The sequence below is a fragment of the Gammaproteobacteria bacterium genome (assembly GCA_040183005.1).
GTDB lineage: Bacteria > Pseudomonadota > Gammaproteobacteria.
The window spans coordinates 113921-171591 of the sequence record JAMPIW010000004.1 but is presented as its reverse complement, the minus strand read 5'-3'; the positions used below and the strand labels follow the sequence as shown (position 1 = coordinate 171591).

Here is a 57671-nt window from a genome sequence, read left to right as displayed (position 1 = left end):
GCCCGAGCAGGATCAGGTCAAATTGCGCCACGCCTGCTACAGGACTTGGAATAGAGGCGGTAATCAGGGCCTCATAGGCCTGTGCGGCACCGTCTTTCTCGGCCTCGATACGATGCACTTGCGTGGGCGGAATCGGCACATGGCTCAACAACGCCTCACAGGCCATGCGGTAATTGCTGTCGGGGTGATCGGGGGGGACGCTGCGCTCGTCGCCGAACCAGACATGGACATGCCGCCAGTCCACGCGCCCGGCAAACTCCGGTGCAGTCAGGCGCTCATACAGGCTGCGCGGGGTCGTGCCGCCGGAGAGTGCGATATGGAATTGCCCTCGCGCCTGGATGGCCTGATCTGCAAGCTCAATCCAGCGTTGCGCGGCGGCGCGGCTTAACGCATCGACGCCGTTATAAATGTGTACAGGGTATTGGCTCATGGCTTGCTGGCACCCGATTTGGTTACTTGTTGAGATGCAGTAGGGCGAGTTTCGCCTGTGCAACAAATTGCGAGAAGCCGCGCCGCTCTCCGGCGGTAATCGGCGAGTTTGAGATGGCCTTGTCAGCATAAAACAGCCCCACGGGTTTGTCGCGATGGTGCAGGGACGACAGCATAAAACTGGATGCCTTGGTGCGGGCAAAAAAATCGTCGCGTATCAGGCCGCGCCAGGAAGCATCCGAAACATTTTCGACGACCAACTCGTTGCCTTCCATGAGCACCTTTGAAAGTAAGTCGCGCGCGGTGTTGATCTGTAAACAAAAGTAGCGCTTGAGGTCTTCCGCACCTTCCCCAAGCGCAAGCCTGCCGGAATAAGACGCACGATCCGTGCTCAACAGACACAGTACCACCCGTTCAAAACCTACGCCAAGATGGATGCCTTCCAGCACTTTGAGAAAGATCGTGCTGAGGCTGGCCGAATGGGTGATGAGGCCGGTGATCTGTTGGATGGTTTCCAGTTGGAGCATGGGGTTGCCGCTATGACTGGCAGAGGGGGGCGCTGTGTCTTGCGGGGCGATAAGGGCCGCGATTGTGCTATCCGGTGCCGGGTTTTTATTGGCCGCGTAATAGGCAAAGGTACGGGCTATCCTGTCACGCGATTCGTCTTCACCTTCTCTCATCAACGGCTGGAGCATCTTCCTGTTGAGCCCATATTCCCCCGCCAGGTCGCATGACATCTTGAAGGAAGCGGACAGTTTCTCTTCTATCACTCCGACATCGGTGCCGGCGGCCTTGGCCAGGTCACCGAGAAGATGCTGGAAAGTCATTTCGGAAGGGGCATGCTCTACGTATAATTGGTCGACCACCCGGCTGGCCAGTGATGACAGCGCGCGGTTTAGCTGGCCGCTGCTGCGTATCGGTCCCTCACGGTCGGGCAGGTAATCGGCCATGGTGCTGGTCACTGTAGAAGGAAATCCCCAGTTTGTCGCTAGCGCTTTGCCTATGTTTATAAATGACATTCCCAGTACGGCCTGCTCGGCCTCCCCGCCGCGTAGTGTTTGGGATTTTTTCAGGTTGAGAAGTTCGATATATTTCCCAGGCAGGAAGTAGGCGCACGCCACCTCTCCGAGGTTATGCAGCAACGCGCAGATGTAACTTTCTTCAGCATCCTTTATGCCACATTTGATCGCCACATTGCGTACAAAGCCAGCAGTGAGGTAACACCGTACCAGAATCTTGCCCATGTCTATGCCTGGGTGGTCTTGCTGAAAGCTTTCGATGAACTTCAGCGTGAAGCCCAGGTTTTTGACCGTATTGAAACCCAGCAGGATCACTGCGCGGGAGATGGACCCAAGCTTGCCCAGGCCGCGATTGTAATGGGATGAATTGGCCAGACGCAGCAGCTTGACGCTCAAATTTGTGTCTTTCAGCACCTCCTGTGCCAAATCCATGGCATTGCTGTCAGGATGAGTGCTGACCAGGCGGATGCGGTTGACGCTGGCGCTGAACACCGGCAAATCGCCCATGTGGTCCATCTGTGCGTAGATATCCCTGAGGGTCTGCGATTGTTCCAATATCTGAGCTCCGTGAAATATCTGGGTTAATTCTCCATTACGGACAATAGCATAAGCACGCCTACCCACACCGCACCTATGCTCAGAACTAAAACGGCAGCAGCGGCGCAATCTTTAACGATTTTGATGCGCGGGTGGCGTTCGGGGTGCAGATGATCCACCAAATGTTCCAATGCAGTGTTGATTAATTCTGCCGCCAGCACCAGGGTAATCGTCATTCCCACCAGCGCCCACCACAGCGGCGCGGGCTGTAAAACCGCCATGACGAGGATCACTGCCAGCGCGATCCATACCTGCGTGCGCAGGCTGCTTTCGCTACGCCATGCCGCACACAGGCCTGCCCAGGCGAAGCCCAGGCGCGCGGCCAAGCCCTGGTTTTTCACGGACGCTTCCCCGCCGCGAGCGGTTGCTGTGATATCAAGGTCACGCCACCGTTCCACTGCGCATTTTGCGCCGAGGGGCGCTGAACCAACTGCCAGGTAATGCCAGTGAGAAAGGGCTGCAGCTCGCGCAGCGGGCCGTCAAATTTGTTTTCGGTGAATGGGACGGTAAACAGCGGCAGTGGGTGTGCCAAATGCTGCCAGGTTACGGTGCCGACCCATAGTGGGACCTCCTGCCCCGGCAAGGCCTGATCCAACGTGGTGTCGGACGGCCATAGGCGCAACACAAGCTGACGGTCTTTCGTCGCCGTGGCGCGAACCAGCAGCAGCGCCTCATGACGGCCATCATGCGCCTGCGGCAATACCGGCAGTTGCGCAAGAGCAGGGTTGGGTGTCAGCCAGTTCAGCATCCCGGCGGAACTGAGCGACGCCGGGGTGCGCCAGCCCTGCGCCTGTAAATGTCTGCGCAGATTTTCAATAGTCCCCGCCCACTGTACCGTGAGGGGCTGCTCCAGCCCGCCACCCAGGTCGATGCGGCGGGCGGGCAAGGTTTGCCATTCGTGCGTCCACCACGCCTGGGTGTCCAGTGTGCGAATCGCATAACGGGGCGCGTAACGCTGCAGATCCTGGTCATAGTGACGGCTGATATACCAGCCCCCGCCCACTACCAGCGCCGCCAGCATTGCGATGAGCATCCCGCGCACCGGCAAGCTGGGTGGTTGATGTCTGACATAGGCAATACCCAAGAGCGCGACCCAGGCCAGGCCCAGCGTGAGGCCACCCAGCACATCCGACAATGAACGCGCGCCGAGATACAGGTGTGACAGCGAAACAGCAATAATTATCAAGCCGCCTGTGGCATACGGCAGCCAACGCTGGTGGCCGGGCAGTTCGCGCGCCACGAGTACCGAGAGAAAGCCGTACATAATCATGCTCATCGCGGCATGGCCGCTAGGGAATCCCAGTGTTATTAGTGTGTTATAGGTGGCCTCCGGGCGCGGTACATCCAGCGTTACCTGGAGAATCAGCGGCAGCAGGGCGGCAAAGGCCACCGCCGCCACCCAATGGGCCGCAGCAAACCAGCGGCGCTGCCACGCCAGCCACAGCAGGATCGCCAGCACCAGCAGCAGGACGGCGGAGGCATCGCCCAGCCCCGACAACAGCACCATGAGTTGATCCGCCCAGGGGGTGCGCAGGCCCTGCATGATATGGGCAACGGAGCTGTCGAGATAGGCCAGCGGGTTGCCACTCACCACATGGCCCACCGTCCACAAAAAGGCCCACGAAGCGAGGGCCAGGATGCCCGCCATGATAACCAGACCCTTGGCTTCGGGATGATCGGGGTCGATCACCGCTGCGGTGACACCACCGAGCACCGGGTGGGCGCGGCTCCACGCCAGCAGACGCGTCAGCTGCACACCGGCGCGTGGTTGCAACGCCAGGAACAGGCGGCGCACCCCCCATACCGTCAGCCACACGCCCACCAGTAGTCCCACCACTAGCACCGCCAGGCGTGAAGCGACCTCCGAAGCAAGTCCCAGCGACGCACCGAAAATGATTCCCGGCAGCAGATAGGCGGGCGCCCAGGTAACTGCCGAAGCGACGTTGACCACCGTGAAGCGGATGGGGGACATGCCCATCATTCCCGCGATAGTCGGGATAATGGGCCGTACCGGCCCCACGAAGCGCCCAAATAGCACGCTCTTGCCGCCATGGCGCAGGAAAAAGGTCTCGCCCCGTGCTACCAGCCACGGGTAGCGCCGCAGCGGCCACATGCCGCGCAGGCGGTCTTTGTAGTAATAGCCAATCCAGTAGCTGATGCCATCCCCGACGATAGCGCCGAGCGTCGCCCAGCCCAGCGTCTCCCATAATTCAAGACTGCCCGTCGCCACCAGCGTGCCGATGCCGAACATCACTATTGTGCCCGGCACAAACAGCCCCACGATCAACAGCGACTCGGAGATGGACAGCAGAAAAACGGCAAGACCCGCCCAGGTTTGATGTTGGGCGATCCAATCAAGCAACGGTTGCAGGTACTCGGAATGCATGGCTTGGGATTATAGCCATATGCACACGCTTTTGGGGCGATAAATGGCGTGCGCCGTTTCCGGCATCATTGCGAAACTGTGATGACGCTAACAGAAAGCCCCGGCTACGGCTTTTACAATCTTCTCACGACAACCCAAACCGTCAGGAGACAGTCATGTTTAAAAAAATGTTTTTCCCCGCAGCGCTGATTTTTGCTGCTCTAACAGCCGCACCGCTGGCGCAGGCGAGCGATGCCTTTGATGGCCTGGATGCCGCCCGTGCCGGGGATTACGGCCAGGCGGCTACCCTCATCGCCCCTCTGGCGATGCAGGGCAATCCTCAGGCTCAGTTCAATCTGGCGCTGATGTACCACAGTGGTGCTGGCGTGGCACAGAATGAAGCAGAGGCCGTGGTGTGGTATCACAAGGCGGCGGAGAATGGTAAGCGTCCAGCCGCCCCATCTATACAACTCAGCCTGATGCCTGTACAGACCGCAATGGCAGCAGATCATCAATGCGGCTGTTAGGCCAGGTCGGCAGTTTCTCCAGCGTATCCTTCAGCCAGGCAGCCGGCTCGATGCCGTTGAGTTTCGCCGTTGCGAACAGGCTCTGGATGGCGGCGGCGCGGCGGCCCGCGCGTTCACTGCCGGTGAACAGCCAATTCTTTTTACCAAGCGCAATAGGACGGATAGCATTTTCCACCGGGTTGTTGTCGATGGGGTAACGGCCATCCCCGAGGTAGCGCTTGATTGCATCCCAGCGTTTGAGGCTGTAGTCGATGGCCTTGGCGGTGCCGCTACCCGTGGCGGTGGTGAGCCGTGTGCGCTGGAGCCAGGCATGGAATTCGTCCAGCTTCGGCTTGGCGTGTTGCTGGCGTAATGCATGACGATCTTCGATGCCCAGGGTCTTGCCCTGATCTTCGATGGCATAGAGTCCGGCAATGCGCTTCAATGCCTCGGCCGCAATCGGGCTCTGATGGGCGGCATGCAGATCGTAGAATTTCCGCCGCGCATGGGCCAGGCACGCCAGTTCCACCACGGCGTGGGCGAACAGGCCTTTGTAGCCGGCATAATCATCGACCATAAGGGCACCCTTCCAGCCTTGCAGGAAGTTCCTGGCATGTTTGCCGCGCCGGTCGGTCTGGTAGTCGAAGAGGACGAGGGGGTCTCCCTGTTCGAGATCGCAACTTCGGTAGGCCCAGAGGAAGGCGCGTAGCGTTTTTCCCCGTCCGGGGTCGAGTTGCTGCACCGGGGTCTCGTCGGCGTGCAAGACGGTGCGCTGGCGAAGTATCTCAGCTAGCCGGTCGGCCAGCGGCTGGAGTGCCACGCCAATGCGACCTACCCATTCGGCCAAGGTGGAGCGTGACAGGGTAACCCCACTGCGGGCCGCGATCTGCTCCAGCCGGTAGAGAGGCAGGTGATCCATGAATTTGCTGACCATCACCCAGGTGAGCAAGCCCGGCGCCGCCATGCCGCCGTCGATGACCGCCGGCGGAATCGGCGCCGCACTGACGGTCTCACAAGCACGGCAAGCATACTGCGGACGAATGTGGCGATGCACGAAGAAGCGGGCGGGCTCGACATCCAGTTGCTCGCTGATGTCTTCGCCGATCTTGACCAGATCCTTGCCGCACTGGCCGCAGGTGCAACCCTCAGGTTCGTGGCGATGCTCGATGCGCGGGACGACTGCATGGATGCAGGAGGTAGAGCAACGCATGGAGCGGTTGCCGAGATGATTCGGCAACGGCTGGCGACCGGCGCGTTCGCGCTTGGGTTGCTGGGTAGATGCCAGCTGTTCCACTTCGGCTTCCAGCGCACTGGTGTCGGTATTCCAGCTTTCCTCGAACAACTCGCGCTGCTCCAAGGAGAATTGTTCGCTCTTGTTGGCAAAGCGAATGCGCTTGTAGTAGGCGAGTTCGAAGGTCAGGGCCTGGATTTTGAGGTCGGCGTGTTTGAGCTGCTGGTCGCGCAGTGACAGTTGATCGCTTAACTGTTGTACTTTGTTACTCTTTTCGTCGAGCTGCTGCATCGCCAGCACAGCCCAGTTTTTGAGAGCGGCAGGAGCGTCTTGCAGGGCTGCTTCGGCAACGTTTTTCATGACAAAATTATACCATGAAACACCGCAGAAAGCCGCATAAATACAGGTTTTTATTCACCATTTTTCATGGCGGCTTCAATCGTCACAAACGCCAGTCGGCCGCCGGTTGGGCCGACATCCGCTGCCAGTCGACACCAGCAATCAGCCACTGCCATTGGGCAAGTTCCAATGACCAGACCGGACTGTCCGCCTGCGGCCAGACGAAGCGCCCCCGATGCAACCGGCGCTGGCACAACCACACGCCATTGCCATCCCACAGCAACACCTTGAGCCGATCACCGCGACGGTTACGAAACACATAGGCCGAGCCATCGCAGGGGGCCTTGCCCAGCGCCTGCTGCACCCGCAGCGACAGACCATCGATGCCCACCCGCATGTCCATCGGCGCGACCGCCACCCAGATCGTATGCGGCTGCGCAATCATGACAAGCCCCGCAGCAAGGTTGCCAGCCAGCTTGCCGAAACACCGGACGGCAGCGTGAGCTGCCACCCCCCCGCGTTCTGCAACACCAACCCAGCACCGTTGACCTCCTCGATCTGCACGGGCACCAGCGTGACCGCATCCGTGCCGCTCACGCAAACGTCGTTTCGACGGTCTTTGGCGATCCGGTAGCGAAGCTGCTTCGGCACCAGTCCATGCTGCCTGCAATAATCAATCTGCTTCAGGCCACTACACCGCCAGGCCGCGACGTGCTGCTGCCAGTAGTGGCGACTTGCCTCCAACGATTTCATATTCATGTGCCGCTCTCCTGTGAAAACCACAGGGTGGCGCAAGGGTAACTATAAAAACAGGTGGGACGGCTGGACGCTTACGTTGTGGGCGATGCCGTAGCTGCTGATGAGCAGGCCAGCCCCGGCGCGCACGGCGCCGTAGGCATCGGTGCGCAGCTCTACACCCAGGCCGCGGAAGCTGCCGCGGTGGTTGTCGGGGTTGTGGATGAGGTGGCCGAGGTTGAGTTCGGTGGCGGCCTGGGTGGTTTTGAGCTGGACGCGGCCTTGCTGGTCGGTGTCGTCGAAGAGTAGTTGGTTGTAGCCGCGCCCGCCGAATTCCTTGGTGCGGATGCCCCACAGGGCGGCAACGCCCATACCCTGTGAAGGCACGGCGGGGTTGCCACACACCATTAAATCGCGCCCGGCCTGAGCTTGATGCCATTCAGCAGCGCGTCCCACAGCGCGAGAAACTCTTCCTGTGTGAGATTCTTTGGATAACGGGCATGGGTATTGTCATCGTGTGTTTGATCGCCCAATGAAACTTTGATGCTAGGCTTGTCCAGCGTATTCGGCTCCGGGTAAAACTCCGCATCCGCCTGCATGTGCATCTCACCGTTTTTTGTGAACACGGCGACCAATTCCTCGCCTTGTTGGCCGTTGAGACTGCGCTTGCCTTTGCGCAGGAATTTCGTCGCGGCAGTGGCCTCTTTGCCGATCCAGTCACCCAAGCCGAATGAACGGTCGATGCGTTGGATCATTGTCGGGCCTTCGTGTGGCTTGCCCGCTGTTCTTGTGGAAAACGAGAAACCCGCACCGGGGTACGCGTCAATACGCCCCGCGATGGCGACTTCTTCGGCGCGGAAATGGCTGCCGGTGATGATGCCTTTTTCTATGCACAGACCGGCGGGGAGGTGCGTTGTGTCCGAAGTGGGCAGGGGAGTGAAGCTTTTTACTACTTTGGTGATGCGTTCGATTCCACTTGCCAAATTTCGGTCTGAGATTCCTGCATGAAATTTCATCTCAAGTGTGGGGCGCCAAAGCCATGCTTCAAGTTCAAATATACGACGATTAGACTCATTTTCCCGATAAACAAATAAATCACTTTCCGGGGTCAACTGAATTTTATTTTTAAATAAAACACCATCCGTCTCATGCGGCGAAGTTTTTAATAGTGTTTCACGCTGAGCAACCTTGTTCTCGAAAGCCATTTTATTCAGTGCCGGGGGAAAAACCGTTTCGATTTTTGACATGTCTACTTTCTGATCCCACCCCTTGATGCTCGCTGCCGTGGGGATCTCCACCACAAATCGGCCCACACACACCGGCCGCATCGTTTTCGTCAGTTCAGTCATGATTTTTTCACCTGCATAGTTAGGTGTGCAGCCGATGAGTACAGCGGCACACAGGGCGCCGATCAGGCGCCGTTTGTTGATACGTATCGAGCGATGCGGCATGTGTTTATTTGCCATCACTGTCCCTGGCGATGCGCGCCACGCTGTAGGTGGTGACATCTTTCACCCAGGGATTTTCGTAGCTGCCCTGATGCTCGTAGCCGGTCATCTTGGCGGCGAATGCGGCTTTGGACGCTGACGCAGCCCCCGAGATTTCGGGCACGGTGCCGTCACCGGGCTGGCCGGGTGGCAGCATGCCGAACTCCACAGTAATGCCGTTAGACTTTACCTTGACTTCGCCAAAGGCATCGTTTTCCAAGGGCGGCGCATCCACCGTGCCGGCCCCTACTTTCGTCTCCCCGAACCAGGATTCTTTCAGCTTCCAGGTGAAGGTGCTCCACGCCTTGTTTTTCTCATCCGCACCGTAATGGGCGTGGGTGAGCGGGTGATAGTAGGCGCCGAGGGTGTCGTGGAATTTTTCGGCAGTGTCTAGCCGTACTAAATAATCATCCCAAATTTTATCTACCGCATCGGAGGATTTATCACCATTACCCGGATCAATCCACTCAGGATTCATCAACCGCCACCACTTATCCTTTTCCGCATAGATTTCCGCATAGGGGTTGGACACGGGCAGCGGCGGCATCATGTCCTTTTCGCCGTGCTGCACGCGCAGCCAGCCCGGCGGATACAGTTTGGTCGGCAGCAACTCCAGGCCGCCCGGCGCATTCGAAAGCACCGCCGTGACCTCCTTGCCCGACCAGCCCAGGGCGCGGGCGATGATCAGGCCGACGATATTGAATAGCCCGCCCGCCTCAAAACCCGCGTGCATACGTTTGTAGGCCGCTGCCGCGCCGATCGCGGGTTGCTCGCCATGCACGATACCCGCTACCTTGGCGGCGGCATTGCCTATTTCGGGGTGGCACGCGGCGCGTGCCGCCAGCCCGCCCATGGAATGGGTGACGAGTATCACTTTCTCGCAGGGAAAACCGAGTTTCTTGTAATGACCGATGATTTTGTCGATCTGGCGGGCGAGCGCCTTGCCCGCCTCGTCATTGGAGCGCAGCCAGTTGTAGCCTGCGGCGTGGACGGGAAACCAGTATTTATCGCCCACTTTTTCTTTCAGGTCGTCCTCGGTCAGGGCGGTGTGGCCCTTCATTACGCCCCACGGGTGTTTGCTGTTGCCATCATTGCCGGTGTCGGCCTTGGCCCCCAGAATGCGCTCCCGCCAATAGGCGGCCAGCGCGTAGTTGTCGTCGTAAATACCGTTCAGGTGCAGTTCCAGGTGGTAGAGAATTTCACCGTAACTGTCGAGCATCACCGTGCCCCAGCCACGCCGGGCGTATTCTTTCTTCCAGTTTTCACGGGCGGCTTTGTCTGCCGTTTTAAAAACGGGAAGTTTGCTGTCGGGAATCTCGGCACGGTCGTCCAGTACGGTGTTTTCCGGGTCAAGTATTAGACGGCGCTGTGCGGGTTCCAAATTTGCAAACATCCAGGCTGTATGCCAGACATCATCGGGGCGCCATGCGATGTCCTTCCCTATATTGAACTCCTTGATTGACACCTTGAACCTGAGATTGGAGCCCATGATGCCCGGCACGAAGATCACCGGAAACACCTCGTCCGGGGGCACGATACACAGGGCGCGGGTGGTGTTTTCCGAAGGCGAAAGCACGGATTTGAACAGCGGGCAGCCATCCTTGTCGTACAGCATCGTCACGGCACGGAGTTTTTCTTCGCTCATGGGTTAGGCGTTCCTGGGTAGAATTTTAACGTCGAGGACATCCACCACCTGCCCTTTTTGCAACCCGGTGCGGCCTTGCGCATCGCTGGCGCCCCTGATCTTGGAACCATCCGCGCGGGTTACTTCAAATTTTAGGTTGGGCGCAATCTTGCCGCTGGGGAGCTGAAGTATAAATTCTTCATCAAACTTCGACGTCGGCCACGTATTCATCTCGCGTGACAGGCTGGTCGGCCCGTCAAAACTCTTCACCCCCGCCTGTATCAATATCTTGCCCGGCCCGGCGAAGGTGATGCCGCCGCCCGCGATGGTGATGCTGGCGCCTCCGGCGACGCTGAGTTTGATGCTCTTGGCGGCGGCCCAGTCGATGTGGGCGTGGGCGCTCATGATGTTGATCTCGTCTTTGGCCTGTATCTTGAGGGTGTCGCTCTGGGCCTGGATGTCGACGGGGCCTTGTGCGGCGATCAGTTGCAGGCCGGTGTTGTTGTCGCCGGGGTTGACGGCGCCGGCCAGCATGCCGATGGCCTGGCCGCTGTGCATGCGCAGTTGGCCGCCGCTGATGAATTGGCTGTCTTGCCCGCTCATCACGGCGAGGGTTTCGCCGTTGTTGAGCTGTATGCTCTGGCCTGCGACGACGCCGAGTCCGGCTTTGGCGGCGATGGCGATGATGGGGTCGGTGCTGTGGGGGAGTTTGTCGTCACCGGGGGCAGTGCTTTTGTTGTGCGCGTCGGTGAGGGCGGCGTCGAGGCGGGTTTGGTCAAGCATGCCGGCGGCGGCGTTGAAAAGGGCGTCCAGGGGCGCGGCCTTGTCGTTGATGTGGCTGGCGTTGGCCTGGGTGCTGCCGCGGTGGCTGGCGTAGGTGACGCTCTGGTGGGTGGTGGCGGCGCCGCTGAAGCTGTTGGCCAGGATCCTGGCTTGCTTGAGGTGGGCAAGGCCGGGGGCGTTGTCACCGGCGGGGTCGCGGGTAGTGGCGTTGTGGGCGATGCCGTAGCTGCTGATGAGGAGCCCGGCACCGGCGCGCACGGCGCCGTAGGCATCGGTGCGCAGTTCAACACCCAGGCCGCGGAAGCTGCCGCGGTGGTTGTCGGGGTTGTGGATGAGGTGGCCGAGGTTGAGTTCGGTGGCGGCCTGGGTGGTCTTGAGCTGGACGCGGCCTTGCTGGTCGCTGTCGTCGAAGAGTAGTTGGTTATACCCGCGCCCGCCGAATTCCTTGGTGCGGATGCCCCACAGGGCGGCAGGGTTGCGGTGGCCGGGGCTGTTTGGCGAGCCGCCGTGCCAGACGGGGCTGTGGCCGCCAGCGAGGTTGCCCTGGGCGCTGGGACGGTGATCGGTGGCGTGGCTGTAGACGTCGGGGGCGTTGGGGTCTGTGCCGGGGGCGCGGCCTGCGGGAATGACGGCACCGCCGGGGGTGGGGGCGATGCCGCCCTCGCCCTGGCCGTTGTAGAGGGCGCCGATGATGACCGGGCGGTCGATGTCGCTTTCCAGGAATTGCACAAGCACCTCCTGGCCGATGCGCGGCAGGAAGTGGCTGCCCATGCCGTTGCCGGCGCTGCGCTGGGCGACGCGTACCCAAGCGGTGCTGCCGCTGCTGTCTTCGCTGGGGTCCTGCCAATGGAAGCGGATGCGCACCCGGCCGAGGCGGTCGCAATAGATTTCATCGGCGCCGTTGGGGGTGGTCTCGCCGTGGGCGCCGACGACGATGGCGCTCTGGCTGCCGGGGGCGGTGGGCCGGGGATTGAGGCGGGTGCCGAGGCCATTGGCGAGGACGGGGCGCCAGGGGATGTCGGCGCGGATCGCAGTGAGGCGGTTGGCGTAACCGAGTTTTTGGGCCTGTTCGATGACGTCTTGCAGGTCCGGGGCGCGCGCCTGGAAGTCCAGGTTCAGGGACTTGTCCATCTCTGCGGGGGACATGTCCATGATGTCCGTGGCGGCGCTGCTCTGCAGATCGCCTGCCTGCCACGGCGCGCGTGCATCTGTGCGCAGGGCGTACAGGCAGTCGTCCAGCAATTCGGGGAGGGCGCCGAACAGTTCGGCCAGGCCTGCCCGCACGGGCGCGGGCAGGTTGTTGATGCCGACGCTGGTGACGCTCAGCACGGCGTACTGGGGATCGGGGGTGCCGAGCGATTGTAACGGCACCTGGGTGAGAGTGAAGCGGGTGCCGGGGCGCAGGGTGCGCACGGTGCTACGCGCCTGCCAGTGTTTGGTGCGGGCTTCATGCGCCTCTTGGTGCAGTTGGGCATAACGCTGCGCCTCGGCGGCGCTGGTCCAGGCGTAGGCGCCGGGGGTGTCGTAGCTTTCCAGCGCGGGGGCGTGCTTGCCGCCGTAGTCATGGTGCGTCGGGGCACTGGCGGTGACGGCGCGCTTGCTCTTGTAGTCGGTGCTGGAAAGCGTGGTGAGCGCCACCGGCAGGATGCGTGTGGCGGTGAGGGCTTGGATCGTGTCTTGTTCTTCGCGCGAGGACGCGCCATGGAAGCGGATGCCGGACCCGCCCAGCAGGGTGGCGCTGCTGGGGTCTTCGGGGAAGGCGCCGGTCTGGGTGCTATCGGCGAACAGCACCACGCGGTGGCCGCTGTGCGCGTCGGCATGCTCTTCAATGCGCCAGCTCAGGCCTTCTTCGGTGAGCAGGCGGCTGACGAAGTCGAAGTCGCTTTCGCGGTATTGGGCGCAGAAACTGCGCGGGCGGACCTCTTCGAGAAAGGGCATGATCTCGTCGCTTAAGGCCCAGGCGGCATAGGGTGCGTGGCGGGCAAATACCGATTCGATGATCTCAAGCACGGTTTTGTCTTGCCAGACACGGCTGGCGTGGCTTTGGCTCAAACACCACAGCCACGGCACCAGCCGCACCCGGTAGCGCGCCAGGCCGCCGTCGCTACCCAGCGCGGCGAACTGGTTGATGAGGCCGGTGAAGGTGGTGCGCGTGCCGTCGCTCAGGCTGACCTGCAGGCTGGCGGTCTGGCCGAGCAGGGTTTTAAGCTCGATGTGGGCATGGGTGGAGAGCACGATGATGTCGCGCGCACCGATGGCGTGCAGCGCCTCAACGGCGGCAAAGGCTTCGACCAGTAGCCCCCCTGCGCCGAGGTTGATATGGGAATCTTGCGTGTCTTTGAGGGTGAGTTCGTAGAGGCGTTTGTCGCTGGCGAAGGGGGTGATTAGGCTTTGTATCTGAGCAAACAAGGTCGATTTGAAAGTGTGGGGGGTGAAGTCTGGCATGGCGGGGGTTACCAGTATTTGGTGGAGTGATGATAAAGACCAAGGTTGGGTCAAGGAGCGGACGCTCCGGATCCAATGATAATCTGCGTTGGGTCCGCTACGCTACGCTTGACCCAAACTACAATTATTTCATTTGTGTACAAGCAACAATTCAAGCAGCGCCTTTTGTGCATGCAGGCGATTCTCCGCCTCATCCCACACCACGCTCTGCGGCCCGTCGATCACTTCTGCGCTAACTTCCTCGCCGCGATGGGCGGGCAGGCAGTGCATAAACAGGGCGTCGGACTTGGCGTGAGCCATGATTCCGGTATTGACCTGATACGCCGCAAAGTCACGCAGGCGCTTCTCCTGCTCTTCCTCCCAGCCCATGCTGGTCCAGGTGTCGGTGACTATCAAGTCGGCATTGCGCGCCGCAGATGCCGCATCGCGCATGAGCGTGACATGCCCGCCGCCGGATTCCATGATGGCGCTGTCAGGCTCATAACCCGGCGGGCAGGCAATGCGCAGGTGAAAATCAAACTGCCGGGCGGCGCTGATATAGGTGTGGCACATGTTGTTGCCATCACCGATCCAGGCCACTGTCTTACCCTGGATATCACCACGGTGCTCGAACCAGGTCTGCATGTCGGCCAGCAACTGGCACGGATGCCATTGATCGGTGAGGGCATTGATGACCGGCACACGTGAGTGCGCGGCGAAACGCTCGATGAGTTCATGGGCATAGGTGCGGATCATGATCACGTCCACCATGCGCGACAACACGCGCGCAGTGTCCTCCACCGGCTCGCCGCGCCCAAGCTGGGTGTCGCGCGGGGACAAAAAGATCGCGCTGCCGCCGAACTGCGCCATGGCGGTCTCGAATGAGACGCGAGTCCGTGTCGAGGATTTCTCGAACACCATGCCGAGCACCTTGTTTTTCAGTGGCTCATAGATTTTTCCTGCGCGCTGCATCGCTTTGAGCTCAATCGCGCGCTGAATCAGCGCCCTAAGCTCGACAGGGCTCAAATCCGTTAAGGTAAGAAAATGACGTGGGGCCATTAAAGTTTCCAGCGAATATAAATCAGGCGGCATCCGCGAAGTCGCGGACCAACACGGCCAGGTGATCGACGATCATGTCCGCCTCAGCCTCGGTGAGGATCAGCGGCGGCAGCAGGCGAATCACCCGCTCTGCCGTAACATTGATCAACAGCCCACGCTCACGCGCCTGATGCACCAGGGCGTAACAGGGGCGATTGAGTTCGATGCCGATCATCAAACCCTGGCCACGGATCGCAGTGACATGCTTGCAATCACCCAAGGCGCGTGCCAGTCCGTTGAGCAAGTATTCCCCCATGGCCGCGGCGTGCGCGACCAGGTTTTCCTGCTCCATGGTTTTGAGTACGGCCAGCGCAGCAGCGCACGCCAGCGGGTTGCCACCGAAGGTGGAGCCATGCGAACCAGGCTGCAGCACCTCGGCGGCCTGGCCGCGCGCCAGGCAGGCGCCGATGGGCACACCATTGCCCAGCGCCTTGGCGAGCGTCATGACATCCGGCGCCGCACCACTGTGCTGCCAGGCGAACCACTCGCCAGTACGGCCCATGCCGGTCTGGATTTCATCAAGCATCATCAGCCAACCATGCTCGTCACACAGGGCGCGCGCGCCGGACAGATAGTCATCAGCGGGGATATTGACGCCGCCCTCACCCTGGATGGGCTCAACCAGCACGGCGACAATGTTGGGGCTGTTGCGGGCAACGATGCGTAGCGCTTCCAGGTCGTCATAGGGGACACGCACAAAACCCTGCACCAGCGGTTCAAACCCCGCCTGGATCTTGCGATTGCCGGTGGCTGTGAGCGTGGCGAGGGTGCGCCCGTGGAAACTGCCCTCGGTCACCACGATAGTGGGCACAGCGACGCCCTTGCGATGACCATAGAGCCGCGCAATCTTGATCGCCGCCTCATTGGCCTCCGCACCGGAATTGCCGAAAAATACCTTGTCCATGCCTGACAGACGCATCAGCTGCGTCCCCAGTTCGTCCTGCAAGGGGATTCCAAAATGATTGGAGGTATGCACCAGCTTTGCGGCCTGTTTGCACACGGCCTCGGCCACCGCCGGATGGGCATGGCCGAGGTTGCAGACTGAAACGCCGCTGAAGGCGTCCAGATATTTATTGCCCTGCGTATCCCATAACCACACCCCCGCGCCGCGCTCAAAACTGACGGGCTGACGGGAATATGTGTTCATCAACGGTTCCTGTGTGTTGCTAGACATGACAATTATTCACGCTTCGTTCCAAAACAAAAAGGCAGTCAAAAGACTGCCATAGAGGTCAAAAAAACAATATTACAGCGTATTTTGCGTGGGGGCAAACCCCCCACGCCAGAGAGGTGTATTACGAAGCCAGATTCTTCGCCACGAAATCCCAGTTCACCAGGCTCCAGAAGTGATCGACATAGGAGGGACGCGCATTGCGGTAATCAACGTAGTAGGCATGCTCCCACACGTCGCAGGTGAGCAGCGCCTTTTGCCCGGCGGTCATGGGGGTGGCGGCGTTGGAAGTCGAGACTATCGAGAGCGCGCCGCTCTTGTCTTGCACCAACCAGGCCCAGCCGGAGCCGAAGGTGGTGATGGCGGTTTGGGTGAATTTCTTTTTGAACTCATCAAATGAACCAAAGGCTTTGTTGATCGCATCAGCCAATGCCCCGGAAGGCTCGCCGCCGCCATTGGGGCTCAGGCAGTGCCAATAGAAGGTGTGGTTCCACACCTGCGCGGCATTATTGAAAACGCCGCCGGAGGATTTCATGATGATTTCTTCCAGCGAGAGATTTTCGAACTCGGTGCCGGGAATGAGATTATTCAGGTTGTTGACATACGCTTGGTGATGCTTGCCATAGTGGTACTCGATGGTTTCAGCCGATATGTGGGGTTCCAGGGCATTTTTGGCGTAGGGCAGTTCGGGCAATGCGTGTACCATGTATTTCTCCTCATAATATGTAAGATAGCGCCGCGTCACGGATAAGAATGAGTCTAGGGGAGAGCGGGCGTCAATGCAAGATACTGATTTCATGCCCCCCACTTTAGCGCCGGATTGTTACAGCAAGACTAAAACTGCTACATTACGCATGGTTCACAATCAACCCGGATCTCTGCCCTTTGCGTATCGCACTCCTAGAAGATGACCCCGACCAGGTGAACCTGCTGCAGAAGTGGCTGCATCAAGCCGACTATATCTGTCATGTCTTTGGCACAGGTGAGCACTTGTTGCGCGACTTGGGGAGAGACACTTTTGATTTGCTGATAATTGATTGGGAACTCCCTGGCCTAAGTGGCATCGATGTGGTTACACGTATCCGCGAACGGCTGGACTGGCACATCCCCATTCTGTTTGTGACCGCACGCGACCGCGAGGAAGATATCGTACAAGCCCTGGAGGCAGGGGCGGATGACTATATGATCAAGCCGGTGCGGCAGATGGAAATGCTGGCCCGCCTCCGTGCGTTGCAGCGCCGCAGCGGCGGGCATGAAGCGGTGGGGTTTTCTCCATACCGGTTTGATCGCGCCAACCGCACTGTAACTCACGGCGAACAGGCAGTGCAGCTTACCTCCAAGGAGTACGAGCTTGCCGAATTCCTGTTCCGCAATACGGGGCGGTTACTTAGCCGCGGCCATATCCTGGAAAGCGTTTGGGGGCAGCGTGCCGATTTGAACACGCGCACCGTGGATACCCATGTTAGCCTGATCCGCCAGAAGCTGGACATCGGCGCACACAATGGATGGCAGATCAGCACAATCTACCGGCATGGCTACCGGCTGGAAAGCACCACGGACGACGTCAAACCAGACGCGTGAGCAAAAAAATCCCCCTTACGGGGGAAGTGGGGGGTTAGTATTATTTGGTCTGTAGCAGATCCCTGATTTCCGTCAGCAACCGCTCTTCTGCAGAGGGTGCGGGCGGAGCGGCCGGTGCAGCCTCTTCCTTCTTCTTCATCGAGTTGATGGTCTTTACCGCCATGAATATGGCAAAGGCGATAATCGTAAAATCAATGATGGTCTGAAGGAATTTTCCGTACTTCACCGTAACCGCCGCCGCACCTGCCGTAGCCTCCTGCAAGGTGATCGCCAGATCGGCGAAGTTAACCCCGCCGATCAGCAGGCCTATCGGCGGCATGATCACATCTTCCACAAAAGACGACACAATCTTGCCGAACGCCGCGCCGACGATGATACCCACCGCCATATCGACCACGTTGCCCTTGACCGCAAACGATTTAAACTCTTCTAACATGCTCATGGCATTATCCTCCTGAAAAACTGATTCGGTTTTACCCGTTAAAAACCATACACCAGGGTCACCGCAGTTTCGGTATCCGTTTTCTTCGCCGCAACAGGCACATCGGAGATATGCCTTGCGGTGAATGATAACTTCATTGCCAGATTACCCGCCACCTGTGCCGTGAGCGCCGTTATCGAGCGGGTGACCGTAGATTTGCTGCCGAAATCGCTGGTCACGTTTTGGGTGAACGACGCCGTTGGGCTGAGCTTCCACAGCAGATTGCCCGCGACACGGCCGATCAACTCACTGTCGGAATCGCCGGTTTTGAACTTGGTCTGGCGCGCACCTGGGCCTGCTTCCAGGTCCAGCGTCAGATTGCTTTGGTTGATAACGCGTCGGCCGTAGCCCAACACTTCGGTCAAACGGTAATCAAACCCGGCAAAGCGGTCACTCTCGTAACCCACCGAACCGAACATGTAATTCAATTCATCAAACTTGTAATCACTCTTGCCGGACAGCAGGTAACGCTCTGCCGTTGTACGCACAGCGTCGGATGAATTCAGGGCATCGAATTTTCCGGTGTGGCGCCATTGTTCCTTCTCGTATATCACGCCAGCGGAGGCCTTGACCGTTGTGGTCTCGGTATTACCGCTGGTCGCAACCACACCCAACCCCGCCTCGCCCTTCCATGGCTTGGGGGCCTCTTCCGCCATCGCCGGAACGGTGGCGCCCAATAACACGATTGTTGCTGCAATATTTCTGATAGGCATCGCGGCTCTCCTTGATTAAAAAAGGGTGGCTGCACCAGTTATGAATAAACCCATCCGATACAACCACCCACACTCTCACTCTATCACTGCAGGATATGCAGTTCCACACGGCGGTTCTGCGCCTTTCCTGCCGCAGTGCTGTTGTCCGCCACTGGATTGGCCGCGCCGTAGCCCTTCGCGCTCAGTTTATCCGCTTTTACGCCATGGCTGACCAGGTAATCGGCAACCATCTTCGCGCGCTTCTGTGACAGCTTCTGATTCAGCGCAGCGGAACCGCGATTGTCGGTGTAACCGGCCACTTCGACAGTGATCTCCGGGCGCTTCGACAAGGTGTCGGCAACACCGTTAAGAATGCTGATGGAGTCCTTGGTCAAACGATCCGTTCCCGTCTCGAAGTTCACGCCCTTGAGCACGATAACCTCGGCGATCTCGCAGCCGTTGCCATCAACCTTGACGCCCGCCTTGCTGTCAGGGCAGCGGTCTTTGCTGTCTACAACGCCGTCCGCATCGCTATCCAACTCACAACCTTCGGCACTGACCTTGGCACCGGCAGGCGTGTTCGGGCAACGGTCCTTGCTGTCTACAACACCATCTGCGTCGCTGTCCAGTTCACAGCCTTCTGCATTGACCCTGGCACCGGCAGGCGTGTTCGGGCAACGGTCCTTGCTGTCCACAACGCCATCTGCGTCGCTGTCCATTTCACAGCCGTCGGCATTGACCCCGGCACCGGCAGGCGTATTGGGGCAACGATCTTTTTTATCCACCACACCGTCGTTATCGCTATCAGCAGGGGGAGCGGGCGGGGCAACCACTGCTGCCACGACGGGCGCTGCCATTGCTACCGGCGCAACTGCTTTCGCGCCCAATGGAATCACCAGACCCACATTGACCAGCCAGTCGCCAAAGCGTTTCTCGGCAGGGATGCTGTTGTCATCGCGGTCCACGCGGTAACGCGCATCGGCACGCAGGCCCAGACCGTAATCGTTAAAGGTGTGCATCACGCCCAAACCGGCATTGGCCATAGGATTAGTGTTGCGGCTCCCGGAATAGGTAGTCCTGAGGGCACCTGCGCCGATTACGGCATAAGGGGAAAAACCAGGGCTGCGACTAAAGAAGTACAATCCATCCAGAAGCAGGCCGCGCTGCCGAAAGGTGTTCACACCATCATCTCTATGCAGATTATCGCCGACACCGCTGAATTCCAGATTCCAGGAGTCGCTCACCGACCTGCCGACGCCAAGCTGTCCACCCAGGTGATTCTTGACCTGGCGATCATCATCCGCACCGATGAACGATACCGATGGCGCCACATACCAGCGACTATCCGACTCTCCCGCACCGGCTTGAGCACAAACCAGCAGTGCCGCCGAGGCAGTTAACGCATAGGCCACATTTCTTTTTTTCATAATCACTCTCCACAATTTTATAATTTAGATATAGCTATGATTCACGACATCGAGCACCTTCGAAAAAGCTCACGACACCGTTTCCCAAAGGTGTGGCACATGGTAATGAGACATCCCTTGCGGCACAATGGATCAAGACTGGAATTAACAAACCTTAACAATATTGAAAACATAGGAATATTTCATGTGCGGCATCTGTGGTGAATTGCGATTTGACGGCGGCGCGCCCGATTTGGCAGCGTTGCAACGTATGATGGCTCAGCTCGCGCGGCGCGGGCCGGACAACGAGGGCGGTTACTCCTCCGGCCCGGTTGCGCTGGGACACCGGCGGCTTGCGATCATTGATCTTTCCGGGCGAGCCAACCAGCCTATGGTAGACAGTGAACTGGGCCTTGTTGTGGTGTTCAACGGCACAATCTACAACTACCGCACCCTGCGCACTGAGCTGCAAGCCCTTGGCTATCGCTTTTTTTCCGAAGGCGACACTGAAGTCATCATCAAGGCCTATGCCGCATGGGGTTCCGCCTGCGTCGAGCGGCTGAAAGGTATGTTCGCCTTCGCGGTGTGGGATAGCCGTAAGCAGCACTTGTTTCTTGCGCGCGACCGCTTGGGTATCAAGCCGCTCTATTACAGCCGCAATGGGCAAACCCTGCGTTTTGCCTCCAGCCTGCAAGCCCTGCTGGCGGCGGGCAATGTGGATGTCTCCATTGATCCGGCTGCGCTGCACCATCAATTGACATTGCATGCAGTGGTACCTGCGCCGCGCACTATCCTCAACGGCGTGCGCAAACTGGAACCGGCCACTACACTAACGGTGGATGCGCGGGGCGCCACCACTTTCAATACCTACTGGCGGCTCAATGCGACGCGGCCAACCACCACCAGGAACGAAACTGAATGGGTAGAGGCCGTCCACACCACGCTGCGCAATGCGGTACAAAGCCATCTAAGCGCGGCGGATGTGCCGGTGGGCGTACTGCTCTCGGGCGGGCTTGATTCAAGCCTGCTGGTGGCACTGCTCGCCGAGGCGGGCGTAAGTGATCTGCGCACCTTTTCGGTAGGCTTTGAAGACCAGCCAGAGGAGCGCGGCAGCGAGTTTGAATATTCGGATCTGGTGGTGCAACGTTATGGCACGCGCCACCACAAATACACCGTCCCCAACAGCGACATCCTGGATCGCCTGCCCGAGGCGATACGCGCCATGGCCGAGCCGATGGTGGGCCAGGATGCCGTGGCGTTTTACCTGCTCGCCGAGCGCGTCTCCCAGGAAGTGAAGGTGGTACAGAGCGGCCAGGGCGCGGACGAGGTGTTCGGCGGCTACTTCTGGTATCCGCTGATGCAGGCCGAAGCAGGCACTGATCTGGAGCGCTTCCGCAAACACTATTTCGACCGCAGCCATGCCGAATTTCTTGAAACCGTTGCCGCACGTTATCACGGTGAAGACCATACATCGGCAATAGTGGCGGCACTGCTCGCCGCGCCCGGCGCGGACACTTTTCTGGATCGCGTATTGCGCATGGATGTGACGACACTGATCGTCGATGATCCGGTCAAGCGCGTCGACAATATGACCATGGCCTGGGGACTGGAGGCGCGCGTGCCGTTTCTCGATCATCATGTGGTGGAACTGGCCGCGCAGATGCCGGTGGAGCTGAAGCTGAGAGAAGGCGGCAAATACCCGCTCAAAGCTATTGCGCGCGGGCGTCTGCCGGATGCCGTAATCGACCGCCCCAAGGGCTATTTCCCAGTGCCCGCCCTCAAGTACGTGCGCGGGCCTTTCCTGGAATTCATGCGCGGCGTACTGGATTCGCAGGCATGCCGCAACCGCGGGTTGTTCCAGCGCGGTTACGTGGAAAAACTGCTCGCCGCACCGGAGAAATACCTGACACCGCTGCAAGGCAGCAAACTGTGGCACTTGGCGCTACTGGAGTGCTGGTTGCAGTTGAATGTCGACGCAAAATAACCAACCATTTATGTCGGGAATTGTTTTGGACTGAATTTACAAGTAGAATCGCATTTAACCGGACCGCTTGGCCTTTCGCGGAGCCACAATCTGAACACGAGGTAATCTATGGAAATTTTAGAAGTCATCGACCAACAGGTCAAAAGCAACCCCGTCATCATCTACATGAAAGGCACACCGCAGATGCCGATGTGCGGCTTCTCCAGCCGCGCCGTCCAGGCCCTGCGTGCCTGCGACGCCGACTTTGCCTTTGTCAATGTGCTCGAAGACGCGGAAGTCTTCGAAAACCTGCCCCGCTACGCCAACTGGCCCACCTTCCCGCAGATCTACATCAACGGCGAACTGATCGGCGGCTGCGACATCACTCTGGAACTTTACCAGCGTGGTGAGTTGCAGAAGATGGTGGACGATTTGAAGGCACAAAAGGAGGCGCAGGGCTGATACTCTGCGCCTCCCTCGATCCCTTCAGGCTACTAGGGGGCGGTATCAAGCCGCCCCTTTTCTTTTTCAAAGATCGGCCCATTTCCCTGATATTTGCTTCTCAAGAGTGCCGTCTCCATTTTCATCGACATCAATGCGATAGTCAGTATTATTAAGGGTTACTAATGTGGCCTTGGATCCCTTGTCCCCCGTGACGACAAGCTCGCCCTGCGAAGGCGTCGTATCCATGACGCCATTGTTAATATAGAAACGAAACGGTATTTGAGGCGTAGCCAGGTCGACATAGCCATCATCAGGCCCATAGAATCTCCCCGTCATGCTGACATCCACCAAGACTCCCGGACTTGCGCTTGCAAGCAGTTGGTAATTTTCTATCTTGTAGACTTTGCCCGTCGTGTCGTCGCGCGACACCATGTTGATGGTGGTGAGAACGTGGGGATGTGCTGTCGCATCGATGGCAACGATACCTGTGGCGGTAAAGGCGTCGCTGCCGGACTTACCGCTGAGAGCTACGAAATTCATGCTCAATTTTTCCATCGTCGGCGGCTGTGTCCCCAAATTTACTTTGCCGGAGAAGCTGATCTTGCCGGATAAGGTAACACCCTCATTACAATAATTGTTGAAGGTAATCGAACCGCTGCTAATGTTTCCGGTGACATCATCGTATGTTGCGCTACCTGAGAAGCTGCCGCCACAGCTGCCTTGCTCCGTGATCGTCTCAGTCTTAACGGCTGCGCCAAGATTGGCCCTGGGAAGCGCAGTGACATCGATCTTTCCGAGCGCATTACGCAAGGTCTCGGATAACACCAGCGTGAGGGGATGATTGATCTGATGGTCCGTCACATTCGTTTGTGCCGATGCCGCGACACCGCCCAGCGCTCTGCCTGTGGATCGCCCTTGATAAGCGCATCCAGCAAGGCTTTTGGCATTAGCCTGGGTGATAACGGCCTGGGTGGTGAGGCCCGTGTAGGTGATGAGTGTTGGACCGCCGAAATCGCCTCCGCCACCTCCTCCGCAACCCGCCAAGACAAGGGTAAAGATCATTGCTATCGCTGGCATAAAGTATTTGGTTCTCATGACACACCCCTCTTAATTAAAGATCCTCAAATTTTAATCACAGCTTTTTCTTCCCTGCTGCTAATAAATCGCTCGGGCTACCGATGCAACGTGATCACAAAATCCGGAATTCCCTTTCACCGAAAATGAAAGGGTATGTGCTTGAAAGAAAGAACACACTGACCTTTTTACCATATACCGAAAGGTATTTCCTTGATCCACATCAAACCCTCATCAGTTATGCGACGCCAGGTTCTTTCCCTGGTCTCCGGGAATGGGGTATCCCTTTAACTCCACAGCAGTCACGACGCGGTTTTTTCGATAATTTCATCATACGTCACCGGCACGTCGTAACGGCCTGATGAAGCAAGCGGTAAAACAGTAGGCCCCGTGACCGCGAGGTTCGGCGATTGAAGTGAAACACAAATTCGTCCAGATAATAGCCGAGCTGCCCAGGTTGAACAGCGCCATGGTGAATGCCCAGCAGCCATCGCTGAAGCAATGAAGCAAGGAAGCACTCGATGCACACCTGGCATTGATTCATGAGCCGGCCCGCCTGCCGCTTGAGCCGATCTACGGCTTGATTATTCATTAATGCGGCGCTTCGAAAAGCTCCCGTCAGAAAATCTGCTGAAATTGCAGCTCCAGCCCAAGAGTGCGGGCGCGTTTAAGATCAAACGTGTCAAGGCTCGCCCCGATGTGCCAGCGGTTGGCGATGGCCCGTAACGTATAACTCAGGCTTGCGCTGTTGTACAACCCTTGCCACTGGATACTCGAATCCTGATACGGCGAACATGGAACGGATGTTAGTGATCACCGCGTTTCTGGCCGTGCGGTTGTTGCAATTGCGAGAAATGCTGGACACGCCGGAGGAGGATGAGCAGGTGAGCTGCGACACGCTACTGAACGAAGACGAGTGGACCGTGTTGTGGGTATCGACCCAGCGCAGCGCGCCACCGACGACGGCGCCATCGATTCGTTGGGCGTGCTTGGCGGTCGCGAAGTTGGGCGGATTTACTGACACCAAGCGCACTGGGCGTCCTGGGTGGGACACGATGTGGCATGGCTGGTTTCGCTTGAAGAAGCGACTTGAGGGCTATCAAATGAGCGGGCTCGCGCGTGCCACATTGTGATCAAGAGACAGAGGCTATCCGGGGTTGCCAGCCATCGCTCGCTCACGCGTCGCTTCCATGGCTGACGCCAATGTCTGTCATGATTCCCCGCCAAAATAACCCAGCCGTGCGGAGAGCCGCTTGCCGGCGGTAATCGTCACCGCTATCCATTCGTCACCGCGCCGCGCAATGGGCGCGGAGACCGATAGACCTGCGACCATTTTTCCGCTGGCGTCCAGTACCGGCACGCCAATACAACCGACGCCGGTTTCGGCCTCTTCGTTATCAAGAGAATATCCCCGCTCCAATGAGCACGCCGCCTCGTCCCAGAGCTGCTCGGGCTGGGTGAGGGTGGTGGCGGTGTAGGCAGGAAGATGGGTGCGCTGAGCATAGGCCAGACAAGCGGCTTTGCCGTCGAATGCAAGAAACAGCTTGCCCACTGCCGTGACATGCAGCGGGGCATGGCCACCGATGACTTGTTCGACGCGGATCATTTTGTGGCTGGAGACACGTTCCACGTAGACTACTTCATCGCCGTCGCGCACGGTGAGGTTTACTGTCTCACCCAGTTCGCTGCGCAGCCATTCCATGATCGGCAATGCCTCTCGTTTAAGATCCACGCGTTGTTCCACCCGGCTGGCAAGGCCGAGCAATTTGATGCCCAACCGGTATTGGCCGGCCTCGGTGCGCTCCACCAACCCGTGCTCGCCTAATGCCGCCAGAATGCGGTGGGCTGTGGAGGGGTGTAGCCCGGTTTCGGCGGAGAGGATTTTCAGGCTGACGGGGCCATGCCCTTGGGCGATGGCGTCCAGCAGTTGGGCCATGCGGTCTATGACTTGAATGGAGCTGGTGGCTTTTTCTTTCATTTCACATTATGAAAACTATTACATATTGCGAAATAATATACAGGGGGATACTATATTTGCAACATTCTTTTGTATAACTTAGGAGCGTCGCCATGGGTACCCCAACCGCAATCAGCATCCCGGCTTTCTGTGAAGGCATTCAGTACTTCGCCGAAGCCCTGCCAGGTTCAGATGAATATGCCGCACATCCGGTCATCGCTGCAGGGCAGAGCGCCGTGGCTGACCCCAGCGATCCGCGCGCGGCATTCCAAACCCTGCTGGGGGCGGATGCGTTGCGCTATCTTACCCTGCAAATGACGGGCTCCAAGGCTTCCGGCCATCCGGGCGGGTTTGCTAGCAGCGCTGAGGCCTACACTTCGCTGGTGATGTTGGGACACACCAATATCGTCACCGAAGTGGGCCACCATGCACCCGGTTTTTACAGCGCCATGTTCATGGACTCCTCGCTGGAGGAGATGGGCATCAATACGGTTCAAGATCTGCGTGCGCGCTTCCGTGAGAAGCACGGTTTGCTGGGTCACCTCTCTGGCGCCATTCCCGGCATTCTTGCTCCTGCGGGTCCGCTGGGGCAGGGTCAGCATTTCGCCATGGCGGGTGCGATGCTGCACCCCGGCACGCTGTTCCCCTTCACGCTTGGCGATGGCGGTATGGGCGAGCCGTACATCCTGAATGCCATGATGCACTTCCACGTTGCTTTTCCCACTATCACTAACTTCCTGCCGGTGCTGATCTGGAATGGCTACAGCCAGGAGCATCACGCAATGGTCTCGCTGTTCACCGACGAGGAGATGATTGCCTACTGGAAGGGACACGGCTTTGAGTCCGTGTATCTGGTGGATGCCAAGAATTTTGATGACGCGGGGCAGAGCGGTGCTTTTGTGGATAGCACCCGCTTCTCGATGGAAAATCGCCTGGCATTCACGCGAGCCATGCTGGAAACCATGAATGAGGCGGCGCAGTCCGCGCTGGGCGGCAAGCTCACGGCCTTTATTGTTAAGCAGCTCAAGGGCTCGGGTGTGCATGCGCTGGGTGCGAAATCACACAACCTTTATCCCCAGCACACGCTTGAAAACGTCGATGTTGTGGAAGGGCTCAAGCGCCGCGCACTCGCCCCGCAGGCGTGGCAGATTGTGCGTGACAACTTCAGCCGCGCCGGTGGTGGCCCTGCCGCGCGCACCGCAGTGACAGAATCCGTCCTGGCGCTGACACCGATCACCCATTTGCCCTTGCAGGAGTTTGCGCTGGGTGAGAACAAGCCGCCGACCACGGCGATGGGTGCGCTGGTGGGTGCAGTGGGTAAGCAGGACGCGCGCTTTCTGGTGACCAATGCTGACGGCAACGAGGCCTCCGGCATCGGCAACATCAACGAGGCATTGAAGATTCGTCATCCCACGGAAGATGCCCTGTATCACCAGACTCCTAACGGTCAGGTATACGAGCCACTCAACGAAGACGCCTGTGCGGGTCTGGCAGTGGGGTTGGCGCTGTTCGGCAGCCGCAGCCTGTGGTGTTCCTATGAGAGTTTTGCCATCAACGGCCTGCCGATTCTTCAGACCGTGACCCAGGCCATGGCCGAACTGCGCCGCAAGACACCCAGCGTTGTCACGCTGTTTACCGCCGGCGCGTTGGAGCAGGGTCGTAACGGCTGGACACATCAGCGCCCGGAGATCGAGGCCTATTTCGCCGCCATGATGCGCAACGGCAACCTGTTCCCGGTGTTTCCAGTGGACGCCAACATGATCCAGGCTGCCTATGCCTGGGCGCTGGACAGCTATAACAAGGGTATTATCATCACTGCGTCAAAGAGTCCGTTGCCGATCCGCACCACGCTGGAACAGAGCCGCCGCGCGTTGGCGGACGGTGCGATCACTCTGCTTGATCACTCTGGCGCGAAGACCGTGGTGTTTGCTGTGGTGGGTGACATGATCCTGCTGCCTGTGTTCGAGGCAGCGGAAAAATTAAAGGCTGCGGGCTTTGGCGTGAAGATCGTCGCCGTGGTCAACCCGCGTCGCCTCTATCGCCCCACTGATGTGGCCTGGGACACCTGCTCGGAGCCGGACAATCTGTTCCTCGACGACGATCACTTCAACGCACTGTTCGATGGCGATGTGCTGTTGGGCGTGAGCGGTGGACCCAGCGGCACATTGGAGCCGGTCATGTTGCGCACCCGCGCGCCGAAGCGTGATGTTTTCGCCTGGAAGCGCGGCGAAACCACAGCCTCGCCTGCGGAGATCATGAGCTTTAACGGATTGACAGGCGATAATCTGGCGCAGCGTGCACGAGAGTTGGCAGGGGTTTGATGTAGGGTGTAAACCTAAAAATGGCAGTTGGCCGCTTTTCTGGGCGGCTAACAATATTCTTTTAATAAGATTCATCATATCATGCAGGTTCACCTGTTTGGTGAGGCCGCTACGGAGCGGATCGCACGATTTTCAGTGCGCATGGCAGCGTTGCAACTCCTTGGAATGGAACAACCATTCCGCGTCGTCGCGCCTTGCCCTGCACCCTGAAAACCGCACACTCCACCCCGTCCAACTGCCGTTTTTAGGTTAAAGTGTCAGACGCAGGCTCTGTGTGCTGCGCCTGATACATCACTCCATCAACGTCCATGAAGGGAAATCAAATGAAAAAATTATTTTCCGCGCTCGTTTTCTCCGCGCTGGCCATCCTCAGCATTAATGTTTCTGTTGCCGCTGATGCGGAAAAGCTTGATGTCAACACAGCCACTGAACAGCAGTTGACTACTTTGTCCGGCGTAGGTGAGGCCAGGGCCAAGGACATCATAAAAGGGCGTCCATACAAGGCCAAGGATGATCTGGTGAAAAACAAAATCATTCCCCAATCGGTCTATGACAAGATCAAAGACAAGATCATTGCCAAGCAGAAGTGAGCAACCAAATGCTGGGTGGGTTCGCGCTTTTTGGGTAACTACCCAGCGTTGCGTAGCAACACAATGTAATTTTTTAGTGAGCGTCTGCCAGCTTAATCGCTAACAGGTGACGATATGATCCATCCTACTCTTACCGTGCATCTTGAAACCATCTCCGCTTTTTGCGAGCGAAATGCCGTTCGTGAGCTTGCGCTGTTTGGCTCTGTGACGCGCGCCGATTTCAGGCCGGATAGCGATGTGGATGTGCTTGTTGAGTTTAAGCCCGAAGCAAAGGTTGGGTTTATGGCGTTGTCACGCATGCAGCGCGAACTCTCGGATTTGTTTCATCGCCCTGTTGATCTCGTACCCAAGAAGGGATTAAAGCCAGTGATTGAGTTACAGATCATGCAAGAGAGGCAGATATTGTATGCGGCGTGAAGAGCTTTATCTGCAGGATATTGTTGAAGCGGCTGAGGCGATCAAAAAGTTTTTAGCTGATATCGACTATTCCAGCTTTCAGGGAAGTGATCTGGTGCGTAGCGCGGTGCTCCAGAAATTGACCATGATTGGCGAAGCGGCAGCACGAATTCCCAAGGAGTTTCAGGCTCGTTATACTGATGTGGAGTGGGCAGATATCATTGCATTCCGTAATATCGCCGTTCATGCCTATTTCGCGGTCAACTGGGATATCGTTTGGACAACCGCCACTGAAGATGTATTTGTACTTGAAGAACAAATCGACAAAATTCTACAGCTTGAGTTTCCAAAGGCCGCGCAATGACCACAACCAAAATCATCGTCCTTGACGACGACCCCACCGGTTCACAGACAGTTCATGGTTGCCTGTTGCTTACGCGCTGGGATGTCAATGCCCTCAAAGAGGCGTTGAGCGATGCCGCGCCGCTGTTCTTCGTGTTGACTAACACGCGAGGCATGAGTGCCGAGCGTGCTGCGGAAGTGACGAGTGATGTGTGCCGCAATCTGAAAATAGCGCTGAATGGAACAGGTATCAACCCCGTGCTGGTGAGTCGCTCCGATTCGACGTTGCGCGGTCACTACCCGGTCGAAACCGATGTGATCGCCGCAGAACTCGGGCCGTTCGATGCGCATTTTCTTGTCCCTGCTTTCTTCGAGGGCGGGCGCGTTACCCGTGACAGCATCCATTACCTCAAAGTGAATGGCGTGGATGTCCCCGTTCATGAAACCGAGTTTGCACGCGACTCGGTGTTTGGCTACCGCCACAGCTACCTCCCCGATTATGTGGAAGAAAAGACGGGCGGTCGTATTTCAGCAGGTGAGGTCGAGCGCTTTCTGTTGGCGGACATTCGTCATGGCGTGCTTGATAGGTTACTGGCCCTGGAAGGCAATCGTTGTGGCGCGGTGGATGCTGAAAATTACGACGACCTGGCGCGCTTCACTGCGGATGTACGTGTGGCGGCAGGCCAGGGCAAGCGATTCTTGTTCCGTAGCGCGGCGAGCCTGGTGAAGGCGCTGGCTGACTTGCCACCCCAGCCGGTGGCTGCCGAGGCAATGAGCCGTTTCACGCGCAATCATCGTCCCGGTGCCGTGATTGTTGGTTCTCACGTAGACAAGAGTAGCCGCCAGTTGGCAAGACTTTTAGACGAGGTCGGCGTTATGGGCGTTGAAGTCAACGTGCGGCGGATTCCAGCAGAGCGTGATGCCGTGTTGAAAGACACGCTAAAGCACATCAGAGCAGCGTATGAAACCGGCAAAACCGCCGTGGTGTATACGAGTCGCGGTGAGGTGCAATTCCCCGATCAGGAAACACGCCTGGCTTTTGGCGAAGCGGTCTCCGCACTGTTGATGGATGTGATACGCAACTTGCCACAAGAGCTGGGTTTCCTGATCGGCAAGGGTGGCATCACCTCCAACGACATGCTAAGCACTGGCCTTGCATTACGCGCTGCTCGCGTTCTCGGCCAGGTCGCGCCCGGTGTTTCGGTAGTGCGCTGTCCTGCCGATCATCCGCGTTTTCCGGATATGCCGGTGGTGATTTTTCCGGGGAATGTGGGGGATGACGATACACTGGCGTTGGTGTGCCGACGGTTTATGTTGCCCGGTTAATGAAAACATTGGCGTTCGATACTCAGGCATTAATCGCGGCCCTGTGCCGCATCCTGCCCTCCAGTGCCGTCTTGTCCGACGCGGAAGATCTACGCCCTTACGAGTGTGACGGCCTATCCGCTTACCGCGAACTGCCGCTAGTGGTGTGCTTGCCGGAGACGGTAGAGCAGGTGCGCGCGGTGTTGCGTGTATGCCATGACATGAGTGTGCCGGTGGTGGCGCGCGGTGCGGGCACGGGTTTATCGGGTGGGGCGCTGCCGTTGGCCAATGGCGTGGTGTTGAGCCTGGCTAAATTCATGCGCATTCTTGAAGTTGACCCTGCAAACCGCATCGCCCGCATACAGCCGGGGGTGAGAAATCTCGCCATCTCGCAGGCGGCCGCGCCCTATGGATTGTATTACGCCCCCGACCCTTCCTCACAAATCGCCTGCACCATAGGTGGCAATGTGGCGGAAAACTCCGGCGGGGTGCATTGCCTGAAATACGGCCTCACGGTGAATAATGTACTGGGGCTGAAGGTGCTGACCATGGACGGCGAGTTGCTGGAAATTGGCGGTGCCGCGCTGGATGGCCCAGGCTACGATCTGCTCGCGCTGATGACCGGCTCTGAGGGGCTGCTGGGAGTGATCGTTGAGGTCACCGTAAAGCTGCTACCCAAGCCCGAGCGCGCCCAGGTGGTGCTGGCAGCCTTCGACGATGTGGTGAAAGCGGGCGAGGCGGTGGGTAGTATCATCGGCGCGGGTATCATCCCCGGTGGCCTGGAGATGATGGACAATTTGGCGATACGCGCCGCTGAAGACTTCATACATGCGGGATATCCGGTGGACGCCGCCGCGATTCTGTTGTGCGAGGTGGACGGCGCGAACGAAGAAGTATCCGATCAGATACTCAAGGTGCGTGAGATATTGATGCAGGCGGGCGCGACCGAGGTGCGTACCGCGCGCGACGAGGCCGAGCGCCTCAAGTTCTGGGCAGGGCGCAAGGCCGCGTTTCCGGCAGTGGGGCGTATCTCGCCTGATTATTACTGCATGGATGGCACTATCCCGCGCAAGCGTCTTTCTGAGGTGCTCTCGCGTATCGCCGAACTCTCGAAAGAGTATGGCCTGCCGGTTGCCAATGTCTTTCACGCCGGAGACGGCAATTTGCACCCGTTGATCCTGTATGACGCCAATAAGCCCGGCGAGCTGGAGCGCACCGAAGAATTCGGCGGCAAGATCCTCGACCTATGCATCGCGGTGGGCGGTACCATTACCGGAGAACATGGCGTGGGCATGGAGAAAATCGGCCAGATGTGCCATCAATTCGCGCCCGCCGAGCTAACCCAGTTTCACGCGGTTAAACATGCGTTTGATCCGCAAGGTTTGCTCAACCCAGGCAAGGCTGTACCCACCCTGCACCGTTGCGCCGAGTTCGGCGCCATGCACGTGCATGGCGGCAAGCTATCTCATCCTGAACTTGAACGGTTTTAAAACGATGCCTGATACCGACATCAGTGCCGCGCTCCAGGCCAATGTGCTTGAGGCTATGGCGCAAGGCAGCCCCTTGCAGATTGTAGGCGGTGGCAGCAAGATCTTTTATGGCCGCGCGCCACAGGGTGATCCTCTGTCTGTGACAGGGCACCGAGGCGTGATCAGTTATGAACCGACCGAGCTGGTCATCACCGCCCGTGCGGGCACCCGGCTTGCAGATGTCGAGTCCTTGCTCGCCGAGCACAACCAGATGCTGCCCTTCGATCCACCCTATTTCACAGACGCCGCCACCTTAGGTGGCGCCATTGCCACGGGCCTGTCCGGTCCATGTCGGCCCTATGCAGGCAGCGCGCGCGATTTCGTGCTGGGTGTCAAGGTGCTGACCGGTAAGGGTGAAATCCTGGGTTTCGGCGGCCAAGTGATGAAAAATGTCGCGGGCTTTGATGTGTCGCGCTTCATGGCGGGCAGCCTGGGCACGCTGGGGGTTTTGCTTGAGGTTTCGCTCAAGGTGCTGCCGCGTCCTGAATCTGAACAGACACTGCTGTTTGAATCCTCAGAGCTTGATGCAATCCGACGTATGAACGCCTGGGCGGGCCAGCCGCTGCCGCTCTCCGGCGCGGCATTTGATGGCGGGAGGCTGTATTTGCGCCTTTCAGGAAGCACGGCGGCGCTGAATGCCGCGCGTGAAAAGCTGGGTGGAGAATTAGTTGCCGATGGTGCGGTCTTTTGGCGTGATGTGCGTGATCATACATGCACCTTCTTTCAGGGCGATGCCCCGTTGTGGCGAGTATCGGTGCCTGCCGCAACACCGCCGCTCGACCTGTCTGGAGAATGGCTGCTAGACTGGGGCGGTGCGCAGCGTTGGCTCAAGACAAGCAGCGCCGCTACGACGATCCGTGAGCTCACCGCCAAGGCAGGCGGCCATGCCACCCTGTTTCGTGGTGGCGACCGCCAGGGGGCGGTGTTTCATCCCTTATCTCCGGCTTTAATGGCCCTGCACCAGCGGCTCAAGGCGGCGTTCGATCCTCACGGGATTCTCAACTTGGGTCGGATGTATTCGGATTTGTGATCCAGTCATCAACGGTAAGCAAGGAGGTTGTGTATGAGTGAACTGACTCTTGTTATCGGCAACAAAAACTATTCGTCCTGGTCATTGCGTCCCTGGTTGCTGCTGAAGCACGTCGGCATTCCGTTTAAGGAAATGAGAATCCCTTTATATGTCGGGGATTGGCAGGCGGAAATGCTCAAATACTCGCCATCGGGCAAGGTGCCCGCCTTACGAGATGGCGGCCTGACGGTATGGGACTCGCTGGCGATCTGTGAGTACATTGCAGAGCAGTTTCCCGAGTGCTTGCTTTGGCCAAAAGACAAGGAAGCGCGCGCGGTGGCACGTTCGGTGAGTGCGGAGATGCACTCCGGTTTTGCCAATATGCGGCAGAATATGACCATGAATTGCCGGAAACGCTATCCTGGCAAGGGCCGTGCGCCCGGCGTGCAGGAGGATATCGACCGCATTACGGCCATTTGGAATGACTGCCGCGCGCGTTTTGGCCGTGGCGGGGATATGCTATTCGGTCAGTTCAGTATCGCCGACGCCATGTTCGCGCCAGTGACCACTCGCTTTATTACCTATGACGTGACGCTTGATCCTGTCAGCGCCGCATATGTCAAAGCGGTGCAGGTCTTGCCTGCCATGCAGGAATGGTATGCCGCAGCACGCGAGGAAGCTGAAGTGATTGAGCAATACGAGTACTAACACCCTACATTTGACCCTCGCCCCTCTTGAGAAAAGAGGGGAATACGATTTTTTTGTGAAGCATTCATGCAAACCCAACTCAGCGATTCCATCAAAAACACCCCTCAAGGCCAGGAGGCGGATGGCATTCTGCGCGCCTGCGTGCACTGTGGTTTCTGCACGGCCACGTGTCCCACATACCAATTGCTGGGCGATGAACTGGATGGCCCGCGCGGCCGCATCTATCTCATTAAGGAAATGCTGGAAGGCGAGACAGTCAGCCGCAAGACGCAGCTCCACCTTGATCGCTGCCTGACGTGTCGCGCCTGCGAGACCACGTGTCCTTCCGGTGTGCAGTATGGCCGGTTAGTGGATATAGGGCGTGCCGTGGCAGAAGAGCGTGTGGCTCGACCATGGCTGGAGCGTGTCACGCGTCATATGCTGCGCGCAGTGATTCCTTATTCCAGCCGTTTCACGCCGCTGCTTAGGCTGGGGCAGATGGTGCGGCCGTTGATGCCGGCGGCTATGCGCGCCTCCATACCATCACGGCAACCTTCCACACTTTGGCCCGCGCCGCGCCACGCCCGGCAAATGGTGGTGTTGGATGGCTGCGCGCAGCCCGCCATTGCTCCCAACATCAACGCCGCCACAGCGCGCGTGCTGGATCGGCTGGGCATCTCGCTGCTACGCGCCGATAGGGCAGGTTGCTGTGGGGCGGTGAGTCATCATCTCAATGCGCACGAAGAAGGCATGGATTTCATGCGCCGCAACATCGACGCCTGGTGGCCGCATATCGAAGCGGGTGCGGAGGCCATTGTCATGACTGCCAGCGGCTGTGGCGCCATGGTGAAGGAATACGGCCACATCCTGCGCCACGATCCGACCTATGCCGAAAAAGCTGCGCGTGTTTCTGCGCTTACTCGGGACATTTCCGAGGTGCTGCTGGCTGAAAAAGACGGCCTGGCAAAACACTTCAGCAACTCTAAGAGCCCGAAACTCGCTTTTCATTCGCCGTGCACCTTGCAGCATGGCCAAAAACTGCCCGGCATTGTGGAAAATATTCTGCAAACCTGTGGCTACGAGCTAACCCCCGTGCCGGACGCGCATCTGTGCTGCGGTTCGGCGGGCACCTATTCCATCTTGCAAAAAGAGCTTTCCCAGCAACTGCTGCAAAACAAACTCGCCGCGCTGCAGTCCGGCGCGCCTGCTTTCATCGCTACTGCCAACATCGGTTGCCTGACCCATTTGCAAAGCCGGTCGGATGTACCGGTCAGGCATTGGGTTGAGTTGCTGGACGCTGAATGATGATATTTCTTTTTGCAGAGGTTTTCCGTTCAGCTTCGGTTCAGCTTGATCGAGGTAATCTATGTCCAAGCTGGAAAGAAACCTCCAGCCAAGCGGAAGCGATAACGAGGGCAGACCATGCTCTTTGCTATATGGCCGGTGAATACGTTGGGTCGCCGGTAAATGACTTGGTAATTTGATAGGAGAAGATAATGAAAGTTCAAGCGCTTGTTCTGGGTGCCGCTCTGTCGGTTGCTGCACTGCCGTCTTTTGCTGCTGAAGGCCTGGATCTGGCCAAGGCTAGTGGTTGCTTGGCTTGCCACAGCGTAGAGAAGAAAGTTGTCGGTCCTGCTTGGCAGGATGTTGCCAACAAGTACAAAGGTGATGCCGCTGCCAAGGCAGCCCTGATCGCCAAGGTCAAGGCTGGCGGCAAGGGCAACTGGACTGCCGTAACCGGCGGTGTTCCAATGCCCCCCTACTCCCCTCGCGTTGCCGATGCGGATATTGAGAAGCTGGTGACCTTCGTATTGGGTCTGGCCAAGTAATAGCCGGATAACATCCCCCCCTTACGGGGAAGGATGTCACCCCGCCTCCCTCATGCAGTGTCCTTTCGGGCGCCGCGTGAGGGAGGTTTTTTTATGGCTGATGAAAAGGATTGTTGTTTATATTTTTCAATATGTTACGACCCATTCCGGCCTCCTTTCCGGCCTCCTTTTTGGTTTCATTCAGCCCCTGTTCAGCCTCGATGAGATAGTCTGTAATCGCCTGCAATGATCAGGCGTTCCACTACTGGAGGAGACAACAATGAAGCCCTCAATGCTTGTTCTGGGTCTTGCCTTATCATCCCTTGCCGTTTCGTTTAATGCTGTCGCTGATAATGACAAGGGTCACCATGATCGCCATGACCGCTCCTATGACAGGGGCTATTACGATGGTGATTATGGTCGTCATGAGCGTCACGGCCATGAGCGTCGTTATGATGATTTTGGCAAGGTGATCGATGTCGATCCCATCATCGAGGTTTCGCGCACGCCCTACTCCCGACAGCAATGCTGGGATGAGCAGGCAACTTATTCCGGGCGCGGTCGCCATGACGCTGCGGGCGCGATGATTCTTGGCGGCATAGTGGGTGGCGTGGTCGGCAATCAGGTGGGTGAAGGGCGCGGCAGAGATGCCGCCACATTGCTTGGGACGCTGGTGGGCGCATCCATCGGCCATGACATGAGCGGGAGAAATGAGTATTCCGCCCCCGTCGTAAACCAGCGCTGCCGCACCATCACTCAGTATGACGAAAGTGAGCGTGTCTTTGGTTACCGCGTGACGTACCGTTATAGAGGGCAAACCTATGTAACGCGCACTGACCGTCATCCCGGGTCGATGATCAGGGTCAGCTCAATGGTTGCGTCGTATGACGATTGAGATCCCGAGGTGGACTGATCGTATATTAAAAGGTGGCGCGCTGGCGGCGCTATTGGTAGTGTGGGCGATGCCCGCCCACGCCGCGCCATCTGTAGCGGGGATGGACGCGCATGGAGCCTTCCGGTTTACGGATCATCAACGGCGGCAATTAACGCTCGATGACGCTGCTGCCGAGGTACGTCAGGCAACGGCGGGGAGGGTAGTGTCGGCAGATGCAGCGGAGATGCAAGGACGAGTGATGTTCCGCATCAAGGTGCTCACCACCTCCGGGCAGGTACGCATCTTCATGGTCGAGCCGGAGGGCGGTAAACGGTTTGAATAAAGAGTGAATGGTAGGCAATGCGAATATTGGTCATTGAAGACGAGGCCTCGCTGCGCGAGCAATTGCTGACCCGGTTCCGCGAGGATGGCTATGCCGTGGATGCGGCGGCGGACGGGGAGGAAGGCCTGTATCTGGGGTCGGAATTTCCCTTCGATGTTGCCGTGGTGGATCTAGGATTGCCCAAGCTGTCGGGTATCGAGGTTATTCAGCGCTTGCGCGCTACTGGAAAAACCTTTCCCATTCTGATTCTGACTGCGCGCGGACGGTGGCAGGAGAAGGTTGAAGGGCTGGAGGCCGGTGGCGATGATTATCTGGTCAAGCCGTTTCACATGGAGGAACTGCTGGCGCGCATCAAGGTACTGCTGCGCCGCGCGGCGGGCTGGTCGCAGCCGGTACTGCGTTGCGGGCCGGTGGCGCTGGATACCGTCTCCCAGCAGGTCAGCGCGCATGGTCAGGCTGTGGATCTGACCGCGTATGAATATAACCTGCTTGAATACCTGATGCTGCATAACGGTGAAGTAGTGTCCAAGGCAGAACTTACCGAGCACCTCTATGATCAGGATTTCGATCGCGACAGTAATGTCCTCGAAGTGTTGGTGGGGCGATTGCGACGTAAGCTTGATCCGGAAGGGACGCTTCAACCTATAGAAACTCTGCGTGGACGAGGCTACCGTTTCACTCTGGCGCGCGATTCCCATGCTCTCCCTTAACGCCCGTTTGTTGATCGCTGGCAGTCTGGTGCTGGCGGCGTTCCTTGGACTCACCGGCTTTACGCTCGACAAGGCGTTTCGCACCAGCGCCGAGGCCGCCATGCGCGACCGTCTGCAAGGCCATATCTATGCGCTGCTCGCCGCCTCCGAGCTGGACAAAAATGGGGTGATGAGCGTATCTAAAGAGATGCCTGATGCAGGATTTGCTACGCCAGGGTCGGGTATTTACGGGCAGATAGCCTCGCATGATGGCAAGCAAGCACTGCGCTCGCCTTCCATGGTGGGGCTGACGATACCCTTCACTCTCGGCCTGGAGATGGGAACCAATCGCTTTGAGCGTGTCATTGCCTCGGATGGCACGCCCCTGTACGCGCTCGGTTTTGGCTTGTCCTGGAAAGTGAAGGGCAAGCAGCGTGGCTTTACCTTTAGCGTTGCCGAGAACATGAACAGCTTTTATGTGCAGGTCAACAGCTTCCGGCGCAGTCTGTGGGGCTGGCTGGGCGGTGTAGCGCTGTTGCTGCTGGCGGTGCAGGGCAGCATCCTGCGCTGGAGTCTTGCGCCGTTACGCCGCGTGTCCACCGATCTGGCGGCCATCGAGGCCGGACAGGCTACCCAGTTGGAAGGCCGGTATCCGCAAGAACTGCGCGGCCTGACCGACAACCTCAATATTCTGATACGCGCCAGTCATGCACAGTTGGATCGCTATCGCCATACACTGGGTGATCTTGCCCACAGCCTGAAGACACCGCTCGCCGTCGTGCGCGGTTCAGTGGAAAACGAAAGCTCCGTGGAGGAGTTGCGCCGTACCGTGCAGGAACAGGTGGACCGCATGACGCAGATCGTCGAATACCAGCTCCAGCGTGCCGCAGCATCGGGCCGCACCGCACTCGCTGCGCCGGTGAACGTCAATACGGTAGTGGAGCGTATCGCCGCCTCACTGAGTAAGGTATACGCCGACAAGGGCGTTCACTTTTCAATCCGGACCGAGGACGATGCCGTGTTTTATGGCGACGAAGGCGACCTGATGGAGCTTTTAGGTAACCTGATGGATAACGCTTGCAAATGGTGCCATCACCGCGTTGCTATAACCGCCCACCCCCTTGCCGACGCCTTTCATAGGCACTCCGGGCTGGAATTGCGGGTGGAAGACGACGGACAAGGCATCCCCCTGGAGCATGCCGATCTAGTACTGCAACGCGGTGTACGCGCCGACGAAACCATCCACGGCCACGGCATCGGCCTGGCGGTGGTGCAAGACATCCTGCGTGTATACGGTGGAACGCTGGAAGTCGGTAAAAGTGAGATGGGCGGCGCGAGTTTTATAGTGAGTATGCCAGGGGCATAATTATTTTTGCCCGGTTGTCACCCGTGTGAAGTGGCCTAACACACTATGGATCCACTCTGCGTAGCTGGAAACCAGCATCCCCCCCCCGCCTGAGCCGAATTTCGGCGCGGTCGCCCCAAGCTGAAAGGTATTGATGCCCGCAAGCATCCAGCGTCCACCTGATTCGACGAAAGCCGGGCTGCCCGAATCGCCGCCGCCCACCGTGGTTTCGATGCCGTTACCCAAGGTGGGGCCGCCACCCTGGTTTGACGTTCCCTCCGGACCGTCAAAATCATATATATAGGCCTCCAGGCGCTTACTGCCCTCATCGTCCGGCACCACCCCATCCACATTATTCTTGCCAATCCTTTTTACCGCGGGATTACCGCCCACGGTAATGCCATCCACACCGTTTCCACTGGCGCCATACCCCACCAGCGTCAGCGTCATGCCGGGCGCGGGAGGCGATGTATTGAGGTCATAAATGGCCACGCCATCGGGTACTGCCTCGCTGAGCTGTACCACGGCTACATCATCGCGGGTGATGTCATTCTTGTTGTAACCGGCGTAATCCGGGTGTACGAAAACAGCCTTGGCCTGGATGCTGTGCGACAGATCGGCGCCGTAATTGAGGTTAAACACGATCTTATCGGGCGCCACGCCATTCACAACATGGGCCGCGGTCAGCACGTGGTGAGGGCCGATCACCACGGCGCTGAAGGTTCCGCCATTAATCGACAGACTTCCAACACCTGTCCAAGGCGAAGCAGTGGTATTAGGGTCGATACGTTGCGTAGGGGAGTCTGGCGCAACGCCAGCCAGCAGGGCATGAGCGGGCGGGCTATGCGCAACGATGAGCATCATACCGAGCACAAGGCGTAACACTATGAGATTGGGAAGCATCGACGTGGGTAAGAGCATGTCGCTATTGTCTACCGGTAGCGCTGTGGGCGCAACCCGGGGAGATTCCACAGGGGCGATAGCTCGCAGTGGGGCGAAGAAAGCATTGGGTTATGGCTAACCCAGACCGCACGGCCAAATAGTAAAAAGCATGATCTTATTTCCCGCATGCACAACGGGTGGAGCCCATAGATCCCGTGCCGTTGGTGTTAGCTTGTTGAATTGGTTATGCAGCAAACATTAAATAACTGATAGCGTTTCGCTGTGCCATAACCCTATTTCTTGCTGCGTTTGCTCTGCCCCTCAATCCGGCGGCGAAGGCTTTCACGAGCTTGCTGTTTGGCTCGGGGGGACTCGCCGCCCTACTTTAGCCACACTTTGAATCGCCACAATTCAAACAAGTCATGCAATTATCCATTTTGATCATAGCCTTGGTATTGCATTTACCGCAGAGCTGGGCGCCAGTGGGGAAGCTGCCGCTTTCGCTGTCTTCGGCCTTGTGCAGCATGGACTCGAACTCGGCGCGTTTTTCGTTGATGTGCTTTTGCTGATGCTCGTCGAGGGTGTCGTCTTTCAGCAGACCAATCATACGCATATGGCGCTCGATCACATCACCGATCTCGGCGACCAGTGAAGGCATGTATTTGCCGCCCTTCTTGAAATAGCCACCGCGCGGGTCGAACACTGAACGCAGCTCTTCCACCAGAAAGGTGACATCACCGCCCTTGCGGAATACGGCGGAGATGATGCGGGTGAGGGCGACGATCCACTGGAAGTGGTCCATGTTCTTCGAGTTGATGAAGACTTCGAAGGGGCGACGCAGCTCATCCTCGGTGCCGGGATTGAGCACGACATCGTTGACGGTGACATACAGGGCATGCTCGGTGAGCGGGGTTTTGATCTTGTAGGTGGAGCCGATCAATACCTCGGGCCGCTCCAGCTTTTCGTGCATCTGCACTACCTTGGCAACGGTGGATTCCTCGGCAGGGGCGGCAGCAGCCTTCTCCTCGTCCTTGACCACGCTGTACTTCACAATCTTCTTTTCTATCTTGATAGTCATGCTGTTTCTCCAGTGACGGGCAATACCCCAGTGGGGCTTTCCGTCCTGTATATAGTTTAGAACTTGCCGTAATAGCCTTCTTTTAGGGCGTCGAACAGGTTGGCGGCGGTGTGGATTTCGCCGTCGTATTCAATCTCCTCGTTACCCTTGACCTCAAGCACGGTGCCGTCTTCCAGGGTAAAGCGGTAGGTAGTGCCCTCCAGATCGCTCTCTTTCACCAGCACGCCCTGAAACGCTTCAGGATTGAAACGGAAGGTGGTGCAACCCTTCAGGCCTTGCTCGTAGGCATAGAGGTAGATGCCCTTGAAGTCGTCGTAGGGAAAATCCGTCGGCACGTTGGCGGTTTTGGAGATAGAGGAGTCGATCCATTTCTGCGCGGCGGCCTGCACGTCGACATGCTCTTTCGGCGTAACGTCATCGGCAGTGATGAAGTACTCAGGCAGTTGCTCGTCTTCCTTGTCGGAGTAGGGCATGGCCTTGTCATTGATCAAGGAGCGGTAGGCCAGCAACTCATAGGAATAAACGTCGACCTTCTCTTTGGACTTCTTGCCTTCACGGATCACGTTACGCGCGTAGTGGTGCGCGAAGCTGGGTTCGATTCCGTTACTGGCGTTATTGGCCAGCGACAACGAAATGGTTCCGGTGGGGGCGATGGAGCTATGGTGGGTGAAGCGCGCGCCGTTTTCGGCGATGGTATTCACCAGATCAGGGTCAATCTCGGCTATGCGTTGCATGTAGCGGCTGTATTTGGCCAGCAGCACCTTGCCCGGCACCTTGTCGCCTATATTAAAGCCGTCTTGCACCATCTCAGGCCGCTTGCGCAGCATCTCGCCCGTTACAGTAAATTCCTGATTCAGCACCGGGGCCGCGCCCTTTTCCTGGGCCAGTTCAGCGCCCACTTGCCAGCCCACCAGCGCCATTTCGCGGGTGACCTGCTCGGTGAATTCCAGCGATTCTTTCGAGCCGTAACGCATGCACTGCATGGTTATGGCGGAGCCCAGCCCCAGATACCCCATGCCATGGCGGCGCTTGCTCTTGATCTCTTCGCGCTGCTGCTCCAAAGGCAGGCCGCTGATCTCCACCACGTTATCCAGCATACGGGTGAAAATCGCCACGGCGCGACGGTACTCGTCCCAGTCAAAACTGGCCTTGGACGTGAACGCATTGCGCACGAAATTGGTCAGGTTGATCGAGCCCAGCAGACAGGCGCCGTAGGGGGGAAGTGGTTGCTCACCACAGGGATTGGTGGCGCGGATGCTTTCGCAGAACCAGTTGTTGTTCATCTCGTTGACGTTGTCGATCAGGATAAAACCCGGCTCGGCGAAATCATAGGTGGACGTCATGATCGCATCCCACAAGCGGCGCGCGCGGATGGTGCGATAGATTTTACATGCGACCAGACCCTGGTCGTTAGACAGGTATTTATCCTTGGTGGGCCATTCGCGCCAGATCACTTGCTTCGGGTCGTTGACGTCGATGCCGTCGATATCAACCTCCTTGGCGTCGAGCGGGAACACCAGCGGCCAGTCTGCGTCATTCTTGACGGCTTCCATGTATTCACGCGTCACCAGCAGCGACAGATTGAACTGACGCAGGCGGCCGTTTTCACGCTTGGCGCGGATGAAGTCGAGCACGTCCGGGTGGCTGACGTCAAAGGTCGCCATCTGGGCACCGCGACGACCGCCGGCGGAGGAGACGGTGAAACACATCTTGTCGTAGATATCCATGAACGACAGCGGGCCGGAGGTATACGCACCCGCACCGGCGACGAACGCGCCCCTGGGACGCAGCGTGGAGAATTCATAACCAATGCCGCAACCGGCCTTCAGTGTAAGACCGGCCTCATGAACCTTCCCCAGGATGTTGTCCATGGAGTCTTGAATGGTGCCGGATACCGTGCAGTTGATCGTGGAGGTTGCGGGCTTGTAGGCCTGTGCCCCAGCGTTGGAAACGATACGGCCAGCAGGAATCGCGCCACGGCGCAGCGCCCACAGAAATTTGTCATACCACTCGGCGCGCTTCTCCTCGGTATCTTCCACATCGGCCACGGCGCGGGCAACGCGCCGGTAGGTGTGATCGAGTGTTTCGTCGATGACGGTGCCGTCTTTCTTCTTCAGGCGGTATTTTTTGTCCCAGATGTCAAAAGATGCGGGCTGAAGCTCGATGATGGCGTCGGCATTGGGGACAGCCTTGAGATGGGTAACCTTCATGGATACATGCTCCCTGGTATTGATTGTTTTGGCACGTCGCGGCACACCCACGGTGCATGGGGCCGTTTGACTATGGCTTGTTTTTTAATTTCGGTAAAACACAATATATTGTGCCGTGATGTGGGAGATTAACGCCTGTCCCCTCCCGTGTCAACACGCGTGAGCCTCCATGAAGGCATATTTTTTATACAATAAAAAACAATGACATACGAAAACATCAAAGGATTGACACAGGAAAATACATTGATATTCAGCAGGATAGGACCACTGAAATGCGCCGACAAAATACACCATATCTTGTGCATGTTAATGCGCAAGATCAATACGCCAACCAACTACTTCCGCCAAAACGCCGGTGTCAGCAACACCAGTAGCGTGAATATCTCAAGACGCCCCAGGAGCATGGCGAAGCTCAGTATCCAGATGCCAACATCATTGACGATGGTAAAATTCATCGTCACTGCGCCGAGGCCGGGGCCGCCGAGGTTGAGGCAGGTGGCGACGCCGGAGAAGGCGGTGACCACATCCAACCCGGTGCCCATCAGCGCCAGCGACAGCACGACAAAACTGGTGATGTAAAGTACCGAGAATCCCCATACGGCTTCAACGATACGGTCCGGCAGCGAACGCTCGCCGATTTTGACGGGGATGATGGCGTTGGGATGGATCAGGCGCATGATCTCGCGGATGCCCTGCTTGTAGAGCAGCAGGATACGCACCACTTTCATACCGCCCGCAGTTGAACCGGCGCAGCCACCGATAAAACCAATGGCCATCAGCAATGCGGGCAGGAACAGCGGCCAGGACGCGAAGTCCGCCGTCAGGAAACCGGTACTGGTAATCATGGTGACTACCTGGAGAGAGCCATAGCGCAATGCGCTCCATATGTCCGGATATTTTTGCGTGACCATCAACGTCACGACGACTATCGCTATAATCGCGGCGACGATACCGAGGAAGGCGAGCGCCTCTGCGTCGCGCCAATAGTGGCGGATATCCCGCTCCCGCCATGCCATAAAATGCACCGCGAAGTTGAACCCGCCGAGCAGCATGAACACGGTAGCAATAGCGTCGATGAGTGCGCTGTTGAAGTGGCCAAGACTGGCGTCATGGGTGGAAAAACCGCCGGTGGAGATGGTGGAGAAGCTGTGGCCGATGGCGTCGAACAGGCTCATACCCGCCAGCCAATAAGCCAGCGCGCAGGCCACCGTCAAGCCTAGATAGATGTACCACAAAGCCCGCGCCGTTTCGGTGATGCGGGGGGTAAGCTTGTTGTCTTTCATCGGCCCCGGCGTCTCGGCACGATAGAGCTGCATGCCACCGATGCCGAGCATGGGGAAGATGGCCACTGCCAGAACCACGATTCCCATGCCACCGAGAAATTGCAGTTGCTGGCGATAATAGAGGATGGATTGCGGCATGTGATCGAGGCCGACCATCACCGTTGCGCCGGTGGTGGTGAAACCCGACACCGATTCAAAAACCGAGTCGGTGAACGACATGTGCGGGTGCTCGGCAAGCATGAACGGTAAGGCGCTGACCATACTCAGCGCAGTCCAGAAGATCACCACGATCAGAAAGCCGTCGCGCAGACGCAATTCCTTGCGGAAAGAACGCACCGGCAGCCAACACAGAAAACCTGCCAACAGCGTCAATGCGAAACCCAGCAGGAATGATTCTGCGGTGTGGTCGTCGTACCAGAAAGATACCGCCACCGGAGGCAGCATGGTGATGCTGAACAGCATCAAAAGAAGACCGAGTATGCGTTGTATGGCGGAGAGTTGCATTTTTTAGCAGTTAATAAACAAAAAGCAAATCAGAAAACCGGTGGAACGCCATGCTTTGCCTCGTCATTTTTGGTTTTTTCTACTTTTTAAAGAAACATCGCGCTCACTTGAAACAGGCGCTCCACGTCGCGGATACGGGTTTTATCGACCAGGAACAGGATGACGTGATCCTCCGCTTCGATCACGGTGTCGTGATGGGCGATAATCACCTCATCACCGCGCAGCATGGCGCCAATGCTGGCGCCCGGCGGTAGTTTGATGTCCTGAATGGCGCGCCCTACCACTTTCGATGATTTGCGGTCGCCGTGCGCCACTGCCTCCAGAGCCTCCGCCGCGCCGCGCCGCAGGGAGTGAACCGCCGCAACATCGCCACGCCGCACATGGGCCAACAGGCTACCGATCATCGCCTGGTGGGGTGATATTGCGATGTCGATCGTGCCGCTCTCCACCAGGTCGACATAGGCGGAGCGGTTGATCAGCGCCATTACCTTGCGCGCACCGAGGCGCTTGGCGAGCATGGCGGAGAGAATATTATCCTCGTCGTCATTAGTCAGCGCGCAAAATATGTCGGTGGCTTCGATGTTTTCTTCACGCAACAGATCTTCATCGGTGGCATCGCCCAGCAGGACAATGGCCTTTTTCAGCTCTTCCGACAGGGCGCGCGCGCGCTTCTGGTTGTGCTCGATGACCTTGATCTGGTAATCATTTTCCAGCGCCTTGGCGAGGCGTTTCCCGATATTGCCGCCGCCCGCGATCATCACGCGTTTAATGGAGCTATCCAGTCGCCTCAGCTCACTCATCACCGCGCGGATGTCTTTGCTGGCGGCAATGAAAAACACTTCGTCACCCACCTCGATGACGGTATTGCCCTCGGGAACGATAGGCGCATCGCGGCGAAAGATGGCGGCAACGCGCGTCTGAACGCCTGGCATGTGTTCGCGCAGGGTGCGCAATTCGCGCCCCACCAGCGGCCCGTCATGGTAGGCGCGCACTGCCACCAGCCGTACCTTGCCGTGAGCAAAATCGAGCACCTGGAGTGCGCCGGGGTATTCAATCAAACGCTGGATATAATCCGTCACCGCCTGGTCGGGGCTGATCAGGAAGTCGATAGGGAGCGCATCGCTGGCGAATAACTGGGGATGGCTAAGATATTCGTTGGAGCGCACGCGTGCTATCTTGGTGGGGGTGCGAAACAGTGTGTACGCCACTTGGCACGCCACCATGTTGGTTTCATCGCTGTTGGTGACGGCGAGGATCATGTCCGCATCCTCCGCCCCAGCGCGCCGCAGCATCTCGGGGTGGGAGGCCTCGCCGCACACGGTGCGCAGGTCGAAACGGTCCTGGAGGTTTTGCAGAAGGTCCTGGTTGGTATCCACCACCGTAATATCGTTGGCCTCACTGACCAGATTGGCTGCTACCGACGAACCTACCTGGCCTGCGCCGAGGATGATGATTTTCATGTCAGCTCACAATCCGAAAACAAGGGCGGCAATCTTATCACTGATCCGCTGTTTCTTGTACATCGCCGATGCTTATGCCCAGCGCCCGCATCTTGCGATACAGATGGGTGCGCTCCATGCCCGCCAGTTTGGCCACCTTGGTAATATTGCCGCCCGTCTCACGCAGCTGATATTCCAGATAGGCCTTTTCAAAACGGTCACGCGCCTCGCGCAAGGGTAAATCAAAGCCCAGCGTTGATGTCGCAGTCATACTGGCAGGCGCTTCGCCCAGCGCGGCGTCCACTTCATCGGCGCCGATTTCGGCACCTGTGCCGAGAATCAGCAGGCGCTGCACCAGGTTTTTTAATTCGCGGACGTTACCTGGCCATGGATAATTGCGCAGGCGGTTTTGCGCCGCCATGCTGAAGCGGCGGTAGGGCAAGTTGTCCTGGTTGACGAAAACGTTCATGTAATAGTTAAGTAATTCGGGAACGTCTTCACAATGTTCGCGTAACGGAGGCACGCGCAGCGGCACCACGTTCAACTGGTAATAAAGGTCTTCACGAAAACGCTTGGTCTGGACATCCTGCGCCAGATCGTGGTGCGTGGCTGCCAGGACGCGCGCGTCGAGCTTCACCGGCTCGCTGCCGCCCACCCTCATGAAGGAGCGGCTTTGCAGGGTGCGCAGCAGGCGCGCCTGCAGCGCGGCATCCATATCGCCGATCTCATCCAGGAACAGGGTGCCACCGTTGGCTTGTTCAAAGCGCCCGTAATGAATCTTTCCGCCTTCTTCACTACCAAACAATTCGATAGCCGGATTGCCCTGTGGAACACCAGCATCAATAAACGGTCCATTGCGACGCATGCTGTTGGCGTGCAGATAACGGGCGAACAGTTCCTTGCCGCTGCCCGGCTCGCCAGTGATCAGTACCCAGGCGTCATGCTGGGCTATGCGTTTGGCCTGTTCGCGCAGATGGTGCATTACCGTGCCGTGGCCCACCGGCTCTGTTACCGTCTGATCGTGGCGGCGTAACCCGAGGTTTTCCCGCCGCAGCCTGTCGGCCTCCAGCGCGCGCTTGATGGTCAGAAGCAGCTTGGCCATGGACAAAGGCTTTTCCAAAAAGTCGTAGGCGCCCAAACGAGTGGCCTCCACCGCTGTTTCCACCGTGCCGTGTCCGGACATCATAATAACCGGTGGCAACGCATCGCCTTCTTCGGCCCCCCACTCCTTGAGCAGCGAGATACCATCGATGTCCGGCATCCAGATATCCAGCAGCACCAGATCGGGACGGCGCTCGCGCCGCGCACGCCGTGCCGCCTCGCCGTTTTCCGCAATGGCGACCTCGTACCCCTCGTCAACCAGGATCTCCTTGACCAGTTCGCGAATGTCGCGCTCGTCGTCCACTACCAGGACATAAGCCATACTCATGCGCCGTTCTCCCTCGTGCCCTTTAGGGTATTCATGCCCTTCAGGGTAAATGTCATGGCTGCGTCCACGCGGTTGCTCCAGTGCTTTGCAGCGGGAGGCGCACCACGATACAGGCACCGTCGCCGGGGATATTTTCCGCCCACACCACGCCGCCATGCTCTTCAACGATTTTCTTTACAATCGCCAGCCCCAGCCCACCGCCCTTGGCTTTGCTGCTGACCCCGGGCTCAAAAAGTCGGGCGAGAATCTCCGGCGTGATGCCTGGGCCATTGTCCTGCACGCGCAGTTCGACACTCTGAAAATCCGGCTCGTGCAGCCATTGCGTTGTGATGGTAACGCAGCAACCCGCGTTTTCACCAATGGCATCGAGGGCGTTTTTGATGAGGTTGTGCAGCAATTGCCGGAAGCGTCCGGCATCGGCCTCAATGCGCGGCAGTTGCGGATCGAGGTGGGCCTTTGTCCGCACCCTTGCATCACCGCGATAGAGATCAAGCACCTCGCTGATCAGGCGATTCAGATCCAGCGGATGCAGCATCAGTTTCGGCGCACGCGCATAATCGGAAAAGGCCTTGACCATTTCCTGCATGGTCTGCACCTGCTGGATGATGGTATGGGTGGAGCGGTCCAGCACATCCGCGTCCTCTGCGTTCATGGTTTTGAGGTATTTATGCCGCAAACGCTCGGCGGAAAGCTGGATGGGCGTGAGCGGGTTTTTAATCTCGTGCGCCAGACGCCGGGCCACTTCGCCCCACGCTGCATCACGCTGCGCCTGGATCAAGTTTGTGATGTCATCGAACACGATCACATGTCCGCCCGTGTCGCCTTCCGTGTCGGACAGCGGTGCACCGCGGCACATCAACACCTGTCGTCCGCTTGCGCCAAATAAAACCACTTCCTCGCGCCATTCCCGCAGCTCTCCCGTCAAGTGCAGCGCAAGGGCCTTGGCAAAACCGCCAAGATGCGGATAGACGCTACCAAGCTGATCTAGAGGCTCACCAATAATATTATCGTCTAGATCCGCTCCAAGAATCTGGCTCGCGGCAATGTTTGCAGTGCGCAGAATGTGTTGCCCATCCATTGTCAGCACACCGGAGGATAGCCGATCGAGCACCGCTTCCAGATAGGCGCGCTGTGTTTCGGCCTGTAGATGACTACGCTGGGCCTCATCGCGGGCGAGCGAAATCTTGCGTGTCATGTCATTAAATGACTGCACCAGAAAGCCCAACTCGTCATGACTGGGCAAAGAGGGCAATCGTTGGTCATAATCGCCCGCTGCCACTGCGCGCGTACCCAGCGCCAATACTCGCACCGGCTCCGTCAAGCGCCGCGCCGAAAAGAATGCGGCCCATACTGCCATGAGCACGCTGAGCCACAACACCAGCGACAAAGTCAGGGTAAAACTGAATTTGAGTGGCTCGCGCATATAGCCCAGCTCCTGATACCGGGCATAAACAGATTGCACGCCCTCGGCCAGTTCACTCATGCGCCCAGCGACTGGGAACAGCCCCTGAAGCAGGCGCGGAGGAGTGCCTGGATCGAGACTGGAGACCGGTACCACCGCACGCACATAAAGGCCGGTGTCGCGGATAGGATCGAGCCCGACATAGGTGATTCCCTGCCGTACTCGCTGCAATATCGCCTCACTGGGCTGGGTTGGGGCGGCCATGGTTGGATCATCGCTGCTAATGGCGAGAATGTGGCCATGCTGGGTCAGCAAGGTAAGATCAGAGGCTCCACTGCGCTGGCGCAATTTATCCAAGTCGAAAATGGCTTGACCATTAGAGATGCCTTCCATCTCGCGGGCCATCAATTCGGTTTGCCGCAACTGGTCACTCATGCGCGCATCAAGTGTAGTGCGGCTCAATTCCAGTGCGTCACCCAGCGCCCTTTCGATGCGCACGTCAAACCAGCTATCGATTCCGCGCCGTAAAAAATCCAGTGAGAAATAATACACTAGCGACACCGGCACCACGGAGAGGATCACGAATATGACCACCAGCCGAGCGGTGAGCCGCGACCCCACCACGCCGGCCCGGTACTGGCGCACCAGGCGATAAAGATTGGCGGCGATCAGCCCCACCAGGATAACCAGCTCCAGAATGTTGATCACCAGCAAGGCGGAATAGAGGCGGCCAAACTCCGCCGAGTTCTGTGTTGCACTGCTCATCATGTAGAGTGACACCAGCAGCAGCACAAACAGCAGAATCACCGGGACAACGCCCGAACCGGTGCGTTTCAGAGCCGCAATGGCCATGTGTACCACTCGCTACTTACGCGCCATCCGGCATAGATATAGGCCAATAAACGGATTGGCACCGGCAACGCCTCGATATCCAGACGGGCGCGCAGTCGTGCCTCATACGTATCGCCGGCTCTCAGCAATTGCTGATCCAACATCGGAAAATCATCAACGGCGCCCAGCACGTCCAGGGCCGCGCGCAGCGTTGGAAAACTGTTTTGTATGCCGGTATTGAGATTTTTTATCTGGTATTGACGCGTCAGTGCGTGATAGGAAAGCTGGTAGCGTTGTGTTACGTCTGCGATTTGCTCGTTCCAGAGATATTGCCGTTTACGCCACACCTCAATGTCCATCGCGATGGTCAGCGGTATTCCTTTATGCAGCGCATCCAGCATCCGGTCGCTGGGCTGATAGTCGATGCGGGCGTCGAGCCTGTATACCTTGTCGACTAACTCTGTTTCAGCGCTGCGTACAGTGAATTCGCCATTTGAGTTTTCACCCCGAGCGACGCCGAAACACATCAGGCCGATCATGAACATGAGCAGCGTTAATAAGTACGGGTTGCCGTGCCGGTTTTTCATAAGGCTTTTAGCAACGAAGTCCTATGGTTTTTGCAGACACGCATAATAAAACCCGTCCATGCCGTTCTCGCCAGGCAGGATCTGCCGCCCGGCCTCCCTAGGATTGCCCCACGAAGCATCGATAGCCTTTTCGCAAGAATCCGTTTGCACCGTCAGAAAGTGTGTTACCTGTTGCTCATTTTCCTGTGGCAGTATGGAGCAAGTGGCATACAAAAACATCCCCCCCGGCTTCAGCAAGGGCCATAGCGCCTGCAGCAGCCGCCCTTGCAGCTCCGCCAGTGCCGCGATATCGTCAGGCCTGCGCAGGATTTTGATGTCGGGATGACGGCGTATCACACCGGTCGCCGAGCACGGTGCGTCGAGCAGAATGCGGTCGTACATGGTGCCATCCCACCACGCAGCAGGCTGGGCGGCATCGCCCTCGATCAGACGAGCCTGCAATTGCAAACGCCTCAAATTTCCGTCCACACGCTTCAAGCGTACAGCATCGCTATCCAGCGCCGTCAGATCAATACCAGGCTGTAACTCCAGGATATGCGCGGCCTTGCCACCGGGCGCCGCGCAGGCGTCGAGCACGCGCTGGCCGGGCCGGACATCGAGCAGCTCGGCTGCGAGCTGGGCCGCGCTGTCCTGCACCGATACCCACCCCTCGCTGAATCCGGGCAGGCGCTCAACATCGGTGGGCTGCTCCAGAATAACCCCATGCGAGGCATGCGGCGCAGGACACGCGGCTATGCCGGCATCCGCCAGCATGCGCAGATAGGCATCGCGCTCCATATGTCGGGCGTTGACGCGCAGTGCCATCGGCGGACGCTGGTTATTGGCTGCGACAATAGCCTGCCAGTCGTGCGGCCAGGCGTTCTTGAACAATTCCAGCAACCATGCGGGATGGGCCAACGCCGCCACTTCGTCTTGATCCACCTCTTCCAGCAGGTGGGCGCTATCGCGCAAATAATTGCGCAAAACGGCGTTCACCAGCCCGCCCGCCCACGGCTTACCCAAGTCCCTGGCAGCTGCCACCGTCTCGGTCACGGCGGCATGATCCGGTACGCGCATGTAGATAATCTGATACAAGCCCAGCAGCAGCAGGCTGCGCACATCCGCGTCGCGCTCTTTCAGCGGCTTGCTCAGGAGCCGCTCCAATATCGCAACCAGTCGCGGATACCAGCGCACCACGCCGTAACACATCTCCTGAGCCAATGCGCGTTCTCCGTCCTTGCGCAACTGAGCAAGAGCAGGCGCAAGAATCCCCCCCAGCGAACGCCCTTTGCCCAACACCTGAGACAATACCTTCGCGGCGACGGTTCTTGATTTCATTTGAGCATGATGCCTGTAGCCACCAAATCACGATGGGCGTTCATAAAATCGGCAACCGGCATGGGGCGGCCGCCCGGCACCTGGAGTTGCAGCAGGCGCAGAATGCCGCCGCCCGTGGCGACATCAATGCCTTCTTTTCCGGCAGACAGAATAGTCCCCGGAGGCTGGCCGGCATCGCCGGCCACCACCTGTGCCGCCCAGACATGCAGCGGTGTCTCACCCATGAGGGTGCGCGCCACTGGCCAGGGATTGAATGCGCGCACCTTGCGTTCCAGCTCCACGGCGGGCCGCGACCAATCAATCACCGCCTCTGCCTTGTCAATTTTGGCGGCATAACAGGCCAGGCTGTCATCCTGCTTCGTTGCGTGTGCCGTGCTGCTATCGAGCTGCTCCAACACCGGCAGCAGGATCTGCGCGCCCAGCGCCGCCAGTCGGTCGTGCAGGGTTTGCGTGGTGTCATCCGCCAGAATGGGGCAGGATGCGCGCGCCAGCATGGCACCGGTGTCCAGGCCCGCATCCATTTGCATGATGGTAATGCCGGTCTCAGTATCGCCAGCGAGGATAGCGCGCTGGAGCGGCGCGGCACCGCGCCAGCGCGGCAGAAGCGATGCGTGAATATTCACGCAGCCCAGACGCGGCGCCTCCAGTACCGGGGGCGGTAGTATCAGGCCGTAGGCAACCACCACCATCAGATCAGCCTGCAAGGACTGCAACCGTGTTTGCTCATCTGCGGACTTGAGGCTGGAGGGCTGATACACCGGAATGCCGCGCTCAAGCGCCACACACTTGACCGGGCTGGCAGTGAGCTTGCGGCCCCGGCCTGCCGGGCGATCCGGCTGGGTATATACCGCGCACACCGTATGTTCCGTTGCGAGCAATGCCCGCAGCGGTGCGACGGCGAATTCGGGCGTACCGGCAAAAATGATGTTGAGTTTGGATTTCAAGATTTTCTATTTACTTTTTACTTATATGGTCTGGCGGCGCACTTTTTCCAGCTTTTTGCGGAGGCGCTGCCGTTTTAGTACAGACAGATAATCGACAAACAGCTTGCCGTCCAGGTGATCTATCTCGTGCTGAATACACACGGCCAGCAGATCGTCGGCTTCCATCTCAAACGATGCGCCGTTGCGGTCCAGCGCGCGCACCTTGATGTACTTGGCACGCTGCACCGGCTCGTAAATCCCCGGCACCGAGAGGCAACCCTCCTCCGTCTGCTCGACACCTTCCCTGCTCAGGATTTCTGGGTTGATCAGACATAACGGCGCATTACGCTGCTCCGAAATATCAATGACGAGCACACGCAGGGCGACATCAACCTGGGGCGCCGCCAGACCGATGCCCGGCGCCTGATACATGGTCTCGAACATATCGTCGATCAAGGTGCGAAGTTTACCATCAACCTTGGCGACCGGAGCGGCCTTGTTGCGTAGTCGCGGGTCGGGATAATGCAGAATTGGAAGAATAGCCATCAGATAACCGTTAACTTAATGCGACATGAGTCCGATATAAGGAAAGTGATCATAATAGATAGGCGCTCTGCGCGCCACATTCAATAAGGACGATTATGTTGACCAAAAAGACCTTGGTGGGCCTGTGTTTCGCGCTCCTGGCCTGGACCGCCACCGTGCCAGCCGCGCTGGCAGATACTGTAGCGCTCAACCCCAGTCATCCCGATCGCCACAAGGTGGTCAAGGGCGACACGCTGTGGGACATCTCCGCACGCTTCCTGCGTGACCCCTGGCGCTGGCCGGATGTATGGCATATCAACCCGGAGATCAAAAACCCGCACCTGATCTATCCGGGCGATGTGATTGTGCTGGGCATGAAAGACGGCAAGCCGGTGCTGCAAATCGAGCGCCCCGCACAGTCCGCAACCGCGCCATCACATCTGCCGACGGTAAAGCTATCTCCCCAGATCCGGGTTTCCGGGATGAATAGCGCCATCCCCGCCATTGCCATGGATGTCATCGAACCCTTCCTGTTGCGCGCACGTGTAATGAGCGCGAGCGAGACCGAAAACGCACCTTATGTCGTCGCATTTGAAGAAGGACGTCTGGCGACCGGCGCGGGGAGCAAGATATACGCGCGCAAGATGGCGGATGCGACCACCGCGCGCTTTGGCATATTCCACCGTGGCAAGGCATACCGCAATCCCGGTGCCAAAAAAGAAGATATCCTGGGCTATGAGGCCATCCAGGTTGCCGATGCCAGCGTGGAACGCGCGGGTGACCCTACGACATTGCGCATCACCAACTCTTATCGTGAGACATTGATTGGCGATAACTTGTTCCCGCAAGAGGAAAAGGACGCCGCACGGGATTTCTTCCCGCACGCACCGGAAAAGCCAACCAGCGGGAATATCATTGCAGTAACGGACGGTGTATCCAAAATCGGCCGGTACCAGGTGGTAGTGCTCAACGTGGGCGCGCGGGATGGTATGGAGCCAGGCCATGTGCTGGCTGTGCTTCAATCCGGCACCACCGTGCGCGACACGATCAAACCCGGCACGGGCAATATGGTGAAACTACCTGACGAGCGTGCCGGGCTGCTCATGGTGTTTAGCACCTTCGAACGTGTGAGCTATGCCCTGGTCATGCAGGCAGAGCGGGATATCCGGCTGTATGATATGGTGAAAAATCCGTAAGCCAGGGGCCGGCGATGGTAGGGTGCTCTGACCCTGGCAACAAATGACAAGCGGCTACCAGCTAATGACTTATACCCTTAAGGGCGCAAGTGACAAAAACGATCTAGGCTATTGGCTGGCCCTATTGAAGGCGCCAGGCGTAGGCCCCGTCACATTCCTGGCGCTGCTCGGCCATTATTCGACGCCGCGCGCCATTTTCGAGGCCGATCCAGAGCAGGTGGCGTCGTGCGGCATACGCGGCGCGGCGGCGCTCGCCGGCTATCTGCGCAAGCCCGATTGGCTCTCCGTGGAAAAGGATCTTGCGTGGGGGGAGCTGCTGGGCAACCACATACTCACGCTCCATGACCCTGCTTACCCTGCGCAACTACGCGAAATCGCCGACCCGCCGCCGCTCCTGTTCGTGCATGGTGACCCGGCGGTGTTGGCAACCTCGCAATTGGCGCTGGTGGGCAGCCGCAACCCCTCCGCCGCCGGACGGGAAATCGCTCATGACTTTGCAAGGCATTTGTGCGGCGTGGGATTAGCCGTCACAAGTGGTCTGGCGCTGGGTATCGACGCTGCCAGCCACCAGGGCGCGCTTGATGGAGAGGGCCTCACCATCGCCGTCACGGGCACTGGTCTGGACCGCGTCTATCCAGCCAGGCACCGCGATCTGGCGCACCGCATTGCCCAACGCGGCGCGCTGGTCTCTGAATTTGCGCCCGGCACCCCACCGCTGGCCGAACACTTCCCGCGCCGCAATCGCATTATCAGCGGCCTGAGCCTGGGCACACTGGTGGTGGAGGCCGCACTCGCCAGCGGCTCACTCATCACTGCACGCCTAGCGGCGGAGCAGGGGCGCGAGGTGTTCGCCATTCCCGGCTCCATCCATAACCCCCTGGCGCGCGGCTGTCATTCCCTGATTCGACTAGGGGCAAAGCTGGTCGAAAATGTCCAGGATATCCTTGAAGAACTCGGCCCAATGGTATCGGATGCGGCTTATAACACTGTATTATGTTCCGGTGAAAACTCTGACATTGGACTTAATCTTGACGATAACTCATTGAAACTGCTTGATTGCGTCGACTTCGCCCCCACCTCCATAGATACGCTCGTGGAACGCAGTGGATTGACGCCGGAGCAGGTTTCCTCCATGCTTTTGGTATTGGAATTGCACAATATAGTTGAATCGGCATCGGGCGGATGCTACACCCGCCGGGTTAAAGGCTAAGCGCAGGAGGTCCTGAAATGAAAGAAAATGTGTTGGATGTCCTGATGTACCTGTTCGAGAACTACCTCGACGGCGAGCTGGAGACTGCCCCTGACCAGGAGGCGCTGAGGAAGGAGCTCATCGAGGCCGGCTTCCACTACGGCGAGATCGACAAGGCCTTCACCTGGCTGGAGGGCATGGCGCAGATGCGGGAAAACGCCGCGCCGATCATGCTCACCACCAGCCACTCGATTCGGGTCTTCACCCATCAGGAGACGAACCGGCTCGACCTGGAGTGCCGCGGCTTTCTGCTGTTCCTGGAACAGCTCGGCGTGCTCGATCCAGCCAACCGCGAACTCGTGATCGACCGCGTCATGGCACTGGAGAGCGAAGAAATTGATCTCGCCCAGCTCAAGTGGGTGATCCTCATGGTATTGTTCAACCAACCCGGCCAGGAGGCCGCTTTCGCCTGGATGGAAGACCTCGTGTTCGACGAGATGCCCAACAATTTACACTAATTGCACTAGCACGCCACACGTTACAGGCAACAAGCGCGGGTTTCGGCCATCGCTTGCTGCCTGTGGCTTTTTGCGGCTGCCACCTATGGCCACATAACTTATGCCCAAAAATCTCCTTATCGTTGAATCGCCCGCCAAGGCCAAGACCTTGAAAAAATACCTGGGCAAGGACTTCGATATCCTCGCCTCCTACGGTCATGTGCGCGACCTGCTGCCCAAGGAGGGCGCAGTCGACACGGAACACAGCTTCGACATGAAGTACCAGACCATCGAACGAAATGAAAAACACGTCGATGCCATCGCCAGCGCCATGAAAAAGGCCGACGTGCTCTATCTGGCGACCGATCCGGACCGTGAAGGTGAAGCCATCTCCTGGCACCTCCTGGAGATCCTCAAGGAAAAGAAACTCATCAAGGACAAACCCGTGCATCGCGTGGTGTTCTATGAGATCACCAAACGCGCCGTGAACGAGGCCGTGGCGAATCCACGCGATATATCCATGGAGCTGGTCAACGCCCAGCAGGCGCGCCGCGCGCTGGATTACCTGGTGGGCTTCAACCTCTCCCCGCTGCTGTGGAAGAAAATCCGCCGCGGCCTCTCCGCCGGGCGTGTGCAAAGCCCGGCGCTACGCATGATTGTCGAGCGCGAGGAAGAGATTGAAAAATTCGTAACGCGTGAATACTGGACGATCCTGGCCAATCTCGCCAAAAAAGGCGACCGCTTCAGCGCCAAGCTCATCCAGTATCAAGGCGAAAAAATCAGCCAGTTCAGCGTCACCGATAGTGAGCAGGCGGGCAAAATCGAAGAGGAATTGCTGCGCGCCGCAGCGGGTGCCCTGGTGGTCGCCAAGGTGGAGAAGAAACAGCGCAAGCGCAATCCTTCACCCCCGTTTACCACCTCGACGTTGCAACAGGAAGCATCGCGCAAACTGGGTTTTACCGCCCAGCGCACCATGCGCCTCGCCCAGCAGCTCTATGAGGGTATCGACATCGGCGGTGGCGCGGTGGGCTTGATCAGCTATATGCGTACCGACTCGGTGAGCCTGGCGGCCGAGGCGCTGGACGATATCCGCAGCCTCATTGCCACCCGTTTCGGCAGCGACAACGTGCCTGAGCAACCGCACGTTTACAAAACAAAATCCAAAAATGCCCAAGAGGCCCACGAGGCGATACGCCCCACTGCTGCGGAACGCGCACCGGAGTCGATCAAGGACAGCCTGACCGCCGATCAGTACAAGCTGTATGACCTGATCTGGAAGCGCACCATCGCCTGCCAGATGATCCACGCCACCCTCGACACCGTGAGCGTCGACATGAGCGCAGGCGAAGGCAATCTGTTCCGCGCCAACGGCTCCACCATAGTCCACCCCGGCTTCATGGCGGTGTATCAAGAGAGCGTGGACGACAGCAAGGAAGAAGGCAAAGAAGGTGAGGATGAACGTCGCCTCCCCGTGCTGTTGGCCGGGGAAAAGATTGACCTGCTTGCCATCCAGCCCGAACAGCATTTCACCGAGCCACCCCCGCGTTATGGCGAAGCCAGCCTGATCAAGGCGCTCGAAGAACACGGCATCGGCCGCCCCTCCACCTATGCGAGCATCATCTCCACGCTCCAGCAGCGCGAGTATGTGGAGCTGGACAAGCGGCGCTTCAAGCCCACCGACGTGGGGCGCATTGTCAACAAGTTCCTCACCGAGTATTTCACGCGTTACGTGGAT

51 protein-coding genes and 3 pseudogenes (2 of these 54 running past the window's edge) are annotated in these 57671 nt (G+C 58.3%); 23 read left to right on the top strand and 31 right to left on the bottom strand.

Annotated elements, in window-relative coordinates; genetic code table 11:
• The 4 genes in view from pgl to M3A44_04915 are tightly spaced (at most 26 nt apart) and all read right to left on the bottom strand, a layout consistent with a single transcriptional unit that may run on beyond the window.
• Positions 1-430, bottom strand: partial view of a 6-phosphogluconolactonase gene (gene pgl, locus M3A44_04930; GenBank protein ID MEQ6340999.1) — the 5' portion only. It extends 314 nt beyond the left edge of the window; only the first 430 of its 744 coding nucleotides appear in the window; the start codon lies at positions 428-430; its stop codon lies off the left edge, out of view.
• A gap of 22 nt (positions 431-452) precedes the next feature.
• Positions 453-2003, bottom strand: a complete 1551-nt coding sequence (locus M3A44_04925; protein ID MEQ6340998.1) for an HDOD domain-containing protein — start codon at positions 2001-2003, stop codon at positions 453-455.
• A 26-nt stretch (positions 2004-2029) separates the two neighbouring features.
• Positions 2030-2386: a diacylglycerol kinase gene (locus tag M3A44_04920; protein ID MEQ6340997.1), complete on the bottom strand. Its 357-nt coding sequence runs from the start codon at positions 2384-2386 to the stop codon at positions 2030-2032.
• Complete coding sequence (locus M3A44_04915) at positions 2383-4431, bottom strand: LssY C-terminal domain-containing protein (GenBank protein MEQ6340996.1); 2049 nt, start codon at positions 4429-4431, stop codon at positions 2383-2385. Before M3A44_04915 ends, M3A44_04920 begins: the two co-directional genes overlap by 4 nt.
• A gap of 155 nt (positions 4432-4586) precedes the next feature.
• Here M3A44_04915 and M3A44_04910 point away from each other — a divergent pair, with 155 nt between their 5' ends.
• Entirely contained in the window at positions 4587-4937 is a 351-nt protein-coding gene (locus tag M3A44_04910; GenBank protein ID MEQ6340995.1) for a hypothetical protein, read from the top strand.
• Here the strand turns inward: M3A44_04910 and M3A44_04905 are convergent.
• The 10 genes and pseudogenes from M3A44_04905 to sodB form a co-directional block, all read right to left on the bottom strand.
• Positions 4882-6438 carry an IS66 family transposase gene (locus tag M3A44_04905; protein ID MEQ6340994.1) on the bottom strand — a complete coding sequence of 519 codons (1557 nt, stop codon included), beginning with the start codon at positions 6436-6438 and terminating at the stop codon, positions 4882-4884. The two genes, M3A44_04910 and M3A44_04905, sit on opposite strands and share 56 nt — an antisense overlap.
• A 151-nt stretch (positions 6439-6589) precedes the next feature.
• Positions 6590-6931: an IS66 family insertion sequence element accessory protein TnpB gene (gene tnpB / locus M3A44_04900; protein ID MEQ6340993.1), complete on the bottom strand. Its 342-nt coding sequence runs from the start codon at positions 6929-6931 to the stop codon at positions 6590-6592.
• On the bottom strand, positions 6928-7245 hold the full coding sequence (locus tag M3A44_04895; GenBank protein ID MEQ6340992.1) for an IS66 family insertion sequence element accessory protein TnpB: 318 nt from the start codon (positions 7243-7245) through the stop codon (positions 6928-6930). Before M3A44_04895 ends, tnpB begins: the two co-directional genes overlap by 4 nt.
• Before the next feature lie 84 nt (positions 7246-7329).
• A pseudogene (locus tag M3A44_04890) lies at positions 7330-7584 on the bottom strand (type VI secretion system Vgr family protein).
• A 44-nt stretch (positions 7585-7628) separates the two neighbouring features.
• The gene (locus M3A44_04885; GenBank protein ID MEQ6340991.1) at positions 7629-8687 is read right to left on the bottom strand and encodes a T6SS immunity protein Tli4 family protein; all 1059 of its coding nucleotides are present in this window, start codon (positions 8685-8687) and stop codon (positions 7629-7631) included.
• Positions 8677-10353: a GPI inositol-deacylase gene (locus tag M3A44_04880; protein ID MEQ6340990.1), complete on the bottom strand. Its 1677-nt coding sequence runs from the start codon at positions 10351-10353 to the stop codon at positions 8677-8679. The genes M3A44_04885 and M3A44_04880 overlap by 11 nt, the downstream gene beginning before the upstream one ends.
• A 3-nt stretch (positions 10354-10356) precedes the next feature.
• Positions 10357-13560, bottom strand: coding sequence for a type VI secretion system tip protein VgrG (locus M3A44_04875; protein MEQ6340989.1), 3204 nt, complete (start codon positions 13558-13560; stop codon positions 10357-10359).
• A gap of 129 nt (positions 13561-13689) precedes the next feature.
• Positions 13690-14598: an ornithine carbamoyltransferase gene (gene argF, locus M3A44_04870; protein MEQ6340988.1), complete on the bottom strand. Its 909-nt coding sequence runs from the start codon at positions 14596-14598 to the stop codon at positions 13690-13692.
• Between the two features lie 22 nt (positions 14599-14620).
• Positions 14621-15784 carry an acetylornithine transaminase gene (locus M3A44_04865; protein MEQ6340987.1) on the bottom strand — a complete coding sequence of 388 codons (1164 nt, stop codon included), beginning with the start codon at positions 15782-15784 and terminating at the stop codon, positions 14621-14623.
• A 148-nt stretch (positions 15785-15932) separates the two neighbouring features.
• Entirely contained in the window at positions 15933-16514 is a 582-nt protein-coding gene (sodB, locus tag M3A44_04860; protein ID MEQ6340986.1) for a superoxide dismutase [Fe], read from the bottom strand.
• Positions 16515-16693: 179 nt separating this feature from the next.
• Between sodB and M3A44_04855 the strand changes: the two genes are divergently transcribed.
• On the top strand, positions 16694-17389 hold the full coding sequence (locus M3A44_04855; GenBank protein MEQ6340985.1) for a response regulator transcription factor: 696 nt from the start codon (positions 16694-16696) through the stop codon (positions 17387-17389).
• A 40-nt stretch (positions 17390-17429) separates the two neighbouring features.
• Here M3A44_04855 and mscL read toward each other — a convergent pair whose 3' ends face one another.
• The 3 genes from mscL to M3A44_04840 form a co-directional block, all read right to left on the bottom strand.
• Positions 17430-17831 (bottom strand): large-conductance mechanosensitive channel protein MscL, encoded by a 402-nt coding sequence (gene mscL / locus M3A44_04850; GenBank protein ID MEQ6340984.1) that lies wholly within the window; start codon positions 17829-17831, stop codon positions 17430-17432.
• A gap of 38 nt (positions 17832-17869) precedes the next feature.
• Positions 17870-18583 carry a DUF481 domain-containing protein gene (locus M3A44_04845; GenBank protein ID MEQ6340983.1) on the bottom strand — a complete coding sequence of 238 codons (714 nt, stop codon included), beginning with the start codon at positions 18581-18583 and terminating at the stop codon, positions 17870-17872.
• Between the two features lie 83 nt (positions 18584-18666).
• Positions 18667-19989 carry an OmpA family protein gene (locus tag M3A44_04840; protein MEQ6340982.1) on the bottom strand — a complete coding sequence of 441 codons (1323 nt, stop codon included), beginning with the start codon at positions 19987-19989 and terminating at the stop codon, positions 18667-18669.
• A gap of 184 nt (positions 19990-20173) precedes the next feature.
• On the opposite strand from M3A44_04840, the gene M3A44_04835 reads away from it, so the two are divergent.
• Positions 20174-21952, top strand: coding sequence for an N-acetylglutaminylglutamine amidotransferase (locus M3A44_04835; protein ID MEQ6340981.1), 1779 nt, complete (start codon positions 20174-20176; stop codon positions 21950-21952).
• 108 nt (positions 21953-22060) lie between these two features.
• Positions 22061-22393 carry a Grx4 family monothiol glutaredoxin gene (gene grxD / locus M3A44_04830; protein MEQ6340980.1) on the top strand — a complete coding sequence of 111 codons (333 nt, stop codon included), beginning with the start codon at positions 22061-22063 and terminating at the stop codon, positions 22391-22393.
• A gap of 66 nt (positions 22394-22459) precedes the next feature.
• On the opposite strand, the gene M3A44_04825 is transcribed toward grxD, so the two are convergent.
• Both M3A44_04825 and M3A44_04820 read right to left on the bottom strand, forming a co-directional pair.
• Positions 22460-23470 (bottom strand): hypothetical protein, encoded by a 1011-nt coding sequence (locus tag M3A44_04825; protein ID MEQ6340979.1) that lies wholly within the window; start codon positions 23468-23470, stop codon positions 22460-22462.
• A gap of 281 nt (positions 23471-23751) precedes the next feature.
• A pseudogene (locus M3A44_04820) lies at positions 23752-24000 on the bottom strand (IS1595 family transposase).
• A 243-nt stretch (positions 24001-24243) separates the two neighbouring features.
• Here M3A44_04820 and M3A44_04815 point away from each other — a divergent pair.
• Complete coding sequence (locus M3A44_04815; GenBank protein MEQ6340978.1) at positions 24244-24582, top strand: hypothetical protein; 339 nt, start codon at positions 24244-24246, stop codon at positions 24580-24582.
• A gap of 77 nt (positions 24583-24659) precedes the next feature.
• Here the strand turns inward: M3A44_04815 and M3A44_04810 are convergent, their stop codons facing one another.
• The gene (locus M3A44_04810) at positions 24660-25427 is read right to left on the bottom strand and encodes an IclR family transcriptional regulator (protein ID MEQ6340977.1); all 768 of its coding nucleotides are present in this window, start codon (positions 25425-25427) and stop codon (positions 24660-24662) included.
• A 92-nt stretch (positions 25428-25519) separates the two neighbouring features.
• Here M3A44_04810 and M3A44_04805 point away from each other — a divergent pair, with 92 nt between their 5' ends.
• The 14 genes and pseudogenes from M3A44_04805 to M3A44_04740 all read left to right on the top strand — a co-directional run bounded on the left by M3A44_04805 (position 25520) and on the right by M3A44_04740 (position 38665).
• Positions 25520-27727 carry a phosphoketolase gene (locus tag M3A44_04805; protein MEQ6340976.1) on the top strand — a complete coding sequence of 736 codons (2208 nt, stop codon included), beginning with the start codon at positions 25520-25522 and terminating at the stop codon, positions 27725-27727.
• Between the two features lie 398 nt (positions 27728-28125).
• Positions 28126-28317: pseudogene (locus M3A44_04800) on the top strand (helix-hairpin-helix domain-containing protein).
• A 114-nt stretch (positions 28318-28431) separates the two neighbouring features.
• Positions 28432-28734, top strand: coding sequence for a nucleotidyltransferase family protein (locus M3A44_04795; protein ID MEQ6340975.1), 303 nt, complete (start codon positions 28432-28434; stop codon positions 28732-28734).
• Positions 28724-29077, top strand: a complete 354-nt coding sequence (locus tag M3A44_04790; protein ID MEQ6340974.1) for a DUF86 domain-containing protein — start codon at positions 28724-28726, stop codon at positions 29075-29077. Before M3A44_04795 ends, M3A44_04790 begins: the two co-directional genes overlap by 11 nt.
• On the top strand, positions 29074-30381 hold the full coding sequence (locus M3A44_04785) for a four-carbon acid sugar kinase family protein (GenBank protein MEQ6340973.1): 1308 nt from the start codon (positions 29074-29076) through the stop codon (positions 30379-30381). Before M3A44_04790 ends, M3A44_04785 begins: the two co-directional genes overlap by 4 nt.
• Entirely contained in the window at positions 30381-31850 is a 1470-nt protein-coding gene (locus M3A44_04780) for an FAD-binding protein (GenBank protein ID MEQ6340972.1), read from the top strand. Before M3A44_04785 ends, M3A44_04780 begins: the two co-directional genes overlap by 1 nt.
• A 4-nt stretch (positions 31851-31854) precedes the next feature.
• Positions 31855-32919 carry a glycolate oxidase subunit GlcE gene (glcE, locus tag M3A44_04775; GenBank protein ID MEQ6340971.1) on the top strand — a complete coding sequence of 355 codons (1065 nt, stop codon included), beginning with the start codon at positions 31855-31857 and terminating at the stop codon, positions 32917-32919.
• Positions 32920-32952: 33 nt separating this feature from the next.
• On the top strand, positions 32953-33606 hold the full coding sequence (locus tag M3A44_04770) for a glutathione S-transferase family protein (GenBank protein ID MEQ6340970.1): 654 nt from the start codon (positions 32953-32955) through the stop codon (positions 33604-33606).
• Between the two features lie 66 nt (positions 33607-33672).
• Positions 33673-34890: a glycolate oxidase subunit GlcF gene (gene glcF / locus M3A44_04765; protein MEQ6340969.1), complete on the top strand. Its 1218-nt coding sequence runs from the start codon at positions 33673-33675 to the stop codon at positions 34888-34890.
• A 191-nt stretch (positions 34891-35081) separates the two neighbouring features.
• Entirely contained in the window at positions 35082-35414 is a 333-nt protein-coding gene (locus tag M3A44_04760) for a c-type cytochrome (GenBank protein ID MEQ6340968.1), read from the top strand.
• Positions 35415-35673: 259 nt separating this feature from the next.
• The gene (locus M3A44_04755) at positions 35674-36288 is read left to right on the top strand and encodes a glycine zipper 2TM domain-containing protein (GenBank protein MEQ6340967.1); all 615 of its coding nucleotides are present in this window, start codon (positions 35674-35676) and stop codon (positions 36286-36288) included.
• Positions 36278-36610 (top strand): hypothetical protein, encoded by a 333-nt coding sequence (locus M3A44_04750; GenBank protein ID MEQ6340966.1) that lies wholly within the window; start codon positions 36278-36280, stop codon positions 36608-36610. Before M3A44_04755 ends, M3A44_04750 begins: the two co-directional genes overlap by 11 nt.
• A 17-nt stretch (positions 36611-36627) precedes the next feature.
• Positions 36628-37320: a response regulator transcription factor gene (locus M3A44_04745; protein MEQ6340965.1), complete on the top strand. Its 693-nt coding sequence runs from the start codon at positions 36628-36630 to the stop codon at positions 37318-37320.
• On the top strand, positions 37307-38665 hold the full coding sequence (locus M3A44_04740) for an ATP-binding protein (protein ID MEQ6340964.1): 1359 nt from the start codon (positions 37307-37309) through the stop codon (positions 38663-38665). The genes M3A44_04745 and M3A44_04740 overlap by 14 nt, the downstream gene beginning before the upstream one ends.
• On the opposite strand, the gene M3A44_04735 is transcribed toward M3A44_04740, so the two are convergent.
• The 11 genes from M3A44_04735 to def form a co-directional block, all read right to left on the bottom strand.
• Complete coding sequence (locus M3A44_04735; GenBank protein ID MEQ6340963.1) at positions 38666-39508, bottom strand: trypsin-like serine protease; 843 nt, start codon at positions 39506-39508, stop codon at positions 38666-38668.
• A gap of 403 nt (positions 39509-39911) precedes the next feature.
• Positions 39912-40604: an NrdJb gene (locus M3A44_04730; protein ID MEQ6340962.1), complete on the bottom strand. Its 693-nt coding sequence runs from the start codon at positions 40602-40604 to the stop codon at positions 39912-39914.
• Positions 40605-40660: 56 nt separating this feature from the next.
• Complete coding sequence (locus M3A44_04725) at positions 40661-42814, bottom strand: adenosylcobalamin-dependent ribonucleoside-diphosphate reductase (GenBank protein ID MEQ6340961.1); 2154 nt, start codon at positions 42812-42814, stop codon at positions 40661-40663.
• Between the two features lie 335 nt (positions 42815-43149).
• A complete protein-coding gene (locus tag M3A44_04720) occupies positions 43150-44601 on the bottom strand; it encodes a TrkH family potassium uptake protein (GenBank protein ID MEQ6340960.1) in 1452 nt (483 codons plus the stop codon).
• Positions 44602-44687: 86 nt separating this feature from the next.
• The gene (gene trkA, locus M3A44_04715) at positions 44688-46061 is read right to left on the bottom strand and encodes a Trk system potassium transporter TrkA (GenBank protein MEQ6340959.1); all 1374 of its coding nucleotides are present in this window, start codon (positions 46059-46061) and stop codon (positions 44688-44690) included.
• A gap of 37 nt (positions 46062-46098) precedes the next feature.
• Positions 46099-47469, bottom strand: a complete 1371-nt coding sequence (locus M3A44_04710) for a sigma-54 dependent transcriptional regulator (protein ID MEQ6340958.1) — start codon at positions 47467-47469, stop codon at positions 46099-46101.
• 52 nt (positions 47470-47521) lie between these two features.
• Positions 47522-49723: an ATP-binding protein gene (locus M3A44_04705; protein MEQ6340957.1), complete on the bottom strand. Its 2202-nt coding sequence runs from the start codon at positions 49721-49723 to the stop codon at positions 47522-47524.
• Positions 49705-50289: a DUF4390 domain-containing protein gene (locus tag M3A44_04700; protein ID MEQ6340956.1), complete on the bottom strand. Its 585-nt coding sequence runs from the start codon at positions 50287-50289 to the stop codon at positions 49705-49707. Before M3A44_04700 ends, M3A44_04705 begins: the two co-directional genes overlap by 19 nt.
• Positions 50290-50310: 21 nt before the next feature.
• Positions 50311-51606 carry a 16S rRNA (cytosine(967)-C(5))-methyltransferase RsmB gene (gene rsmB, locus M3A44_04695; GenBank protein MEQ6340955.1) on the bottom strand — a complete coding sequence of 432 codons (1296 nt, stop codon included), beginning with the start codon at positions 51604-51606 and terminating at the stop codon, positions 50311-50313.
• Positions 51603-52550, bottom strand: coding sequence for a methionyl-tRNA formyltransferase (gene fmt, locus M3A44_04690; protein MEQ6340954.1), 948 nt, complete (start codon positions 52548-52550; stop codon positions 51603-51605). Before fmt ends, rsmB begins: the two co-directional genes overlap by 4 nt.
• Before the next feature lie 21 nt (positions 52551-52571).
• Positions 52572-53075 carry a peptide deformylase gene (gene def / locus M3A44_04685; GenBank protein MEQ6340953.1) on the bottom strand — a complete coding sequence of 168 codons (504 nt, stop codon included), beginning with the start codon at positions 53073-53075 and terminating at the stop codon, positions 52572-52574.
• 95 nt (positions 53076-53170) lie between these two features.
• Between def and M3A44_04680 the strand changes: the two genes are divergently transcribed.
• The 4 genes from M3A44_04680 to topA form a co-directional block, all read left to right on the top strand.
• Positions 53171-54250, top strand: a complete 1080-nt coding sequence (locus tag M3A44_04680; GenBank protein ID MEQ6340952.1) for a LysM peptidoglycan-binding domain-containing protein — start codon at positions 53171-53173, stop codon at positions 54248-54250.
• 64 nt (positions 54251-54314) lie between these two features.
• Positions 54315-55460: a DNA-processing protein DprA gene (gene dprA, locus M3A44_04675; protein ID MEQ6340951.1), complete on the top strand. Its 1146-nt coding sequence runs from the start codon at positions 54315-54317 to the stop codon at positions 55458-55460.
• A gap of 17 nt (positions 55461-55477) precedes the next feature.
• Positions 55478-55957, top strand: a complete 480-nt coding sequence (locus M3A44_04670) for a DUF494 family protein (protein ID MEQ6340950.1) — start codon at positions 55478-55480, stop codon at positions 55955-55957.
• A gap of 100 nt (positions 55958-56057) precedes the next feature.
• Positions 56058-57671, top strand: partial view of a type I DNA topoisomerase gene (topA, locus tag M3A44_04665; protein MEQ6340949.1) — the 5' portion only. 696 nt of this gene lie beyond the right edge of the window; only the first 1614 of its 2310 coding nucleotides appear in the window; its start codon is at positions 56058-56060; the stop codon falls past the right edge of the window.

Bases quoted from the DNA above. Each gene is read 5' to 3' on its own strand.
- M3A44_04915 (MEQ6340996.1), bottom strand. From the start codon at position 4,431: ATGCATTCCGAGTACCTGCAACCGTTGCTTGATTGGATCGCCCAACAT.
- M3A44_04910 (MEQ6340995.1), top strand. From the start codon at position 4,587: ATGTTTAAAAAAATGTTTTTCCCCGCAGCGCTGATTTTTGCTGCTCTA.
- M3A44_04905 (MEQ6340994.1), bottom strand. From the start codon at position 6,438: ATGCAGCAGCTCGACGAAAAGAGTAACAAAGTACAACAGTTAAGCGAT.
- tnpB (MEQ6340993.1), bottom strand. From the start codon at position 6,931: ATGATTGCGCAGCCGCATACGATCTGGGTGGCGGTCGCGCCGATGGAC.
- M3A44_04895 (MEQ6340992.1), bottom strand. From the start codon at position 7,245: ATGAATATGAAATCGTTGGAGGCAAGTCGCCACTACTGGCAGCAGCAC.
- M3A44_04885 (MEQ6340991.1), bottom strand. From the start codon at position 8,687: ATGGCAAATAAACACATGCCGCATCGCTCGATACGTATCAACAAACGG.
- M3A44_04880 (MEQ6340990.1), bottom strand. From the start codon at position 10,353: ATGAGCGAAGAAAAACTCCGTGCCGTGACGATGCTGTACGACAAGGAT.
- M3A44_04875 (MEQ6340989.1), bottom strand. From the start codon at position 13,560: ATGCCAGACTTCACCCCCCACACTTTCAAATCGACCTTGTTTGCTCAG.
- argF (MEQ6340988.1), bottom strand. From the start codon at position 14,598: ATGGCCCCACGTCATTTTCTTACCTTAACGGATTTGAGCCCTGTCGAG.
- M3A44_04865 (MEQ6340987.1), bottom strand. From the start codon at position 15,784: ATGAACACATATTCCCGTCAGCCCGTCAGTTTTGAGCGCGGCGCGGGG.
- sodB (MEQ6340986.1), bottom strand. From the start codon at position 16,514: ATGGTACACGCATTGCCCGAACTGCCCTACGCCAAAAATGCCCTGGAA.
- mscL (MEQ6340984.1), bottom strand. From the start codon at position 17,831: ATGAGCATGTTAGAAGAGTTTAAATCGTTTGCGGTCAAGGGCAACGTG.
- M3A44_04845 (MEQ6340983.1), bottom strand. From the start codon at position 18,583: ATGCCTATCAGAAATATTGCAGCAACAATCGTGTTATTGGGCGCCACC.
- M3A44_04840 (MEQ6340982.1), bottom strand. From the start codon at position 19,989: ATGAAAAAAAGAAATGTGGCCTATGCGTTAACTGCCTCGGCGGCACTG.
- M3A44_04835 (MEQ6340981.1), top strand. From the start codon at position 20,174: ATGTGCGGCATCTGTGGTGAATTGCGATTTGACGGCGGCGCGCCCGAT.
- grxD (MEQ6340980.1), top strand. From the start codon at position 22,061: ATGGAAATTTTAGAAGTCATCGACCAACAGGTCAAAAGCAACCCCGTC.
- M3A44_04825 (MEQ6340979.1), bottom strand. From the start codon at position 23,470: ATGAGAACCAAATACTTTATGCCAGCGATAGCAATGATCTTTACCCTT.
- M3A44_04815 (MEQ6340978.1), top strand. From the start codon at position 24,244: ATGGAACGGATGTTAGTGATCACCGCGTTTCTGGCCGTGCGGTTGTTG.
- M3A44_04810 (MEQ6340977.1), bottom strand. From the start codon at position 25,427: ATGAAAGAAAAAGCCACCAGCTCCATTCAAGTCATAGACCGCATGGCC.
- M3A44_04805 (MEQ6340976.1), top strand. From the start codon at position 25,520: ATGGGTACCCCAACCGCAATCAGCATCCCGGCTTTCTGTGAAGGCATT.
- M3A44_04795 (MEQ6340975.1), top strand. From the start codon at position 28,432: ATGATCCATCCTACTCTTACCGTGCATCTTGAAACCATCTCCGCTTTT.
- M3A44_04790 (MEQ6340974.1), top strand. From the start codon at position 28,724: ATGCGGCGTGAAGAGCTTTATCTGCAGGATATTGTTGAAGCGGCTGAG.
- M3A44_04785 (MEQ6340973.1), top strand. From the start codon at position 29,074: ATGACCACAACCAAAATCATCGTCCTTGACGACGACCCCACCGGTTCA.
- M3A44_04780 (MEQ6340972.1), top strand. From the start codon at position 30,381: ATGAAAACATTGGCGTTCGATACTCAGGCATTAATCGCGGCCCTGTGC.
- glcE (MEQ6340971.1), top strand. From the start codon at position 31,855: ATGCCTGATACCGACATCAGTGCCGCGCTCCAGGCCAATGTGCTTGAG.
- M3A44_04770 (MEQ6340970.1), top strand. From the start codon at position 32,953: ATGAGTGAACTGACTCTTGTTATCGGCAACAAAAACTATTCGTCCTGG.
- glcF (MEQ6340969.1), top strand. From the start codon at position 33,673: ATGCAAACCCAACTCAGCGATTCCATCAAAAACACCCCTCAAGGCCAG.
- M3A44_04760 (MEQ6340968.1), top strand. From the start codon at position 35,082: ATGAAAGTTCAAGCGCTTGTTCTGGGTGCCGCTCTGTCGGTTGCTGCA.
- M3A44_04755 (MEQ6340967.1), top strand. From the start codon at position 35,674: ATGAAGCCCTCAATGCTTGTTCTGGGTCTTGCCTTATCATCCCTTGCC.
- M3A44_04750 (MEQ6340966.1), top strand. From the start codon at position 36,278: ATGACGATTGAGATCCCGAGGTGGACTGATCGTATATTAAAAGGTGGC.
- M3A44_04745 (MEQ6340965.1), top strand. From the start codon at position 36,628: ATGCGAATATTGGTCATTGAAGACGAGGCCTCGCTGCGCGAGCAATTG.
- M3A44_04740 (MEQ6340964.1), top strand. From the start codon at position 37,307: ATGCTCTCCCTTAACGCCCGTTTGTTGATCGCTGGCAGTCTGGTGCTG.
- M3A44_04735 (MEQ6340963.1), bottom strand. From the start codon at position 39,508: ATGATGCTCATCGTTGCGCATAGCCCGCCCGCTCATGCCCTGCTGGCT.
- M3A44_04730 (MEQ6340962.1), bottom strand. From the start codon at position 40,604: ATGACTATCAAGATAGAAAAGAAGATTGTGAAGTACAGCGTGGTCAAG.
- M3A44_04725 (MEQ6340961.1), bottom strand. From the start codon at position 42,814: ATGAAGGTTACCCATCTCAAGGCTGTCCCCAATGCCGACGCCATCATC.
- M3A44_04720 (MEQ6340960.1), bottom strand. From the start codon at position 44,601: ATGCAACTCTCCGCCATACAACGCATACTCGGTCTTCTTTTGATGCTG.
- trkA (MEQ6340959.1), bottom strand. From the start codon at position 46,061: ATGAAAATCATCATCCTCGGCGCAGGCCAGGTAGGTTCGTCGGTAGCA.
- M3A44_04710 (MEQ6340958.1), bottom strand. From the start codon at position 47,469: ATGAGTATGGCTTATGTCCTGGTAGTGGACGACGAGCGCGACATTCGC.
- M3A44_04705 (MEQ6340957.1), bottom strand. From the start codon at position 49,723: ATGGCCATTGCGGCTCTGAAACGCACCGGTTCGGGCGTTGTCCCGGTG.
- M3A44_04700 (MEQ6340956.1), bottom strand. From the start codon at position 50,289: ATGAAAAACCGGCACGGCAACCCGTACTTATTAACGCTGCTCATGTTC.
- rsmB (MEQ6340955.1), bottom strand. From the start codon at position 51,606: ATGAAATCAAGAACCGTCGCCGCGAAGGTATTGTCTCAGGTGTTGGGC.
- def (MEQ6340953.1), bottom strand. From the start codon at position 53,075: ATGGCTATTCTTCCAATTCTGCATTATCCCGACCCGCGACTACGCAAC.
- M3A44_04680 (MEQ6340952.1), top strand. From the start codon at position 53,171: ATGTTGACCAAAAAGACCTTGGTGGGCCTGTGTTTCGCGCTCCTGGCC.
- dprA (MEQ6340951.1), top strand. From the start codon at position 54,315: ATGACTTATACCCTTAAGGGCGCAAGTGACAAAAACGATCTAGGCTAT.
- M3A44_04670 (MEQ6340950.1), top strand. From the start codon at position 55,478: ATGAAAGAAAATGTGTTGGATGTCCTGATGTACCTGTTCGAGAACTAC.